The organism is Hydrogenophaga sp. (assembly GCF_025699295.1).
GTDB lineage: Bacteria > Pseudomonadota > Gammaproteobacteria > Burkholderiales > Burkholderiaceae_C > Hydrogenophaga.
Genome location: NZ_JAILWB010000003.1, coordinates 168,715 through 224,164, shown reverse-complemented (window position 1 = coordinate 224,164; position 55,450 = coordinate 168,715). Strand labels below are relative to the sequence as shown.

Genomic DNA, 55,450 nt, shown 5'->3' with positions numbered 1-55,450 from the left:
AGTCCAGTCCGCAGGTCGGCACGGAGTTGCGCCAGGGCATGAGCGGCGACGTGCTGGCGCAGCTCGACCAGGGCGATCTCGACGTGGGCTTCTTCCTCGATCTGCCGGAGGATCCCGCTGGCGCGGCCTACGCGCGGCGGCCTCTCACGCGCTTCACCTACCGCGTACTCGCGCCCGCCGGCTGGGGGCCGCAGGTGCGCGGCAAGGACTGGAAGGCTCTGGCCGCCCTGCCCTGGCTGGCCACCCCGCCGGCCAGTGCACACCATCGGCTGCAGCGCCGCGTGTTCGGCCCGGGTTCGCTCTCGGGGGTCGACCCGCACCGCGTCGCGCTGGTGGACCAGGAAGCATCCATGCTCGACCTGGTTCGCAGCGGTGTGGGCCTGTCGCTGGTGCGCGATGCGATCGCGATGCGCGAGGCCCAGGCGCGGGGCCTGGTGATCGCCGATCAGGTGGCGCTGGAATGCGAGTTGAGCTTCATCTGCCTGGCCGCGCGCGCGGGGGAACCTCCGATTGCTGCGGCGTGGGCGGCGCTTGAAGCGGTCTGGGGGTGAGGCCGGTGCGACCAGGCGTGCAGCCGTGTCCAGGTGGCCTGCTGCGCGTCGCTCCAGGGCCCGGCCGCCCGCGCCAGGGCGGTGGGTGGTTCGACGCGCATGACCTCGCCGTCGTAGCGCGCCAAGAGTGACCAGGCCCACGCGGCCATCGGTGTGGCCGTGGCAGACGATGCCGGTTCATCCATTCCCGCTCTTCAGGCTGATCACGAGGTCGGGTGAGGGTAGCCCGATGGCCGGGTTGCGCAGCCTTGTCGAGCGGTGTGGACAGGCGGCGGCGCGCCCCTACGATGGATACCTGTCGTTCATACCTTGCACACCATGGACATGTCCCGCTACATAAACACCTTGCAGGCCCTCCCCGCCAGCGAGCAGCAGACCTGGGTCACCGTCGCCGCGCTCGTGCTCGCGGTGGTCCTGCTGCTGCTGTGGCTCGAATGGCGCCACTTCCGGCGCCAGCACAAGGCGGGCAGCTGGCTCGCGCTGCGCATGGTGTCGCTGCTGGCCGCGCCGCTGGCCGTGCTGACGGTGCTGGGGCCGGCGCGCGCGGTTTCGGGCATGGAAAGTCTGGCTGTGTTCTACGGCCTGCTGCTCACTGCGGGGCCGCTGATCTGGTTCGGCAGCCACTTCGGCGTCGGCCGGCGCCTTTCACCGGCCTTGAGCAGCGGCGAGTGCCTGGCGCTGGCGCTGAGCGGGCTGCTGGTGTTCGGCCTGCCCGGCTTCGCGCTGTTCCAGGCGGCTGGCCCACTAGAGGCCGCCGCGCGCCACCACGAAGACAACCCGGGCACCCCCGGCACACCGGTGCCGCTGGCGCACGCGGTGCAGCCGCTGCAGCGCTTCAACATGCCCGTGGCCGGCGCGGTGTTCGCGCAGTCACTGATCGCCCCGCCAGGCCTGCGGCTCGAACGTGTGGACGAGCGCTCGGGCGAGCTGTGGCAGGACACGGCCGGGTACGACCACCCCGCCTTCTGCCGACAGGGCCACGACCTGCACCTGATGTGGACCGCGCGCGAACAGGCGCCCCGGCTGCGGTTGCACTGGGTTGGCGCCGACGGTCAGCGTCAGGTGGCCGAGCACCAACCGGCGCCCACCGAAGACAGCGCGCCCGAATTTGCGCTGGGCTTTCGCCCCGACGGCTTCGATGTCGCGGCGCCGGTGGCGCGCATCAGGGTGTTTTTCGCGCTGACCCGCGGGGCCGACGGGAAGCCGAACTACATCGCCCTCGGCAATGCGATGCAGGCAGGGGAGCGACTGCAGGACGAGTGCCTGATGCCGGGTTATCGGCGTGCGGCCTGGGAACGAGAGGGGCCTGCGCTCGCCGTGGCGCTGGTGTTTCGGCACCCTGGCGGCACGCCCAGGATGGCGGAGTTTTTCCGGTCGGGCCCCTGAGCGCGGGTTGCCCCCGGCGCCGCTGCGTGCGACTGCGCACAGACAGTGGGGGGTCGACCGACGGACGACCAGGCGCGACCGGCCTCGGGGCGGCGATACTGCGCTGGCCCATTCCTTTTCGCCTCGCACCCATGCAACCCACCCCAGCGCCGCCACCCGCCCCGACGTCCGTTGATGCCCACCCGATGGCGCCGCCCATGACCGCGGTGTCCGGCTCCTTCATGCTGCGCGTGCTGCTCGCGCTGGTGACAGTGGCTTTTGCCTGGATCCTGCTGCCGTTCTACGGCACGGTGCTCTGGGGTTCCATCATCGCGCTGCTGTTTTTCCCCCTGTACCGCTGGCTTCTGCCGCGCATGAAACAGCGCCGCAACTCGGCGGCGCTGGTCACCATCGGGGCGGCCCTGGTGGTGGTGGTGCTGCCGGCGGTGCTGGTGTTGGTGTCGCTCGCGAACGAGGCGGCGCAGCTCTACGAGCGCATCGAATCGGGTGAACTCAGGCCAGCGCAGAAGCTGCGCGAGATGTTCTACCTGCTGCCCGACTGGGTGGCTGACGTGCTCGACCGTGTGGGACTGGGCAACTTCGACCTGCTGCAGCGCAAGCTCGCCGAGGTGTTCCGGCAAGGCAGCCAGTTCATCGCCACCCAGACCCTGAATCTGGGCCAGGACGTGCTGGGCCTGGTGATCGGTCTGTTCATCACGCTGTACCTGGCGTTCTTCCTGGTGCGCGATGGCAGCGCCATCGTGCGCGCCGTGCGCGACGCCATCCCCCTGCCCCCCGACGACAAGCAGGAGCTGCTGGAGAAGTTCGGCACCGTGCTGCGCGCCACGGTCAAGGGCAACCTGGTGGTGGCGGTCGTGCAGGGCGCGCTCGGCGGGCTGGCGTTCTGGGTGCTGGGTGTCAATGCCGCCCTGCTGTGGGCGGTGCTCATGATGGTGTTGTCGCTGCTGCCCGCCGTGGGCGCGGGCCTGGTCTGGGGACCGGTGGCGATCTGGCTGTTTGCCACTGGCGCAATCTGGCAGGCGGTGGCCCTGACGGCGTACGGCGTGCTCGTGATTGGCCTGGTCGATAACCTGCTGCGCCCCCTGCTGGTGGGCAAGGACACCGGCATGCCCGACTACCTGATCATGATCACCACCGTGGGTGGCATTGCAGTGCTGGGCATCAACGGCTTCGTGATCGGCCCGATGATCGCGGCCATGTTCGTGGCGGTCTGGGGCATCCACACGGCCACGCGCGCACGGGCAGGGGCAAGCTCGGTGGCCGACACCCCTGTGAAAGGCGCGACGCGGACAGACGCGCACCACGAGACACCGTGAGCCACCCTATGCCGTCCGGCACGTCGCCAACCCTCTAAGGACCATCCATGCGCGACCATCCCATCGACAAGCTTCAGGCCGGAGAGCCGGCATGAAGCCCCTCATCTGGGGCATTTTTGCGCTGCTCGCCCTGTGCTGGACAGGCCTGGCCGCGGCGTCCGTGCAAGTCACCGAATGGCTGTTGACCATGATCGCCGCGGGCGAGGTCACGGACGTGGCCACCGCGGCCGGCCAATGGCCGGTGCCCGCGTGGCTGGCCCTGTGGATCGACCCCGCCTGGGTAAAAACAATGCAGGGCGCGTGGCTCGGCATGGTGCAGTGGCTCGGCCAGGCCCTGCCTTCCGCCGGCGCCCTGACGAGCTGGGTCACCCCGCTGATGTGGATCGTCTGGGCGGTGGGCATGCTGTGCCTGCTGGTGCCGGCGATCGCGCTGCACTGGCTGGCCGGGCGGCTGAAGACACCGGCCACCGTGGCGCGCGGCTGACGCACCGGGCGCACGCGAGCGGTGGACACTCTGCGTTCTGTCACAAGGGAAACCAGGGGGCGACCCTAGAATCCTTTCACAGCTTCACGAATCCACCCGCTTGACGCCCCCAGTTGCCACCGCCGCCTCCCTCCCCCCCGATGTCCGCCCGCTCTATGTGGACCTGGACGGAACGCTCACGCCCGGCGACACCCTGTACGAGTCGGCCCTGCTGTTCGTGCGGCGCAACCCGCTGAACCTGCTGCGCCTGCTTGGCTGGTTGCTGCACGGCAAAGCCGCCCTCAAGCAACGCCTGGCCAGCGCGGTGCGGCCCGATGCGGCGCGCCTGCCGTACCACGAACTTTTCCTGTCGTTCCTGCGCGACGAACACGCGCGCGGCCGCCCCCTGGTGCTGGCCAGCGCGGCCGATGCACGCATCGTGCGCGAGGTGGCAGAGCACCTGAACGTGTTCGACGACTGCCTGGGTACCAACGCGCAGGCCGACGGCATCAACCTCAGTCGTGCCAACAAGCGCGCGGCGATCAACGCGCACGCCCGCGCGCGGGGCCACGAAGCCTGGGCCTACGCCGGCAACAGCCGCGACGACCTCGAGGTCTGGAGCGGGGCCACCGAGGCGATCGCCGTCAATGCACCCGACAGTCTGGTGAGCGCGCTGCAGCGCACCCACCCGCAGGCGCGGGTGTTCGCGCGCGAACCGCTGCGGCTGGCCACGGTGCTGCGCGCGATCCGGCTCAGGCAGTGGTCGAAGAACGGCCTGCTGTTCGTGCCGCTATTGGCCGCGCACTCGCTCGACCCGAGGCTCTGGGGCATGGTGTTGCTGGCCTTCGTGGCGTTCGGCCTGTGCGCCTCGGCCACCTACCTCGTCAACGACCTGCTGGACCTGCCGAACGACCGCGTGCACCGCATCAAGCGCCACCGCCCGCTGGCGGCTGGCACCCTCGGCATTCCCGCGGCCATCGCGCTCAGCGCGGCCATGCTCGCGCTGGCCTTCGTACTGGCCTTCATGGCGTCCGCCGGTTTCGCCGCCGTGCTGCTGGCCTATACCGCGACCACGCTGGCGTATTCGCTGGCCCTCAAGCGCATGGCGTTGATCGACGTGCTGGTGCTTTCGGGTCTGTACACCCTGCGCCTCGGCGCGGGGGCGGTCGCCTCGGGCGTGGACCTGTCGAACTGGCTGCTGGCAATCTCGATCTTCCTGTTCCTGAGCCTGGCCCTGGTCAAGCGCTGCGCCGAACTCGAGGAACTGGACAACGAGGACCCGTCGCAGGCACCGGGGCGTGGCTACCATCCGCGCGACCTGGCTTCGCTGCGCACCATGGGCATGGCCAGCGGCTTCCTTGCGGTGATGGTGCTCACGCTCTACATCGACAGCCAGAACAGCCTGAAGCTCTACGCCGAACCCGACCTGCTCTGGTGCGCGGCGCCTGTGCTGCTGCTGTGGGTGATGCGCATCTGGCTCAAGACCGGGCGGCGCGAGTTGCAGGGCGAAGACCCGCTTCAGTTCGCGTTGAGGGACCCTTTCAGCTGGGGCACCCTGCTCGCCATGGCCGCCATTGGCCTGGTGGCCACCACAGGCATCTGAGCTGTTGAGCAACCTCCAACGAATGGAACGACCCCCATGCAATCGAAAACCATCGCCCTGGGCCTGGCCCTTTTCTGTGTGCTGCTGACCTCGGCGGCACAGCTCATCTTGAAGCGCGGCATGGGCGCGACCACCACCGTCGAAGTGGGCGGCACCTATCTGCGGGCGTTCTCCAGCCCGCAAGTCTGGCTGGGCCTGATGCTCTACGGCACGAGCGCCCTGCTGTGGCTGTGGGTGCTCTCGCGGCTGGACGTGAGCCTGGCCTACCCGCTCGTGAGCCTGGGCTTCGTGGTGACGCTGGCGATGGGCGTGCTCTGGCTGGGTGAGCCTTTCTCCTGGGTTCGTGTGGGCGGGTGCACGCTGATCGTGATCGGCGTCTCGCTGCTCGCCCTGGATGCCTGAGAGATGGCCTGGCGTGCGTGCGTCTGAATATTCAGCGCATGCCTCGCGCCAGATCTTCTGGGTCGCGTTTGCCGCGACCTTGCTGCTGAAAATCGTCATCGCGGCGGGCTTCCCCTTCACCGGCGACGAGGCCTTCTTCTACCAGTGGGGCGTGCTCCCGGCCTGGGGCTATTCGGACCACCCGCCCATGGTGGGCTGGCTGATCGCGCTGCTGCGCCAGATCAGCGACCATCCGCTGGTGCTGCGCAGCGCCACGCTGCTCGTCACCAGCCTCATCGCGCTCGGTGTGGTCGATCTGCTGCGCCGCTTTCTGCCAGAAGACCGCGAGGCCAGCGCATGGTTCGCGGGTGCCGTGTACCTGGCCATGCCGTGGTCGTGGATGTTCGTGCTGGTGACCACCGACACGCCGCTGGTCTTCTTCATGGCGCTGTCCGCCTGGTGTTACCTGCGCGCCGACACCAGCGAGCGGGGCACGGGCTGGTATGCGCTGGCCGGCCTGTTCCTGGGTCTGGCCTTCCTCTCCAAGTACTTCGCCGCCCTGCTCGGCTTCGCCTACGCCGCGCACTGCTTCGGCTGGCGCTGCGAGCGCAGGTGGGCGCCCTTCCTGATCTTCGTGCCGACCCTGCCCGCGATCACGCTCAACGTCGCCTTCAACGCCACGCATGGCTGGAGCAACGTGATGTTCAACGTCTTCAACCGCAACGAGGGGACGTCCTGGTCGTTCGAGACCTTCGGCTTGTACCTCGTGATGGTCCTGTACCTGCTCACGCCCTGGCTGCTGTGGCGCGGCGCGCGTGCGCGCGCAGTTCCCGGCACCTCCCCTGCCACGGCGCGCACGCTGGCGGTTCTGTGGCTGTTTCCGCTGGTCGTGTTCGCATTGCTGAGCACGCGCCGCATCATCGGTCTGCACTGGGTGCTGGGTTTCGTACCGCTGTTCGTTCTGTGGGTCGGCCTGCGACTGGACGCGCGGGCGCTGCGCAGTGCGCTGAACTGGACCATGGCGCTGTCGGTACCGCATCTGATGGTGGTCGCTGCCATCGTCTGGGCGCCGCCGTCATGGTGGCAGCCGGTCAGGACGAACGACCGCGCGGTCTTCCTGCATGAGACGCCAGCCATCGTCGCGGCGCTGCAGAAGGACCTGCCGACAGGCGCCACGCTGATGGGCCGAACCTACCACCCCGCAGCCATGCTGGCCTTCCACCACAAGCAGTACGTGCCGGTCTTCGGCGTGGGCAGGCACCATGCGCGGCAGGACGACCAGATCATCGACTTCCGTGTGTACGACGGCCGGCCGATCCGCATCTTCCTCTTCGACGAGCCCGACCCGGAAGAATTCGCGCCCTACTTCGGGCGCATCAGCGTGAAGCGCTTCGAAGTGGACGGCGTGGCCTTCTTCGCGGTCGATGGCGAGGGCTTCAGGTACCAGCCGTTCCGCGACACGGTGCTGACCGAGGTGGCGCGCGAGTTCCACGACATCCCGCGCTGGCTGCCGCTGCTGGGCAACCCGTTCTGTGAGCGGTATGGTTTTGCGGCGTGTTCGCCCGGGCGTTCCTGATCAGGCAGCGGCAAAAGGCACCCGCTGCGCCACCGCGCACATCAGCTCATAGCTGATCGTGCCCGCCGCGGAGGCCACCTCATCGATCGGCAGCACCGCGCCCGATGACGAACGCCCCCACAGCACAACCTCTGAGCCCATGCCCTCGGCATCGAGGCCCGTGAGGTCGACCGTGATCATGTCCATGCTCACCCGCCCCACCACACGTGTGCGCATACCCCCCACCAGTACGGGGGTTCCGGTGGATGCGTGGCGCGGGTAGCCGTCGGCGTACCCGCAAGCCACAACGCCGATGCGCATGGGTTTGTCCGCGGCGAAGGCCGAACCGTAGCCCACGGTGTCGCCGGCCTGCAGCGACTGCACGCCAATGATGCGGCTGGCCAGTGTCATGGCCGGTTGCAGGTCCCAGTCGGCAGCGCTTCTGGCAGGGAAGTCGGGCGCGCTGCCATAGAGCGCGATGCCTTCACGCACCCAGTCGGCCGCCAGGTTTTGCGCGCCGCGCAGTGCCGTGCGCGCGTGGCGCAGCAGGGCCGCGCTGTTGCACAGCGTGCGCTCGCCTGGCAGGTCCGCGGTGGCGGCCTCGAAGGTCGCCACCTGGTGCGCGATGCCGCGCACGCCATCGGCGTCGCTGAAGTGCGTCATGAGCGAGATCTCGTCCACCTGCGGCAGCACGTTGAGCCGCGCCCAGGCGCTGCGGAACGCGGCCGGTGTGAAACCCAGGCGGTTCATGCCGCTGTTGAGCTTGAGGAAAACGCGGTGCGGCACCTGCGTCTTGTGCGCGGCCAGCCAGTCGATCTGTTCATTGCAGTGAACCGTGTGCCACAGGTGCAGGCGCGAACACAGCTCCAGGTCGCGCGGCTCGAACACGCCTTCGAGCAGGTGGATCGGGCCGCGCCAGTCGAGGGCGCGCAGGCGCTCGGCTTCGGCCAGGTCGAGCAGGGCAAAGCCATCGGCGCTGCGCATGGCATCGAAGCAGCGTTCGATGCCATGGCCGTACGCATTGGCCTTGACCACCGCCCAGACGCGGGCGTCGGGCGCGCAGTCGCGCGCGCGCTGCAGGTTGTGGCGCAGGGCATCGGGGTGGACGGTGGCAAGAATCGAGCGGGGCATGTCGGGTCGGGCGTGCAACGTCTGAGCAAAGGGATCGTGCGGTAAGTCGCGGGCGAGGCCCGGCCGCCCTGTGGAGGCGGAAAACCCGGAGGGTTCAGCCCCTGGAATTTCAAGGGCGCGTGCTATAACCCCGCATCGTCTGGAGACCCGCCAACTGTCGCACAAAAAGGCCGGCGTACCCCCTTGGGCAGCCCCACGCTGACCCGCACCGGCCCACAAAATCATCGCCATGAAGCGCGGCTTCTACACCATCATGACGGCGCAGTTCTTCAGTTCGCTGGCGGACAATGCGCTGTTCGTCGCCGCGATCGAACTGCTGCGCACACGTGGCGCGCCGGAATGGCAAAGCGCCGCGCTGGTCCCCCTGTTCGCCCTGTTCTATGTCGTGCTCGCGCCCTTCGTGGGCGCGTTCGCCGACGCCCGGCCCAAAGGCCAGGTCATGTTCATCAGCAACGCCATCAAGGTGCTGGGCTGCCTGCTCATGCTCACCGGCGTGCACCCGCTGCTGGCCTATACCCTGGTGGGGTTGGGTGCCGCGGCCTACTCGCCGGCCAAGTACGGCATCCTCACCGAGTTGCTGCCGCCTTCCCAGCTGGTCAAGGCCAATGGCTGGATCGAAGGCCTGACCATCGCTTCGATCATCCTGGGCGTGCTGCTCGGCGGCCAGCTGGTGAGCCCCTGGATCTCGACCCACCTGCTGGCCATCGACATCCCCGGTTTCCACACTGGCATCCACCACCCGGCGCAGGCGGCCGTGGCCGCGCTGGTGGTGGTCTACGCGCTGGCGGCCTGGTTCAACACCCGCATCCCGCTCACCGGCGTGACGCCGCGACCGATGCCGAAGAACCCGCTGGCCCTGCTGCCCGACTTCTGGCGCTGCAACAGCCGCCTCTGGCGCGACCACCTGGGCCAGATCTCGCTGTCCACCACCACGCTGTTCTGGGGTGTTTCGGGCAACCTGCGCTACATCGTGCTGGCCTGGGCCGGCGCGGCACTGGGCTACGGCACCACGCAGGCCTCCTCGCTGGTGGGGGTGGTGGCGGTGGGCACCGCCGTCGGCGCGGTGGTGGCGTCCATGCGCATGCGGCTGGACCAGGCCACACGCGTGATGCCTCTGGGCATCGGCATGGGCGTGCTGGTGATCCTGATGAACTTCATCGACAACGTCTGGGTGGCCGCGCCCTTCCTGGTGCTGCTCGGCGGCCTGGGCGGCTTCCTGGTGGTACCGATGAACGCGCTGCTGCAGCACCGGGGCCACAACCTGATGGGCGCAGGCCGCTCCATCGCGGTGCAGAACTTCAACGAACAGGCCTGCATCCTGGGCCTGGGCGCGCTCTACAGCTTCTCCACCGGCATGGGCATGTCGGCCTTCGCCGCCATCACCGCCTTCGGCCTGCTGGTGGCGGGTTTCATGGGCCTGATTGCGCTGTGGCACCGCCACAACCAGCGCACCTACCCGAATGAGCTGGAACGGCTGCTGGAGATCGCGCGGCGCGACGACCTGCACGGCTGACACGGCGCAACGAGGATGCAACGCGCGAAGTGATGCAGATCCAGAAACACAGCGGAACCACCCTTCGACAAACTCAGGACGGGCCGCTGGTGTTGCCCCCTTGAAGGGGGTCGCGCGCAGCGCGGCGGGGGTGTTTCCTAAAAGCCGACGTTGGTCGGTGCGAACCCGTCCAGGCTGACCAGGCGGTGCTGCGCCAGCACCTTGTAGAGGTCGCCCTCGCCGACGGAGCGCGAGAGGTAGGCGTCGCTGCCAGCCAGGCCGGCCTTCATGCGGTCCATGCTGCCGGCGGTGGGCGCGAACATGATCACCACCGGCGCGCCCTTGGGGCCCTTGGTCTGCTTGGCCACGCGGCAGATGTGGTTGGCGTCGGGCTCGCCCTTTAGGCGGTCGATGACCACCAGCCGGTACGGGTGGGCCTTGAGCATCACCAGGGACTGCGCCGCTTCGCGCGACCAGTCCACAGCCAGGCCGTACTTCTTGAAGCGCTTGAGCAGGATGCGCCCTTCCACCAGGCTTTCCGCCACCAGCAGCATGTCGCCGCGCGCCACCTCGGGCACGGCGGTCTTGTCCGCACTGAGCCGGGAGCGGGGTGCGCGCGTGGAACGCGGTGCCGGGGGTGAGGGCAGGTCGTCCAGCCCGCCGAAATCGGTCATGCGCATCACGCCGGCCGGCTGCGCCGGGGCAGCGGCCGGGGCCCGGCGTGCTGGTGTGGCAGCGGGTGCCGACAGGGGCGTGGCAAGGGATTCCCCCCGTTCCATGGGGCGCGTGGCCGGGAATTCGGTGTCGGCCGAGCGGCGGCGACGGCTGCCGCGCACGGCGGGGGCCAGGGCAGGCGCGTCCTCAGGCGGTTGGGTGGCGGAGAAGCTGCGGTCGGCCCCGGCGCCGGATGCCACTGCAGGCGGGTGCTCGGGCGGCATCTGCTGTCCGCTCGCGAGCTTCATGCTCGCCTCCAGTCCCTGCAGCTGCGACGACTGGTAAGGCTCGGCGGGGCTGAAACCCGACGCGGCACCATTGCCCCCGCGGCGCCGGGGCGGTGGGCGCCGGGCGCCCACGATTTCGTCGAGCGCCGCCAGCATGGCCACCAGCTTGACCGGCTTGCGGTGCAGGGGCCAGCCGGTGCCGCCATCCGAGCTGCCGACCAGCAACACCCGCCCCGGCAGCTCGGCATCGCGCACCAGCAGCACGGCCTGCACGTTGTCGGCGTTGACGACCAGGATCTGCGCATCCATCACCTCGTCCTGCACCAGGTAGCCGGGCGGACGCCGCGACGCGAGCCGGAAGAACGACTCGAACGTGGACGACTCTGCCTGCGAGAACCCCACCAGCGCCATCGTGTATGCAGCCACCATCTCCGACCCCGGAATTGTTATTGAATGTTGCAGGCCAGTATGCCCGCATTGGCCGCCGGTTTGGAAGACGTCCGACCAGGGAAGGCAGGCCACTGGCGCGGCTTTTGTCGCACACGAGGCGGGCATCGCACAATCGGGCACCGTGCAGCAACCACCTGTGGAGCCTCCCATGTCCAGCATTTACGACTTCGAAGCCCTGTCCATTGACAACCAGCCCGTGCCGCTGAGCCAGTACAAAGGCAAGCCCCTGCTGATCGTCAATACGGCCAGCGCCTGCGGCTTCACGCCGCAGTTCGGTGGTCTGGAAAAGCTGCACCAGGCCTACAGCGCGCGCGGCCTGGTGGTGCTGGGGTTTCCGTGCAACCAGTTCGGCAGCCAGGACCCGGGCAGCAACGACGAGATCGCCAGCTTCTGCCAGCTCAACTACGGCGTGAGCTTTCCCATGATGGGCAAGATCGACGTCAATGGCGACGCCGCGCACCCGCTCTACCAGTGGCTCACGGCCGAGGCCCCCGGCCTGCTGGGCAGCAAGGCCATCAAGTGGAACTTCACCAAGTTCCTCGTCGGCAGGGACGGCCGCGTGATCAGGCGCTACGCGCCGCAGGACGCTCCTGAGAAGCTGGCGTCGGACATCGAGGCCGCGCTCGCGGCCTGAGGCCGAACAGGGGTCGCAGCCAGGTCACCCTCCGCACCAGCCCGTCGGTGACGAGCCAGCAGCCGAGCACCGTGCCCAGCAGCAGCAACACCGGCTCCACCACCGCGCCAAGCGCCAGCGGCGCCAGCAGCACCGCCAGCGCGATGATGACCGTCTGGTGCAGCACGTACCAGGGGTAGACCGACTCGTTGGCCCATGCCAGCCAGGGCCAGGGGCGGTTGAGCAGATGGTGGGCCCAGCCGAGCACGGCCACCAGGCTCGTCCACAGATAGGCGTCGGCCGCGAGCCGCGCCGACATGCGCCAGAGCGGTTCGCTGCCCGCCGCCATGGTGCGCAGACCCACGTGCAGGGCAAACATGCCCACGGCCAGCGCCAGCGCGATCCAGCGCAGCCGGCGCAACGCTGCCCAGACACCTGCGTCCACTCCCAGCCAGTGGCCGTAGAGAAACAGCGTGAAGTACACGGCGTGCAACCAGGCGTCGTGGATCAGGTCGTGCGTGGGCGGGAAGCGTGGCCACAGCGTGAGCGAATACAGCGCCAGGGGCAGCGCCGGCAGCACCAGCAGGGCGGCACCGCGCAGTCGCGTGAACGCCAGCCGCAGCCGCTGGCCCGGCGCGGATTCCAGCGCTGGCGAGAGCATCGCCAGCACCACGGTGTACGCCCAAAGATAGGGCAGGTACCAGAGGTGGTTCCAGGTGACGCCGAAATCCGAGCCGTCGAAGGCACCGCGCGGCCACGGCCCGCCGCTGTAGTAGCGCGCGAGGAATGCGCCCAGCCCCGGCCCGATGGCGCCCTGGTCCAGCGCCTGCACATACGCCTGGTAAGGCACCACCACGGCCATGCCGAACGCCAGTGGCAGCAGCAGGCGCAGGCTGCGCGCGGCGATCAGCCGCGCCGGCGAGAGGCCACGCCGCAGGAAACCGAAGGCGATGCCGGACACCAGGAACACCAGGTCCATGCGCCAGAGATTCACGGTCCGCATCGGCCATTGCAGCCACTCGGCGGCGTGCGGGCTTTTGATGTGCCAGTGCCAGTCGGCCACGTAGTACATGCCCACGTGGTAGACGATGACCAGGGCAAACGCGAGGGCGCGCAAGGCGTCGATGTCGTGTCGGCGGTTCATGAATGGGCTCCAACAGGCTGAAACGCGCCGATTCTTGGACCGGGCGATGGCCTCACGGGCCGGTTTGGGACGGTTCGCGGGCCCGCTGTGATGAATGGTGGGCGGCGGGGACGGCTCCGGGTGGCATCGGCAGCAGCCGCCCTGCATCCTCGGGTCCTGCGCGACTGTCCCTGGGCTACGATTTGCCGTCTTCGGCCAGATGCCGGCGTTTCACTTCCGAGGCACCACATGACCATTCCTTCATCCGGCCCCGAACTCTCCAATCTCTTTCGAAAACTGGGCGCCAGGAATGCCGAAGCGTGGGCGCGCTCGCAGGTCACCGAAGGCATCCCTCAACTGCACCGCTTCCTGTTTCTTCGGGCGTGCTGGCGCATGGTGGTTGGCGACGACGAGGTGGGATGGATTGACCATCACATTGCCGCGGCGAAGGACGACCCCGGGGGCGTGTTTGCGGGCATGGGCGCAGCCCTTGATCGAGCGGTCGCAGCAGGCGTGAGCAAGGAAGACCTGTCGCAGATCGCGAGAGGCATGCAGGTCGAGCTTCTTTTGGGGCTCTGTTACATGCTGGAAGACAACGGACTGGAGGAGCCCGAGTTGCAGGGCATGGGCTGGGGCTTGTTTCAAACCAGCGATGACGGTGCGGCCCTGGCTCCCATCCAGGGCCTTCACGAGTCGGTGCTTGAAACGGATCCTACCGGTCGCGAGATGCGGCCGGGGTCCGCGTAGGGGCTGCGCAGAGGTGCGTGGCCAGGCGCGCCATCACCATCGCTTCCATCTCGCCGACCCACTCGTCGCCCCCCGCTTCGGGCTGCACCAGCAGCCGGTAGCGGCGGGCGCCCCACACAGCACTCAACAGCGCATGAACCGTGGCGCTCGAGGGCTGCGGTTGCAGGTCCGTGCAGGCCGCGAAGGCCCGTTCCCACCGGTCGCAGAGTTCGCTGTAGACGCGGCGGTGGTGCCTGGGCTCGGCCACGCGGTGCTCGAGCATCAGCATCTCATGGTCGACCGCTGGCAGGCCATCGAGCCGAGTGTCGCAGGTGATGCGCACGAGGCGTTGCACGCGTGCGGGCCAGACCAGGTCCGACGGTGCGATGACCTGCTCGTCGAGCCGGATCAGCAGCGCATCAACGCAATGCCGCACATACCCCGAGAGCAGCGCCTCCTTGTTGGGAAAGTAGTCGTACAGCGTGCCGACCGCAATGCCGGTTTCCAGCGCCACGGCGCGCGTGGTCACGCCCTCCCAGCCGTGATCGGTCCAAATCCGAACAAAGGCGTCGTAGATCGCCTGCACGGTGAACTTGCTGCGCGCCTGGGTGGGGCGTTTCAGCGGCTTGGAGCGGGGCGCATCGGGCATCGGCGGGTTTTCCGAACCCACCTGGAGGCGGGTCGCCATACAGTTGTCGAATGAACAGCACATTCACTTTAACCCGACTTGAAACGCGGAAAGACGCCCTCGGCACCACCCGTGTCGTGACCACGCAGGACAACGGCGCGCTGCAGTCCGGCGAGGTGTTGATGAAGATCGACCGCTTCGCGCTCACCACCAACAACATCACCTATGCCGCCTTCGGCGACGCGCAGATGAAGTACTGGTCGTTCTTTCCGACCGGCGATGCCGACTGGGGCCACATGCCGGTGTGGGGCTTTGCGGACGTGGTGGCCTCGACGGTTGCGGGGGTCGAGGTCGGTGAACGCTTCTACGGCTACTTTCCGATCGCAAGCCATTTCCGCATGCTGCCTGTGCGCGTGACGCCCCGCGGTTTCTACGATGGTGCGCCGCACCGCGCCGAGCTGGTGTCCGCGTACAACCAGTACATGCGCTGCAGCAACGACGCGGGCTACTCTGCGGCGCTGGAGGACTATCAGATGCTGGTCCGCCCGCTCTTCATCACCTCGTTCATGCTCGCCGACTTTCTGGAGGACAACCGCTTCTTCGGTGCGAAACAGGTCCTGGTGTCGAGCGCGTCGAGCAAGACCGCCTCTGGCACCGCCTTCTGCCTCGATGCGCGTGACGGTCTCGCGCTGATCGGCGCGACCTCGGCGGGCAACCGCGCCTACGTCGAGGGCCTGGGCTGCTACGACCGCGTGGTGGACTATGCGGAGGTGACCGCACTGCCGGCCGATGTGCCGACGCTGTATGTCGACTTCGCGGGCAACGACGCATTGCGCGCCAACGTGCACCACCACTTCGGAGACGCGCTGGTGTACGACTGCTACGCCGGGTCGGCGCAGAACACCGCCTTCCTGAACCAGACCGGGCTGCCCGGCCCCGAGCCGACGCTCTACTTCGCACCCGTGCAGATCCGCAAGCGCAATGCCGACTGGGGCCCGCAGGAGGTGAACCGCCGCTTCAACAAGGCGCAAGGACAGTTCATCGCCCAGCTGGCCCAGCCCGGCAACCGCTGGATGGCGCTCGCACACGGCGATGGTTTTGTGCATGCGCAGGCGGTGATTGCGGACCTGCATGCGGGCAGGGTCGATCCGCGATCGGCGCACGTGGTGCGGCTCGCGGACCGACCGGGCGCGTGAGCGGCTGCGTACCCGGCCACTGAACCCCGACGCCTCACCGCCATCAATCCCCGCTGCCTCTCCAGCGCCGCCACAGGGCTCGGCCCCCGTGTTCCAACCGATCGAGCCATGAGGCCAGCCTGCGGGAGCGCGCGGTCAGCAGAGCCAGTCCGAAGGCCACATAGCCTGCGGTGCGCCACACGCTGCCGTTCGGACTTTCGCGGCGCCGGCTTTGGAACGCTGCGCCCCACGTAGACTGGCGGTCATGACGCCTTCTTCCGACTGGTTTGCTCGATACCTCGCGGTTCGCCGCCGGTTCGAGGTCGGGTTCTGGTGCGTGGTGCTCACCCTGCAGGCCACGTTCAACAGCGTGGTGACCTGGATGGACCTGGACCGGGTGGCTGCGCAGCAGCCGCAGCTGTGGCAGCCGGTGTTGTGGGAGGTGACGAGTGCGCTCGTCATCGGTGCACTGATCCCGGCCATCGTGGCGTTCGAGCGGCGCTTTCCGGTTCGCTGGGACACCTTGCGCGCGGCGCTGCCCATGCACCTCGTCGCCAGCCTGGTGTTCTGCGTGCTGCACGTGGGGGGCATGTGGTGGCTGCGCCGGGCGGGCTATGCCCTGCTGAATGAACGCTACGACTTCGGCCCCTGGCCGCTGCAGCTCGCCTACGAATACCTGAAAGATGTGCGCAGCTACGCCATGATCGTGGTGGCGCTGATGAGTTACCGCTTCCTGATGCTGCGGCTCACCGGCGAGGCCCGGGTGCTCGACGCCCCCGAACCCGCCCCTGGGGCCGAAGCCGCCCCACAGCCCGAACCCCGGCCCACCCGCTTCCTGGTGCGCAAGCTGCGCCGCGAGTTCCTCGTGATGGCTTCCGACATCGCCTGGGTGCAGGCCCAGGGCAACTACGTGGGGCTGCGGGTGAACGGGCACGACTACCTGCTGCGCGCCACGCTCACCGACTTCCTCCAGCAGCTTGACCCCGAGCGCTTCGTGCGTGTGCACCGCAGCCACGCGGTGAACCTCGATCATGTGGCCGAGATCGAGCCCCTGGACAGCGGCGACGCCCGCCTGCACCTGCGCGACGGTGCCGCCGTGCCCTGCAGCCGGCGCTACCGCGAGGCGATGGGTCAGCGCGCAGGGGGTGCGGCTACACCCAGCGCAGCAGCAGCCCCGCCAGCAGCGGCAGCACCACGGCGCTGAACAGCGCCGTCAAGCCCATGGCCAGCCCGGCGAAGGCGCCCATTTCCTCGCTCACCTGGAACGCGCGCGCGGTACCGATGCCGTGCGCTGCGTTGCCCAGCGCGAAGCCACGCACGATCGGGTCGCGGATGCGCAGGGCGTCGAACAGGAAGCGCGCGCACACCGCGCCGGTGACGCCCGTGCCCACCACCAGCACGGCGGTGAGCGAGGGCAGGCCGCCGATCTTCTCCGAGATGCCCATGGCCACCGGGCTGGTGACCGACTTGGGCGCGAGCGAGGCCAGCGTGGCGCGCGACGCGCCCAGCGCCCAGCCCACGCCCACGGCGGTGACGGTGGCCGTGAGCGTGCCCACGACCAGGGCGCCCAGCATGGGCAGCCACAGCCGCTTGAGCCGTGCTAGCTGCTCGAACAGCGGCACCGACAGCGCCACCGTGGCCGGCCCGAGCAGGAAGTGCACGAACTGCGCGCCTTCGAAATACGTGGCGTAGGGCGTGCCCGTGGCCCACAGCAGCGCGGCCAGGACCGCCACCGCCACGGCCACCGGGTTGGCCAGCGGGTTGAAGCCGCAGCGCTGGTAGAACAGAAAGGCCCCGTGGTAGACCAGCAGCGTGAGCGTCAGGCCCAGCAGCGGCGTGGCCGCGAGGTAGACCCAGATGTCGGCCAGCGCACCCACGGGACTCATTGCCTGCTCCGCTTCATGAGCCAGCTCATGGTCAGGGCCGCACTGGCCAGGCCCACCAGCGTGCTCAGCACCAGCGCCACGCCGATGGCCAGCGCCTCGTCGCCCAGGCGCTGCAGGTGCAGCATCACCCCCACGCCGGCCGGCACGAACAGCAGCGAGAGGTGCTGCAACAGGGTCTGCGCGGTGGGCTTGATGCCGTCGAGCACCGAGGGGCGCAGCACCAGCGTGAGCAGCAGCAAGGCCAGGCCCACCACCGGACCGGGCACCGGCATGGCCAGCGCCAGCACGAGCGCCTCACCGAGCAGTTGAAAGACGAGCAATGTGGCGAGCGCGGGGATCATGCGCGCAGCTTACCGCGCAGCGCGGCGATCAGCCGCTGGCGGTAAGCGCCTCGTCGAGCAGCTCGACCCAGTGGCGCACAGGCGTGGTGGTGCCGCTCTGCAGGTGGGTGATGCAACCGATGTTGGCGCTGGCGATCACCGCCGGCTGCAGCTCGCCCAGGTAGCCGAGCTTGCGGTCGCGCAGCGTGTGCGCGATCGCGGGGTTGAGGACCGAATACGTGCCGGCCGAGCCGCAGCACAGGTGCGCTTCGTTCTTCGCCACCTGCACCGTGAATCCGAGCGCGCCCAGGTGTTGCTCCACACCCCCCTTGAGTTGCTGACCGTGCTGCAACGTGCAGGGGGGATGGAAGGCGATCACACGCGCGGCGTCGGGCACCTGCTTCAACAAGGGCCGCAACACCGGCACCAGGTCCGGCAGCAGCTCGCTCAGGTCGCGCGTGAGGGCACTCACGCGCGCGGCCTTCGCGGCGTAGGCCGGGTCGTCCTGCAGGATGTGGCCGTATTCCTTCACCGTGACGCCGCAGCCCGAGGCATTCATCACGATGGCCTCGACACCGTCTTCGATCAGCGGCCACCAGGCGTCTATGTTGCGGCGCATCTGCGCGCGCCCGCCGTCCTGGTCGTTGAGGTGGAACTTCACCGCGCCGCAGCAACCGGCCTCGGGCGCCAGCACGACCTGGATGCCGGCGGCGTCGAGCACGCGCGCGGTGGCGGCGTGGATGCCGGGCATCATGGCGGGCTGCACGCAACCGGCCAGCAGCAGCACGCGGCGCGCATGCATGCGCGTGGGCAGCGCACCGGCGGCGCGTGGCGCGGGCACCTTGTCCTTCAGCACGCCGGGCAGCAGCGGGCGCACCCACTGGCCGAGCTTCATCGCCGGCGCGAAAAGGGGCGAGGTCAGACCCTCCTTGAGCAGCCAGCGCACGGCTTTTTCTGCGGCCGGGCGCGGCACTTTCTCGTCCACGATCTGGCGGCCGATGTCGACCAGGTGGCCGTAGTCCACGCCGCTCGGGCAGGTGCTCTCGCAGTTGCGGCAGGTGAGGCAGCGGTCCAGGTGCAGCTGCGTCTTGCGCGTGGGCGCTGCGCCCTCAAGCACCTGCTTGATCAGGTAGATGCGCCCGCGCGGGCCGTCGAGTTCGTCGCCGAGCAGCTGGTAGGTGGGGCAGGTGGCGGTGCAGAAGCCGCAGTGCACACACTTGCGCAGGATGGCCTCGGCCGCGCGGCCGTCGGCGCGCTGCTGGTATTCGGGAGAGAGCTGGGTTTGCATGAAGGTTCAACGATTCAAGCCAGGCGCCGGGCCGCCCCAAGCCTGGCTTGCGCCCCCTCGGGGGGCAGCGACCCGCGCAGCGGTGGAGCGTGGGGGCTCATGTTCTGCCAGGGTTGAAGATGCCGGCCGGGTCGAACTCGGCGCGCAGGCGCTGCGTGATGATCTCGACGGCCGCGTCCGCGCGGTCGAACCGCGGCACGCCCGGCGCCCCGCTGGCGCCCACGCGAAACAGGGTGGCGTGGCCTTTTACCGCGGCCGTGGCCGCGCGGATTTCGCTGGCGGCGGCAGCAGGTGCCCACAGCCAGCGCTGCGCGCCCTGCCATTCGATCAGCTGCGCGCCGGGCAGGGTCAGCACCGGCGCGGTCTGCGGCACCGACAGGCGCCACAGGCACAGATCAGGCGATGGCGCATGGAAGAACGGCAGGCGCTGGTCGCGGCAGTCGGCCCAGTCCGGGCCGGCCACGGCGTTGTCCATGCGCGTGCCCCCCGCTTCCCTCGCCATCCGCTCGCATGCGGCGTCCACCGCTGCCGCAGCGCCCCGCAGGCGCACGAACAGCAGCTCGGGAGCCGAAGCCTGCGTCTCGTCCTTCACCCAGCAGCTGGCATTCAATGGCAATGGCTGGCCGCCCCAGCGGTGCAGCTGTTCCAGCGCCTCGTGCTGGCCGAGCGCAAACACCAGCGTGGCCTCGGCCGGAGCCACCGGCAGCACCTTGAGGCTGACTTCGGTGATCAGGCCCAGCGTGCCCATTGAACCGGCCATCACGCGGCTGACGTCGTAGCCAGCCACGTTCTTCATGACCTGGCCACCAAAGGTGAGCAGCTCGGCCCGGCCGTTGATGAAGCGCGCACCGAGCACGTAGTCGCGCACCGAGCCGACGCTGGCCCGAGCCGGTCCGCTCAGGCCCGCCGCGACCATGCCGCCCACGGTGCCGCCCGGTGCGAAGTGCGGTGGCTCGAACGGGAAGCACTGGCCGCGCTCGACCAGCACGGCCTCCAGGTCGGCCAGCGGCGTGCCCGCGCGCACCGTGACCACCAGCTCGGTGGGCTCGTAGCTGACGATGCCCGACCAGCCGGTGGTGGACAGCGGCTCGCCTGCGGCCGCTTCGCCGTAAAAGGCCTTGGTGCGGCCCCCCGTGATGTGCAAGGGTGTGCGCGCGGCGGCGGCGGCGCGCACCCGTTCGATCAGTTCACCCGGGTACTCGGGAGGCGTGGAGGACATGGCAGCGATGGTAGCCGCCGGGCGCCGCGGGGGCTTTGAATTTTCTGCACACCGGGCTGCAATCGGCCTGGCTAGCGCGCATATCCAAGGCACATGCCCGCGTTGGGCCGTCCCTTGCATTCGCGCTTGAGGCGCTTCTCGCGCGCGGCCGGGCTTTCCTCGGAAGGGGCTTTGTGGAAGGTGACCTTGGCGGGCGGCTTGCGCTGGCCGGTCTCTGTGGCATGCGCGGTCGCGATCAACGCGGCCAGAACAGCAAGCGCGCACAGGCGCAGGGGGGCTCTGGACATGGCTTCCTCCTGATGTTGTGGTGTCCCGCCGCGCATCATAAGCAGGTGCGGGCGCACACGAAAAAACCCGCGTGCCTTGCGGCAACGCGGGTTCAACCAGCCAGGGTGATCGAGGGCTTAGCGGTTGTAGGCCGTCTCGCCGTGGGCGGTGATGTCCAGGCCTTCGCGTTCGGCTTCTTCCGTGACGCGCAGGCCCACCATCATGTCGACGATCTTGTAGGCGATGAAGGCCACGACCGCCGACCACACCATGGTGATCAGCACGCCTTCGGCCTGGATCACCAGCTGGCTGCCGATGGAGTAGTCGTCGCCCTTGATGCCACCGAGCGAACCGGCGGAGAACACGCCGGTGAGCAGCGCGCCCACGATGCCGCCGACGCCGTGCACGCCGAACACGTCGAGCGAGTCGTCCGCGCCCAGCATCTTCTTGAGGCCGTTGACACCCCACAGGCACAGGAAGCCGGCGATCAGGCCGATGACGATGCCGCCCATGGGGCCGACCGATCCGCAGGCCGGGGTGATGGCCACCAGGCCGGCGACGGCACCGGAGGCGGCACCCAGCATCGAGGCCTTGCCCTTGCTCAGCGCTTCACCGATGCACCAGGCCAGCACGGCGGCGGCGGTGGCCAGCAGCGTATTGATGAAGGCCAGGCCGGCACCGCCGTTGGCTTCCAGGTTGGAGCCGGCGTTGAAGCCGAACCAGCCCACCCACAGGAGCGAGGCACCGACCATGGTCAGCGTCAGGCTGTGCGGCGTGAGCGCTTCCTTGCCGTAGCCGATGCGCTTGCCCACCATGTAGGCGCCGACCAGACCGGCCATGGCGGCGTTGATGTGCACCACGGTGCCGCCGGCGAAGTCCAGCGCACCCTTGTCGAACAGGTAACCGCCCGCGCCCCAGACCATGTGGGCGATCGGCAGGTAGCTGAAGGTGAACCAGATCACGCTGAACAGCAGCACGGCGCTGAACTTCATGCGCTCGGCGAACGAGCCCACGATCAGGGCGCAGGTGATGCCCGCGAAGGTGGCCTGGAAGGCAACAAAGATCAGCTCGGGGATCATCACACCGGGCGTGAAGGTGGCGGCCAGCGTGTCGGGCGTGATGCCCAGCAGGAAGACCTTGTCCAGGTTGGCGATGATCAGGCCTTCGCCGCCGAACGCGAGGCTGTAGCCGTAGACGGCCCACAGCACGGCGATCAGCGAGAACACCACCATCACCTGCATCAGCACCGACAGCATGTTCTTGCTGCGCACCAGGCCGCCGTAGAACAGGGCCAGGCCCGGCACGACCATCATGACCACCAGCACGGTGGCGACCATCATCCAGGCCACGTCGCCCTTGTCCATGGTTTCCTTGACGGCTTCCTCGACGGGAGCGGCTTCAGCGGCCGCGGGGGTCTCCGCAGCCATGGGAGCCGCCGCAGGGGCGGCGGTATCGGCGGCCGTTGCGGCCGCTGCAGGCGCCTCGGCGGGGGCGGCGGTCTGCGCCATGGCATTCAGGCCACCAAAGGCCAGGCCCATGCCCAGGAACAGGGTTGCAATGAGTTTTTTCATGTCCGTGATCTTTCTTGTTCAGGGGCGGCGATCAGAGCGCTTCCTTGCCGGTCTCGCCGGTACGGATGCGCACCACCTGTTCCAGGGAAGTGACGAAAATCTTGCCGTCGCCGATCTTTCCGGTGCGGGCAGCGCCTTCGATCGCCTCGATCACGCGCTCGACCAGGTCGTCGGAGACGGCGGCCTCGATCTTGACCTTGGGCAGGAAGTCGACCACGTATTCCGCGCCGCGGTACAGCTCGGTATGGCCCTTCTGGCGGCCGAAGCCCTTGACTTCGGTAACGGTGATGCCTTGCACGCCCATGCCGGAAAGTGCTTCGCGCACTTCGTCCAGCTTGAACGGCTTGATGATGGCTGAAACCATTTTCATGCTGTGATTCCTCTTCTAGAGAACGGGAGGGTGATCAGGCCGGGGGCCGACACCGCGGTTTGCGCAGGGGACCATGGAATGCCAAGGCCCGGATTCAATCGCTTACACCCCCAAGCACGGACCATGCCAGAGTCGCGCAGCCCTACCCCCCGGGGTTGCAGGCAATGACCGCCGCTACATTGCGGCCACGGCAGCAGGTTTCACCGCCACGCGCTGAAGGCCCACCGCCGGCACCTGCATCCCGCGCTGGCGCGCCAAAGTTGTGCGCACCAATCAGGTGCGGTCTCGTCTTCCGGCGCGCAGGGGTGTTCCGGCACCAATATGCACCAGAACAGGGAGTGAATTGCAATGAGTCTGTCTTTGGTGCGCAGCCGCGCCCTGCTCGGTCTGGACGCCCGGCCGGTCTGCGTGGAGGTCCATCTGGCCAACGGCCTGCCCAGTTTCACATTGGTGGGCCTGGTCGACACCGAAGTGAAGGAAGCGCGCGAGCGCGTGCGCTCGGCCATCGCCAACGCAGGGCTGGACTTTCCCTCGAACAAGCGCATCACCGTCAACCTCGCACCGGCCGACCTGCCCAAGGATTCCGGCCGCTTCGATTTGCCCATCGCGCTGGGCATCCTCGCCGCCAGCGGCCAGATCGACGCGGCGCGGCTCGCCGGCTGGGAGTTCGCGGGCGAACTTTCGCTGGGCGGCGAACTGCGACCAGTGCGCGGCGCGCTGGCCATGAGCCTGGCCCTGCACCGCGGTGACGCCGCCGCGCAGGCCGGCGCACCGCCCACCCGCCTCGTGCTGCCGCCGGGCAGCGCCGAGGAGGCGGCGCTGGTGCCGCAGGCGCAGGTGTACCGCGCGCGCCATCTGCTCGACGTCGTGGCGCGCTTCCTGCCCGAGCGCGTGGCCAGCGAAGTGCCGCCCGACGGCGAAGGCTGGGCCCGGCTGACCTCCACCGCGCTGGGCACCGCGCCGGCCTACGCCGACCTGGCCGACGTCAAGGGGCAGGCGGCCGCCAGGCGCGCGCTGGAGATCGCGGCCGCCGGGGGCCACAGCCTGCTCATGGTCGGCCCGCCGGGCGCGGGCAAGTCCATGCTGGCGCAGCGCTTCGCCGGCCTGCTGCCGCCCATGGACAGCCTGCAGGCGCTCGAATCGGCCGCCGTGGCCTCGCTGGCCGGGCGCTTCTCGCTCGAACGCTGGGGCCAGCGCCCCACCTGCGCACCGCACCACAGCGCCAGCGCCGTGGCCCTGGTGGGAGGCGGATCGCCGCCGCGCCCGGGCGAGATCTCGCTGGCGCACCACGGGGTGCTGTTCCTTGACGAGCTGCCCGAATTCCCCCGCGCCGCCCTCGAAGCCCTGCGCGAGCCGCTGGAGAGCGGCCACATCCGCATCTCGCGCGCGGCCATGCAGAGTGAATTCCCGGCCCGCTTCCAGCTGATCGGCGCCATGAACCCCTGCCCCTGCGGCTTTCTCGGTCACCCCACCCGGGCCTGCCGCGACACGCCCGACCAGATCGCGCGCTACCAGGGCAAGCTCAGCGGCCCGCTGCTCGACCGCATCGACCTGCACGTGGAAGTGCCCGCCCTGCCGCCCGACGACCTGCTGCGTGGCGGCGCCGGCGAGCCCAGCGCCGCCGTGCGCAAGCGCGTGATCGAGGCACGGCAACGCGCCGAACAACGCCAGGGCATGGCCAACCAGGCCCTCGCCGGCCAGGCGCTGGACCACCACGTGAACGCCGAGCCCGAGACCCTGAAATTCCTCAACGCCACCGCCACCCGCCTGGGCTGGAGCGCGCGCAGCACCCACCGCGCGCTGCGCGTGGCGCGCACGATCGCGGACCTGGCAGGGCAGGACACCGTGGGCGTGGGGCATGTGGCCGAGGCGGTGCAGTACCGGCGGGTGCTGCGCCAGGCGGGTTAAGCACGACATCCTGCCCCCAGAAATTAATGCGCTGGGGGTATGTTCTCCGGGATTGCACGCTTCTAGCATGGCCGGCTTCTCAAAGGGACGGCATGCACAACTTCACAAACACAAAGGGACTGAATGGGGTTTTGAACGGGCCCGGCGGCGGCGCCGAGGGCGTCAGGCGGTTTTGCAGAGGATGCCTGGGCGTTCTTGTGGCGGCTGTCCTCCTGGTCTCGACCGCCCACGCCGCCCCGATCACCTATTGCCATGAATTCGCCGACCAGGAAGAACCGCTTCCCGATTTGGGACAGAGCATGGCCAGCGAGGCGGTTCAGCAGGTCATCCAGAACTATGTGCAATACCCCAACGCCGAGTCGTATCCCGACCTCTACAGCATCAATGGCCCGTCCCCGCAACGCCATGAGAACCATCCCCTGCCAGGGTGGACCACGACCGTCACGCGCGAAACGAGTTTCCTCAAAACGTCCGACCCGGTGTTCCGGGACGGCCATGTATGGATCGTGGACTTCCACAACTGGAAGCAAACCCGGACCACCTGCCAGCCCTCAGGCAGTTGCTCGAGCGGCACCACGGAAACGATCATTCGCGATCTCGGCCTCAACGGATTCGAGGTGCGCCATCTTCAATACTGCGCCCACCGGAATCCGCTCCCCCTGCACATCACGTTGCAGGGGGATCGAAGATCCGTCTCACTGAAAAACCCTCGGCCGGTCCAGCTCACGGCCCGGACAAGCTTCAATGGCGCAATCCTGCCGCACAAGCCGGTCACGTTGCGCCTGGAGACCGATCCGGCCACCGCCACGCCGGGCTGGCTCGCGTGCGGCCAGGCCGCTTGCTCGTCAACGATCAGGAGAACCGACAGCGCCGGAGAATTCCGTTTCACTTACTACCCCGGATCAAGCACCCAGCCCCGCACCGACACCGTCGTCGCGGAATGCGAGGACTGCAGCGAACCCGCCCGTTGGGACATCGATGTCCGGCAGGAGGTGGTGATCGGGTTCTTCAACTGGGCGGTGTGTTCACCAATCGCTGGGAGACCTTCTGGGACATCCTGGCAGGACGCCACCAGCAAGACACCTCCTTCACCGGTCAACTGCTCAGTCGGCTGGGCCATGGCAGCAATGCGCTCCTGCAGTGGCTGGACGGCAGCGTGAATGCCCTGCTGAATCAGTTGGCACGAGACACCCTCAAGCTGATCACCCTGCTCAGGGACTCGCCCACCCACGAGAACCGGGCCGACCACATGGAACGCCTGTGGCGCTACGCTGACGAGGGCCACGGCATGGTGCTCGTGGCCCACTCGCAGGGCAACCTGTTCGTCAACAGCGCCTTCGATGCGCTCATGGCTTTCAAGCCCGACGCGCGGGCCCGGGTGGTGCACGTGGCTCCAGCCTCGCCCACCCTGCGCGGCGACTACGTGCTCGCGAACATCGACCTGGTCATCAATGCGCTGCGCGTCACCGGCCTGAACAGCGTGCCGGATGTCAACGTCAGTCTGCCCATGAGCCGAACCGACCTCACCGGTCACGGCTTCGCGCCCACCTATCTCGACACCGCGCGTGCGGCCTACGCCCGCACCCGGGGACTGATCGTCCAGTCGCTAGACACACTTGCCCAACGAAAAGACTGGAGGCACCATGGCACGACCCCTCTTCCATTGTTTGCCCGCGCTGATGCTCGCCGCAGGCCTGTCCGCCTGCGGCGGCTCTGCGCCCGACAACGCAGAAACGTCCGCGATCCCTCTGGCCGAGCAGATCAAGGCCCTGGAAGACAGCGGCCAGTTGCACAGGCTTGACCGCTCCAGTGACCTTCGGGGGCCGGACGCTGATGACAACGGGATCCGTGATGACATCGACGCCTGGATCGCCGCCCAGCCCATCACGGATCCACAGAAGATGGCGGCACAACAGATGGCGCGGGTGCAGCAGGCCAAATTGCTCGCGGATCTGACCGACGCTGAGGCCCTGCGGGTGTTGGGCGAACGGTCCATGGCTGGAGTGAAATGCCTGCGGCTATCGTTCATGCCCGACTACCAAAAGGGCTACGACATGGGCAGCCAACTTGAGGCCATGATGGCAAACACCAGAGCACGCGCCAGACAATACCTCGCCTACAACCGCGCCGTCTCAGGCAGCTCGGGGCGATTGCCCGAGGGCGATACCTGCGAACCCTGACGTGCCGGGCCGGGGTGGTACGGGTCTCGAAGACAGGATCACCGGCTCCTGAGGTCGTGTTGCTCCTGCCGATGCTGTTCCCGCAGCCTGTCTGAAACCCCACGCCTCCGCGTTTCCCATGCCAACTGGTATGGTCTGCGGTCTTCCGATCCGAGAACCTTCCCCGCAGGAGACCCGCCATGACCTACCCCCACACCCAACTCTTCATCCACGGCCAGTGGCGCGACGCCTCGGCCGGTGAGACGCTGCCCGTGTTCAACCCGGCCACCGGCAAGGAAATCGGCCGCGTGGCGCATGCCCGCCAGGCCGACCTGGACCTGGCGCTGGACGCCGCGCAGAAGGGCTTCGAGGTCTGGCGCGACAAGGCCCCCGTGGAGCGCGCGAAGATCATGCGCGCCGCCGCCGGCCTGATGCGCGAACGGGCTGGCGCCATCGCCGCGCTGCTGACGCAGGAGCAGGGCAAGCCGCTGGCCGAGGCCAAGGGCGAGGCCATGGCCGCCGCTGACATCATTGAGTGGTTTGCCGATGAAGGCCAACGCGTGTACGGGCGCATCGTGCCTTCGCGCGGCAACCTGGCCATGCGCCAGATGGTGCTGAAGGACCCGGTCGGGCCGGTCGCGGCCTTCACGCCCTGGAACTTCCCCATCAACCAGGTGGTGCGCAAACTCGCGGCGGCACTGGCCACGGGCTGTTCGATGATCGTCAAGGCGCCGGAAGAAACCCCCGCCGCGCCGGCCGAGCTGGTGCGCGCGTTTGCCGACGCCGGCCTGCCACCGGGCGTGCTCGGCCTGGTCTACGGCACGCCGTCGGAAATTTCCAGCTACCTGATCGCGCACCCCGTCATTCGCAAGATCACCTTCACCGGCTCCACGCCGGTGGGCAAGCAGCTCGCGGCCATGGCCGGTCAGCACATGAAGCGCGTGACCATGGAGCTGGGTGGTCATGCCCCGGTGATCGTGGCGGAAGACGCCGACGTCGCGCTGGCGGTGAAGACCGCGGGCGGCGCCAAGTTTCGCAATGCGGGCCAGGTCTGCATCTCGCCCACGCGCTTCCTGGTGCATGAGAGCATCGCGAAGGAGTTCTCCGCCGCGCTGGTGAAGCACGCCGCCGGCCTGGCGGTGGGCGACGGGTCCGCCGAAGGCACGCAGATGGGCCCGCTGGCCAACCCGCGCCGCGTCACGGCCATGGCCGAGTTCACGCAGGACGCGGTGGAACGCGGCGCCACGCTGGCCACGGGCGGCGAGCGCATCGGCGACGAGGGCAACTTCTGGCGCCCCACCATCCTGACCGACGTGCCGCTGAACGCGCGCGTGTTCAACGACGAACCCTTCGGCCCCATGGCCGCCGTGCGCAGCTTCAACACACTGGACGAAGCCATCGCCGAGGCCAACCGCCTGCCCTACGGCCTGGCCGGTTATGCCTTCACGCGCTCGTTGAAGAACGCGGATCTGCTGGCGCGCCGTGTGGAAGTGGGCATGCTGTGGGTGAACATGCCCGCGATGCCCTCGGCCGAAATGCCGTTCGGCGGCCTGAAGGATTCCGGCTACGGCTCCGAGGGTGGCCCCGAGGCGATGGAGGCGTACCTGAACGCGCGCTCCGTGGCCATCATGAACGTATAAGAGGGAAGCACCCTCTGCGCCGCTGCGCGGCTTCCCCCTCTCTGGCGCCTTCGGCTGGGAGGGGGACGGCACCTGGGGCCGGCGGAGCCGGACCCTCGGTGCCTCTGGATGGCGTTGCTTCAGGCGGAGCGGGTTGTGCCCCGGCGCCGGCTGATACAGCTCAACCCTTGTTCGGCCCCAGGCGGTTGGTGAAGGCCACCACCAGCGCGGTCATGAAGAAGAACGCCTGCAGCTCCAGGCGCCAGCCGCCGCTGTTCGTGAAGTCCATGAACTGGCCCATGTGCGCCAGACCCACGGCGAACGCCATGTTGACCGCGATCAGCAGCGCGGCGGGCACGATCCACACGCCCGCGAGCAGGAACAGCGGCGCGATGAGCTCACCCAGGTACACGCCATACGCCAGCACGCCGGGCAAGCCCTTGCCCACCAGCATGCCCTCGATGCCGCTCACACCGCCCGTGACCTTGGCCCAGCCGTGAAAGATCATCAGGATGGCCAGGGTCCAGCGCAGCAGGATCACGCCCAGGCGGGGTTGGTTGAAGAGGTTGTTGAGTGCGTTCATGTGTACGACGGATGTTGAAAGGTGGAGAAAAGGCGTTCCCGAAGGCTGAGCCGCAGGCCCGCCATCGGTTCCGCGCGGCGTTGAAAAAGATCTACAGGTTGGGCGCCAGCCAGCGCTGCAGTTCGTTGCGCGCCACGGCGCTGCGCGCGGCGAGGTCGTCCACCTGATCTTCGCCGATCTTGCCGACGTTGAAGTAGGTGCTCTGCGGGTGGGCGAGGTAGAAACCGCTCACGCTGGCCGCTGGCGTCATGGCCAGGCTTTCGGTCAGGCCCATGCCGATGTCCTCGCACTGCAGCAGCTCGAACATCGGGCGCTTGACGGAATGGTCCGGGCACGCGGGGTAGCCGGGCGCGGGGCGGATGCCCTGGTACTTTTCCTTGATCAGTTCCTCGTTGCTCAGCGTCTCTTCGGCCACGTAGCCCCAGAGGTCGGTGCGCACGCGGTGGTGCATGCACTCGGCCAGCGCCTCGGCCATGCGGTCGGCCAGGGCCTTGAGCATGATGGCGGAGTAGTCGTCGAGGTCGTCGAGGAACTGCTTCTCCTTCTTCTCCACGCCCAGGCCGGCGGTGACGGCGAACAGGCCCACGTAGTCGTCGGCCAAGCCCCTGGGCGCGACGAAGTCCGACAGACAGCGGCTGGGCCGCATCACCCCGTCGATCTCGTGCTTCTCGGCCTGCTGGCGCAGGCCGTGCCAGGTCAGCGCGACCTGGCTGCGGCTCTCGTCGGTGTAGAGCTCGATGTCGTCGTCGCGCACGCTGTTGGCCGGGTACAGCCCCACCACCGCGCTCGCGCTGAGCCAGCGGCCCTCGATCAGGCGCTGCAGCATGCGCTTGCCGTCGCTGAACACGCGGCGCGCCTCTTCGCCCACCACCTCGTCCTTCAGGATTTCCGGGAAGGGGCCGGCCAGGTCCCAGGTCTGGAAGAACGGGCCCCAGTCGATGTACTTCGCGATCTCGTGCAGGTCGAAGTTCTTGAACACACGCTTGCCGATGAACTTCGGTTTCTGCGGCGTGTATGCGCTCCAGTCGATCGGCGTCTTGTTGGCGCGGGCTTTTTCCAGCGGCCACAGCGGCACCTGCTTCTTGTTGGCGTGCTGGGTGCGCACGCGCTCGTAGTCGGCGCGCAGCTCGGCGATGTAGGCCGAGGCCTGGTCGCTCAGCAACCCCTGCGCCACGCTCACGCTGCGCGAGGCATCGGGCACATAGACCACCGGACCTTCGTAGTGCGGTGCGATCTTCACCGCCGTGTGCACGCGGCTGGTGGTGGCGCCGCCGATCAGCAGCGGAATGCCGCGCTCGCGGAAATGCGCATCCTTCTGCATCTCGCCGGCGACGTACTGCATCTCTTCCAGGCTGGGCGTGATCAGGCCCGACAGGCCCACGATGTCGGCGCCCTCGGCCTTGGCCATGGCCAGGATCTCGTGGCAGGGCACCATCACGCCCATGTTCACCACCTCGTAGTTGTTGCACTGGAGCACGACGGTGACGATGTTCTTGCCGATGTCGTGCACGTCGCCCTTGACGGTGGCGATCACGATCTTGCCCTTGGGCTTCACGTCGCCGCCCGCGGCCTGCATCGCCAGCTTTTCTGCCTCGATGTAGGGCAGCAGGTGGGCCACGGCCTGCTTCATCACGCGCGCGCTCTTGACCACCTGCGGAAGGAACATCTTGCCCTGGCCGAACAGGTCGCCGACCACGTTCATGCCGTCCATCAGCGGGCCTTCGATCACGTTGAGCGGGCGACCGCCGCCGGCCTCGATCTCGCGCCACATCTCTTCCGTGTCTTCGGTGATGTGGTCGTTGATGCCGCGCACCAGCGCGTGGCTCAGGCGTTCGCGGATGGGCAGCGCGCGCCAGGCGTTCTTCTGCGTATCGTCCCTGGCCGAGCCTTTGGCGCTTTCGGCCACGTCCACCAGGCGCTCGCCGGCATCGGGCCGGCGGTTGAGCACCACGTCCTCCACGCGCTCGCGCAGCCCGGGTTCGAGCTCGTCGTACACGCCGACCATGCCGGCGTTGACGATGCCCATGTCCATGCCGGCCTGGATCGCGTGGTACAGGAACACGGTGTGGATGGCTTCGCGCACCGGGTCGTTGCCGCGGAAGCTGAACGACACGTTGGACACACCGCCGCTCACCTTCGCGCCGGGCAGGTTCTGCTTGATCCAGCGCGTGGCGTTGATGAAGTCGACCGCGTAGTTGTTGTGTTCCTCGATGCCGGTGGCGATCGCGAAGATGTTGGGGTCGAAGATGATGTCCTCGGGCGGGAAGCCGACTTCGTCGACCAGCACGCGGTAGGCGCGCTCGCAGATCTCGACCTTGCGCTCGTAGGTGTCGGCCTGGCCCTTTTCGTCGAAGGCCATCACCACGGCGGCCGCGCCGTAGCGCTTGACCAACCCGGCCTGGCGCTTGAATTCGTCCAGGCCTTCCTTCATCGAAATGGAGTTGACGACTCCCTTGCCCTGCACGCAGCGCAGGCCGGCCTCGATCACCTCCCACTTGGAGGAATCCACCATCACCGGCACGCGCGCGATGTCGGGCTCGCCGGCGATCAGGTTGAGGAAGCGCACCATGGCGGCCTTGCTGTCCAGCATGGCCTCGTCCATGTTGACGTCGATGATCTGGGCACCGTTCTCCACCTGCTGGCGCGCCACGGCCAGCGCGTCTTCGAAGCGCCCTTCCAGGATCATGCGCGCGAAGGCCTTGGAGCCGGTGACGTTGGTGCGTTCGCCCACGTTCACGAACAGGCTGCCCTCACCAATGCGCAGCGGCTCCAGGCCGGAGAGCAGCATGGGCGGGACGTGGTGGGACGGGGACGGAGCGGATTCGGAGGACATGAGACTCACCAAGGCAGGTTGCGGACAACAGACTGTGGTGAGCGCCGTTTGGGCCTGTTCGCGCCCACTCAAGCCTGACGCACGGTGCGGGCTGTGATGAGCCCCCGGCGCTGCAACGCTCCTTGAGAAGCGGGGATTTTAGCGCGCTGGGCGGTGGCCTCAATCCTTGCGCGCCGCATGCACCTGCGCAAACGCCAGAATCACTTCGCGCACCAGCTTGCGCTGCGGGGCCGGCAGGTTCAGAAAGGCGTCGAACACCTCGCGCTCCTGGTAACCCAGGTCGGTGTCCCAGCGCTTGCGATGCTCCTGAACGCGGTGGCGCACTGCCTGGCCAAAGCGCAGCACCTCGGGCTCGACTTTCAATATCTCGGCCAGCACCAGCAGTTTGTCCTGCGCGGGGATGGCCTCGCCGCGCAACCAGCGCGAGACCGCCTGGAAGGACACCGAGCGACCCCAGTAATTCGCGTTGAACAGGTTCAGCAGCACACCGGGCCGAGGCGCCAACCCTTCTGCGACCATGGCCTCGCGCAGGCGCTGGGCAAATTCGAGCTTGTGTTCCATGCCCGGAACGCTAGTTTTCGGGTGCATCGGCGTTAAACGTTTTGTTGTATATTTCATTCACTTATTGATTGAATTTCCCAACCTGTTGCCGCCAGATCACCCATGGAGCCTCTGCACGCAACCGATGTCCCGACGCTGGAGGGTGTCACACCCACCACGTCGGCGCTGCTCGCCTGGTGGTTTGGCCCGCACCGGGCCCATGCCCGGGCACAGGTGAATCTCGACGGAGTGCAGCGGCAGGCCATCCTGGCCACGATCGCGGCGCACGAGACGGGGGGCGCGCCACACCGCCGCCACTGCCTGGAACTGGCCACTGGCAGCGGCAGGACCCCGGTCCTGCTGGCCCTGCTGATCTGGCAGTTGGTCAACCGGATGCACGCGCAGGCGAGCGGGTGCGACGATCTGCGGTTTGCCCGCCATTTCCTGGTCGTGGCCCCCGGGCTGATCGCCTACGAACGGCTGCTCGATGCCTTCTGCGGCCACCCGATACCGGGAGGCCTGGGCGCGCGCGATTTCGGCGCCGCCGACCTGGTGCGGTTTTCCGACTTCTACCTCCCGCCGGCCTGGCGCGACCGGGTGATCGCCTTCGTGTGCGGCAGCGTCTGTGGTCACAACGACATCGGCCTCAAGGCCACGGGGGACGGTCTGCTCGCTCTGGCCCACCGGCGCCTGCTGGTGGAAGGCCGGGCCCGCAGTCCGTTACTGCAGCATCTCGGGCAGCTGTCCGAGTTGATGGTGTTCGACGACGAGGCCCACCCCATTCCGGGTCTGGTGCGTGCGGGCTGCACCACCGACGTGGCCTGGCAGGCCTGCCTGCACCGCATTGCGTCGGGCAAAGGGTCGCGCTACGCCCAGGTGAACTTCCTGGACGCCCCGCCGCAGCCCTGACGGCTCAGGCCCCGCCCGCCAGCGCGCGCAGCGGCACCACCCGCCGCAGGGCCGGTGGCGTGGCCCGCGCGCGCAACTGGCCGCAACCGCCATCCACGTCCTGCCCCGCCGACTGCCGCAGCTTGGTGAGGATGCCGCGCCGGTGCAGGCGGCGCGCGATGGCCGCCGCCTGTTCAGCGGCGGGTCGCCGGTACGGCAGCGCGTCCACGGTGTTGTAGGGAATCAGGTTGAGGATGGCGTACCTGCCGTGCAGCAGGCGCACGATGCCCTCGATCTCGTCGTCGCCGTCGTTGATGCCTTCGAGCAGCGTCCACTGGTACTGGATCGGGTAGCCGGTGGCGCGCGCATAGCGCTCGCCGGCCTCCACCAGTTCGTCGGGCGTCATGCGCGGCGCGCGCGGCAGCAGTTGTTCGCGCAACGCGGCCTTGGTGGTGTGCAGCGAGAGCGCGAGCGCGGGTTTGACCCGGCCCTGCGGCAGGGCTTCGAACACGCGCGGATCGCCCACGGTGGAGAACACCAGGTCCTTGTGGCCGATGTTGCCGATGGTGCCGAGCAGGTCGATCGCTTCGAGCACGTTGTCCAGGTTGTGCGCGGGCTCGCCCATGCCCATGAACACCACCCGCTTCACCGGCCGCGTCGAGCGCGCCAGCGCCACCTGGGCCACGATCTCGGCGCTGCCCACCTGGCGCACCAGGCCACCCTGCCCCGTCATGCAGAACACGCAGCCCACCGCGCAACCGACCTGGGTGGACACGCACAGGCCACCGCGTGGCAGCAGCACGCTCTCCACCATCTGGCCATCCGCCAGCGCCACCAGCAGGCGCTCCGAACCGTCTTGCCCCGGGTGTTCGGACACCAGGCGCGCCAGACCGGCGAGTTCGTCGGCCAGCGCGGGCAGCGCCGCCACCAGCGTGGCGGGCAGGAAACTGGCAGGCTCGCGGCGCCCGCCGAGCTGTGGCAGGGCCTGCGCCCACAGGCGCAGCACGCGCTGCGCGTGGCGGGGGTTGGCGCCGAGCGCGCGCAGGCGCTGGTGGAGGTGTTCGATGCGCATGGAGGGAGAAGCTTAGCGCCGCACCGCGTTCAGCGGTCGAACAGCGCCGAAAGGGCCGGCCCCGCCTCATCGATGAAGTGGCGCAGCTTGGGCGGTACGAAGCGCTGCGCCGGGTACACGAGGTGAATGGGATCGGTGCGCGCGTACCAGCCCGGCAGCAGGGCAACGAGCTGCCCGTGGTTCACCTCGCGGCGGCAGACGTAGTCGGGCAGCAGGGCCACACCCAGGGCATCGAGCGCGAGCTGGCGGATGAGGCGCATGTCGTTGGCGGCAAAAGCGCTGCGCAAGGGCACGCTCACCCGCGCCTTGCCGCGCGTGAGCGTCCAGCTGTCGCGCCCGAGCGGACTGAAGCACAGGGCGTCGTGCTGCACGAGGTCTTTCGGCTGGCGCAGTGCGGGGGCACGTTTGAGGTAGTCGGGGTGGGCGAACGGCGCCCAGCGTGCCTGGCCGATCTGGCGCGCGATCAGGCTGGAGTCCGCCAGCTCGCCCGCGCGCAACGCCAGATCCAGGCCATGCTCCACCAGGTCCAGGCGCGCGTCCGAGAACACCAGTTCGATCGACACCCCGGGATGGCGCGCGCGGTAGGCACTGAGGATGGCGAGCAACTGGTCGTCGCCCATGTCGATCGGCAGCGTCACGCGCAGCAAGCCCTGTGCCTCGTGCCGCCCGGCGTCGATCTGCGCCTCGGCCTGCAGGATGTCTTCCAGCCCGCGCGCGGCCTGGCGCAGGTAGGTCTGCCCCGCCTCGGTCAGGCGCAGGCGGCGCGTCGTGCGCTGCAGCAGCGTGACACCCAGGCGCTGCTCCAGCCGCGCCACGCGCACGCTCAGGGTGGAGACCGGTGTGCCCGTCAGGCGCGCAGCCGCACTGAAGCCACCGGCCTGGGCCACGCGCACGAACACCAGGGTGTCGTTCAGATCCGGGGACTTATTGTTCATCTGTTTGAAAAATGATTTGCGATCTTACCGACTTATCACACGCACGGCGGACCGGTACAGTGGACCCCAACAAGGAGTACGCCCCATGAAAACCGTGTCTTTCATCCAGCGCAATGCCGGCGGCCACTGGGTCGGTGACGGCTTCCCGGTGCGCAACATGTTTTCGTACAACGACCGGCCCGAGCGCTTCTCGCCGTTCCTGATGCTCGACTACGGCGGCCCCACGCGCTTCGAGCCCACCACGAAGCAGCGCGGCGTCGGCCAGCACCCGCACCGCGGCTTCGAGACCGTGACCATCGTCTACGACGGCGAGGTCTCGCACCGCGACTCCAGCGGCGGCGGCGGCACCATCGGCCCCGGCGAGGTGCAATGGATGACCGCCGCGGCCGGTATCGTGCACGAGGAGTACCACGGCGAGCGCTATGCGAAAGAAGGTGGCCCGTTCGAGATGGTGCAGTTGTGGGTGAACCTGCCGGCGCGCGACAAGATGGCCGCGCCGGGCTACCAGGGCATCACGCGCGATCAGATCCCTGAAGTGGCGCTGCCGGACGGCGCCGGTACGGCCCGCATCATCGCGGGCGAGCTGCAGGGCACCCAGGGTCCGGCCCACACCTTCACACCCATGCAGGTCTGGGACCTGCGCCTGAAGGCCGGCCACACCGTGACGCTGCCGGCCGCGGACGGCCACACCACGGCGCCACTGGTGCTGCGCGGCCGCCTGCGCCTGGAAGACGGCCAGGAGGTGGGCGCAGCGCAGATGCCGGTGTTCACCCGCGACGGGCAGGACGTGCGCTTCGAGGTGCTGGAGGACGCCACCGTGCTGTGGCTGACCGGTGAGCCGATCGACGAACCGGTGGTGGGCTATGGTCCGTTCGTGATGAACACCGAGGCCGAGATCCACCAGGCCTTCGCCGACTTCCAGAGCGGCAAGATGGGCAGGATTGCAGCAGCGACCGCCTGACAAGGAGAACACGATGCTTGAAATGGTGATCACCGCCCGCGAGGCCGACCTGGGCCATGGCCTGAAGGTGCGGCGCGTGCTGCCCTACGCGAAGCGCCGCATGGTCGGCCCGTGGATCTTCGTGGACCACGCCGGCCCGGTGACGCTGGCGCCCGAGGACACGCGCGCCGCCGACGTGCGTCCGCACCCGCACATCGGCCTGTCCACCGTAAGTTACCTGCTCAGTGGCCAGGTGTCGCACCAGGACAGCCTGGGCGTGCACCAGCTCATCAACCCCGGCGACGTGAACTGGATGACCGCAGGGCGTGGCATCTCGCACTCCGAGCGCTTCAGCCACCCGGACTCCTTCGCCGGCGGTGGCCTGGAGCTGATGCAGCTGTGGGTGGCCCTGCCCGAGGCCGATGAAGAAACCGAACCCGCCTTCACCCACTACCCTGCGGCCGACCTGCCGGTGCGCGACGAAGGCGGTGTGTGGATGCGCCTGATCGCGGGCGAGGCCTACGGCATGAAAAGCCCGGTGCGCACCCACTCGCCGCTGTTCTACCTGCACACCGAATGGCAGGCGGGTGCGCGCCTGGCGCTGCCCGGCGGCTACAGCGAACAGGCGGCCTACGTGGCGCGCGGCGAAGTCGAATACGCGGGCGATACCTATGTGCCCGGGCAGTTGCTGGTGTTCGGCGACGATGCGGACGCGGTCATCTCCGCGCGCCAGAAGAGCACCCTGATGGTCTTCGGCGGCGAGCCGCTGGGCGAGCGCCACATCTTCTGGAACTTCGTCTCCTCGCGCAAGGAGCGCATCGAGCAGGCCAAGGCCGACTGGCAGGCAGGACGCATCCCGCTGCCGCCGGAGGACAACCAGGAGTGGATTCCGCTGCCGGGTTGAACGGCATTCAGACCCGCGCCAGCAGGCGCCCGACGCTGGCCAGCGCCGCGTCGCGCGTCGCACCATCGGTGGCGCTCTCGGCCAGGTAGGCCGTCACGATCAGCGGCGCGCGCTGCGGCGGGAATGCGATGCCGATGTCGTTGGCATCGTCACCGGCCGTACCGGTCTTCTCGCCCATGCGCCAGCCGCCCGGGACGCCGGCCCGCAAGCGCTTGCCGCCGGTGGTGTTGGCCAGCAGCCATTGCAGCAGTTGCTCGCGTGAGGCCGGTGCCAGCGCATTGCCCAGCAGCAACTTGCGCACGGTGTGGGCCATCGCACGCGGCGTGGTGGTGTCCAGCGGCTCGCCGCTGCTGGCACGGCGGTTCAGCCCGGGCTCGGTGCGGTCGTGCCGTGTCAGCATGTCACCGAGGCGGCGCGCAAAGGCGGTAAGAGCCGCCGGTCCACCGTAGCTCGCGAGAATGAGGTTGGCAGCCGTGTTGTCGCTGGTGGTGATGGTGGCCTCGCACAACTGCGCCAGGCTCAGGCCCTCGCCACCCACGTGCTTCTCGGTCACGGGTGACCACGGCACCAGATCTTGCTGACGGTAGCGGATGCGCCGCTCCAGCGACTCCTCGCCCCGGTCCGCGCGGGCCAGCACCAGCGCGCTGGCCAGCAGCTTGAACGAGCTCAGCATGAGGAAGCGCTCGTCCGCGCGCCAGCCGTGTTCGCGCCCGGTGGCCGTGTCGATGATGTGCACGCCCAGGCGGCCCTTCGCCCCGGCTTCAATGTCGCGCAGCGCGTCCTGCAGCGCGGCCGTACCTGCCCAAGCATTTCTGATGGGCAATCCCGCCAGGCTGCAGGCCAGTCCCGCGCCCGGGGTGAAAAAAAAAGTCCGTCGATCGATCATGGGTTCTCCTTGAAGCAGGCGCGTATCGTAGGCAGGCCCGCCGGTTCTTTCAAACGGGAATAATCGCGCCTTCACCACGGAAAAACTTGGGGCTCCATGGACCTTCCACTCAACGCCCTGCGCGCCTTCGAGGTGTCGGCACGGCACCTGAGCTTCACGCGCGCCGCGCAGGAGCTCCACCTCACACAGACCGCCGTGAGCCAGCACGTCAGGAACCTGGAGCAGCGCCTGGGCAAACCGCTGTTCCGGCGGGTGCCGCGCGGGCTGGCCCTGACCGACGAGGGCATGGCCCTCTTGCCGACGCTGGTGGACGCGTTCGCGCGCGTCTCGGCCACGCTGGAGGGCTTCAAGGGCACGCACAAGCGCGAGGTGTTGTCGGTCGGGGCGGTGGGCACCTTCGCGGTGGGCTGGCTGCTGCCGCGCCTGCGCGACTTCCAGGCGCGCCACCCCTTCGTCGAACTGCGGCTGTTCACGCACAACAACCGCATCGACCTGGCGGCCGAAGGGCTGGACTGCGCGATCCGCTTTGGCGACGGCCAGTGGCCCGGCATGCAGACGCGCCACCTGCTGGCCGCGCCGCTGGCGCCGGTGTGCGCGCCGTCGCTGGCCAACCGCATCCGCGCGGTGGCCGATCTCGGCCGCGAGACACTGCTGCGCTCCTACCGGTCGGACGAGTGGTTGCAGTGGTTCGACGCGGCGGGCGGGCGGGCGCCGTTGCTCACCGGGCCGATGTTCGACTCCTCGCTGGTGCTGGCCGACGCTGCGGCCCAGGGCGCGGGCGTGGCGCTGCTGCCGCTGGCGCTGTTCGGTCGCGACCTGCAGAGCGGGCGGCTCGCGCGCCTGTTCGATACCGAGGTGGACGTGGGCAGCTACTGGCTCACGCGCGTGAAGACGCGGCGCAGGAGCACGGCCATGAAGGCGTTCCAGGACTGGCTGGAGCAGCAGACCCCTGAGGCCCCGGCGACCTGAGCCCGGCGTACAAGGAGCGGGCGCGCCATGCACACGTACACGGACCCGGATAGCACGACAATGACACGGTTTGTCCATCCTGCCCCTCTCGGTACTTCGCCATGGCCTTGTTCCACACCCTGTTCGGCGCTCGCGACGACACCGCAGCGGCCCGCAAGGCGCGCGATGCGCGCGTGAGTGCCTCCGACACCGCGCTGCGCGCGGCGGCGTTGCTGCGCTCGGCCACGGCGCTGATCCAGCTCAGCGAGGCCGAGGCGCGCACCGTCGTGGGCTTCATGCAGCTGCGACGCTGCGCCGAGGGTGAGGCCATCATCCGCCAGGGCGACAGCGGCGGCAGTGGCGACGACGGCTTCATGGCGCTGGTGATCGAGGGCGAGGTCACGGTCGAGGCGGTGGTGGTGAGCCGCACCTCGCCGCTCACGGTCAACGTGCTCGGACCGGGCCACCTCATGGGCGAGATGTCGCTGATGGACGGTGCCGCCCGCTCGGCGACCTGCACCGCCAGCACCGAGGTGCGCTGCGCCGTGCTCACACGCAGCGCGCTCGAGGCCCTGATCGCCGAGGAGCCAGCCACCGCCGCCAAGCTGCTCAGCGCGGTCGCGCTGCGCCTGAGCCGGCGCCTGCGCGAGGCGGATGGCAAGCTGCAGCTCTACGCCCAGCTGGTGTTCTCGATGCAGCAGGAGATCGACCGGCTGGTGCCGGACTGATCAGGCGGCTTCCTTGTAGAAGTAGTCGCGCTGCAGGCCACGCGGCGCCAGCGGGTTCACGCTCTGGTGGATGGCGGCGATGTGCTCGGGCGTGGTGCCGCAGCAGCCGCCCACGATGTTCACCAGGCCTTCGGCGGCGAACTCGCGCAGCAGGCGGCTGGTGTCGGCGGGCGTTTCGTCGAAGCCGGTGTCGCTCATCGGATTGGGCAGGCCGGCATTCGGGTAGCAGCTGATGAAGGTGTCGCCCGCCACCTTGGCCAGCTCCTGGATGTAGGGGCGCATCAGCGCGGCGCCCAGTGCGCAGTTCAGGCCCACGGCCAGTGGCTGCAGGTGCCGCACGCTGGCCCAGAAGGCGCTGACGGTCTGGCCGCTGAGAATGCGGCCCGAGGCGTCGGTCACGGTGCCGCTGATGATGAGCGGCAGGCGTTCACCGCTCTTTTCGAAGAACTCGTCGATCGCGAACAGCGCGGCCTTGGCGTTGAGCGTGTCGAAGATGGTCTCCACCAGCAGCACGTCGGCACCGCCCTCGACCAGCGCTTCGACCTGTTCCAGGTAGGCGGCGCGCAGCTGCTCGAAGGTGACGTTGCGCGCGCCGGCATCGTTCACGTCGGGGCTGATGCTCGCGGTTTTGGGTGTGGGGCCCAGGGCGCCGGCGACAAAGCGCGGCTTGTCGGGCGTGCTGAACTGGTCACAGGCGGCGCGCGCGATGCGCGCCGAGGCCAGGTTCATCTCGCGCGCGAGATGGCCCATTTCGTAGTCGTCCTGCGCGATCGTGGTCGCGCCGAAGGTATTGGTCTCGATCAGGTCGGCGCCAGCGGCCAGGTAGCCCTCGTGGATGTCGCGGATCACGTCGGGCCGCGTGAGGCTGAGCAGTTCGTTGTTGCCCTTGACGTCCTTGTGGAAGTCCTTGAAGCGTTCGCCCCGGTACTCGGCCTCGCCGAGCTTGAAGCGCTGGATCATGGTGCCCATGGCGCCATCCAGGATGGCGATGCGTTGCTTCAGGATCTCGGGCAGCGCCTGGGCGCGGGTGTAGGCTGGGGCGTTCATGCCCCGGATTGTAAGAAGCCGCCCCGGCCCCGGGCCCCCGTCTGGCCGGGTGGCCTTCCAAATTCCCCGACAATACCCGGCATGAAACACCTCACGCCCCAGCAGGCCTGGGCCTGGCTGCAGGCCGAACGCGAGCAGCGCGCGGCCCGTGGCGAGGAACCCCCGCTGTTCGTCGACGTGCGCATGGAGATCGAGTCGCTCTACGTGGGCCGCCCGCCTGGCGTGGAGAACATCCCCTGGTACGAGTACCCCGACCTCACGCCCGACCCGGCGCGCTTTGCCTCCGCCGTAGAGCAGGAAGCGGGCGACAAGAGCCGGCCGGTGCTGCTGATCTGCCGCAGCGGCAAGCGCACGCTGGACGCGGGCAAGGCGCTGGAAGCCGCCGGTTTCAGCGAGGTGGCGCACGTGGTGCATGGCTTCGAGGGCGAGCTCAACGAAGACTTCAAACGCTCCAGCCTCAACGGCTGGCGGTTCGACGGCCTCCCCTGGGAACAAATGTAGTGAGCGAAACGGCCATCGACATCGCCCCCGGCAGCGAGGTCCTGGAGACCAGCCTCGGCGTGTTGCACGAGGTGTTTGGCTACGACGACTTCCGTGGCCCCCAGGCCGAGATCGTGGCGCACGTGGGCGCCGGTGGCGACGCGCTGGTGCTCATGCCCACCGGCGGCGGCAAGTCGCTGTGTTACCAGGTGCCGGCCATCGTGCGCGAGCGCGCCGGCCAGGGCCTGACGGTGGTGGTCTCGCCGCTGATCGCGCTGATGCACGACCAGGTCGGCGCACTCATCGAGGCCGGCGTGGCCGCGGCCTTCCTCAACTCCAGCCTCTCCAGCGAAGATGCGCAGAAGGTCGAGAAGCAGATGCTGCGCGGCGAACTCACGCTGCTGTACGCCGCGCCCGAGCGCCTGACGACGCCGCGATTCCTGGCGCTGCTGGACTCGCTGCACGAGCGCGGCAAGCTCGGCCTGTTCGCGATCGACGAGGCCCATTGCGTGAGCCAGTGGGGCCACGACTTCCGCCCCGAGTACCGCGCGCTGGTCGTGCTGCACGAACGCTTTGCCGGCGTGCCGCGCGTGGCCCTCACGGCCACGGCGGACGATCTCACGCGCGCCGACATCGTCGAGCGCCTGCAGTTGCAGGGCGCGCGCACCTTCATCAGCAGCTTTGACCGGCCCAACATCCGCTACCAGCTGGTGGAGAAGAAGGATGCCACCACCCAGCTGCTGCGCTTCATCCGCGACGAACATGGCAGCGCCGCCGGGCACGACGCGGGCATCGTCTACTGCCAGTCGCGCCGGCGCGTCGAGGAAGTGGCGGCGATGCTGTGCGATGCCGGCCTGACCGCGTTGCCCTACCACGCGGGACTCGACGCCGCCGTGCGACAGCGCCACCAGGACCGCTTCCTGCGCGAGGAAGGCCTGATCATGGTCGCCACGATCGCCTTCGGCATGGGCATCGACAAACCCGACGTGCGTTTTGTCGCCCACCTGGACATGCCCAAGAACATCGAGGGCTACTACCAGGAGACCGGTCGCGCGGGCCGCGACGGCGAGCCCGCCAACGCCTGGATGGCCTACGGCCTGCAGGACGTGGTGAACCAGCGCCGCATGATCGACGAAAGCCCTGCGGCCGACGAGTTCAAGCAGGTGCTGCGCGGCAAGCTCGACGCCCTGCTCACGCTGGCCGAGGCCAGCGACTGCCGGCGCGTGCGCCTGTTGTCGTACTTCGGTGAGGCCAGCCAGCCCTGCGGCAACTGCGACAACTGCCTCACACCGCCGGAGTTGCACGACGCCACCGAGTCGGCGCGCAAGCTGCTCTCGTGCATCTACCGCGTGCAGCAGGCCAGCGGCACCGCTTTTGGTGCCGGCCACATCATGGACATCCTGCGCGGCAAGCTCACCGAGAAGGTGACGCAGTACGGCCACGAGAAGCTCTCGACCTTCGGCATCGGCGCCGACCTGTCGGAGACACAATGGCGCGCGCTGCTGCGCCAGCTCATCGCGCGCGAGGCGGTGGCGGTGCACGACGCACCCTACAACACCCTGCACCTGGCCGACGCGGCGCGCGATATCCTCAAGGGCCAGAGCCCGGTCTGGCTCAAGACCTTGAGCGACAAGGCCGCCGGTTCGTCACGCGGCAGCCGCCAGCGCGCCGCGCGCGCCACCGCGCGGGACGACGGTCAGCCACTGAGCCTGTCCGAACGCGAATGCCTGGAGGCCCTCAAGACCTGGCGAGCCGGCGTCGCGCGCGAGCACAACCTGCCAGCCTTCGTGATCTTTCACGACGCCACGCTGCGCGCCATCGCCAGCCGCAAGCCCGAAACGCTGGCCGATCTGGACGGCATAGCCGGCATCGGCCAGAAAAAGCGCGAGGCCTACGGCGCGGACGTGGTCAGGGTGGTGAGTGCTTTCGTCTGAGGCGCGTCGCCGCAGCGAATCCAGGTTGACAACCAAGGTGTGACAGGGTCAACCGCCCGTCGGCGCAACCGCCTGTCGGGCCCTTCTGCCGCTCAAGCTGCGGCGCCTCAAGCCGATGTTGGTGATGTAGCCGGGGAGTTTTCACCCCGTCCCGGACATCATCGAACGGAGCGCGTCATGTTTCTCAGGTTGCTGCCATGGTTTGGCAAGACCACCCCCAAAGCCCAGTACCACGACACCCAGGTACTGGAGATGGATTTTCTTGTTGACGAGTTCCACGAAGCCATGGCCGACATCAAGGATCCGGTGCGCACGCGCATGCACGCCGCACTGATGTCCTGCCAGAGCCCCAAGGACCTGTGGTTCATGCGCAGCAAACTGTTCGGCCTGATCTCCAAGCACCACTGCGAGAGCGTGGCCAGCACCCGCGTGGCCCGACTCGACCAGAAGCTGCGCTTCTTCGTGGACAACCACCCCGACTATTCATCCGACGAGTTGCCCACCGGACCGATGGCGCTGCTGCATTGAACCCTCGCGCTGCCCTGGATGAGAAAAGGCCACCTTCGGGTGGCCTTTTCTTTGGGCGTCGAATCGGCTCAGTGCATGAAGCCGATACCGCGCGCCTCGCGCACCTCGGGCTTGATGCGGTGCTCGGCTTCGAGCTGGGCCATGAACTCCTCGGGCGCCAGCGTTTCAGCCAGGATCTCCACCTGCCGCTTCACGGCGGCAAAGTCGCCCGGACACAGCTGGTCGAGTCTGGCCAGACGTGCGGCAAGTTCCGGCACCAGTCGCGTGGCATCGCCCTCGAGCGCCTCGACCACGAACATGGTTTCGCGCTGGGTGGCTGTGAGCGGCTTGAAGTGGATCTTGAACGTGAACCGGCGCAACGCCGCCTGGTCGATGCTGTCCATCAGGTTGGTGGTGCAGATGAAGATGCCGGCAAAGCGCTCCATGCCCTGCAGCATCTCGTTGACCTCGGTGACCTCGTAGGTGCGCTGCGCGCCCCGGCGGTCCTGCAGGAAACTGTCGGCCTCGTCGAGCAGCAGCACGGCCTTCTCGGCTTCGGCTTCGCGAAACATCGCCGCCATCTGTTGCTCGGTCTCGCCCACGAACTTGCTCACCAGATCGCTGGCGCGGCGGATCATCAGCGGCCGTTCGAGCTGCTGGGCCAGGTGTTCGGCCAGCGCGGTCTTGCCGGTGCCCGGGGCACCGTGGAAGCACAGGCAGCCATGGCCACGCGCCTTGAGTGCGGCAATGACGCGCGGCAGCTCGTGGCGGGTTTCGACGTTGAGCATGTCCAGGCTGTACTGGGTCACGCTGGGTCGTTGCAGCAGATCGGGCTTGCGGCCCAGGGCGAGGTCGGCGTTCTTGAGCTGTCGTTCAATCAGTTCATCAAGCACCAGTGAAGGTGCGCTGCGTGCCTTCGCGCCGCGCCGCGCCGCCGGCCTGGCAGGGCTCGCGGCAAGCTGCGCAAAACGCAGGGCCGTGCGGATCTGCGCCGGCGTGAGGCCCTTGCGTTCGGTCAGCCGCGCCACCAGCGCATCGGACACCGGCGCATCCTCCAGCGTCTTGCGCACCAGCTGCTCGCGCGCACCAGGCGGCGGGCTCTTGAGTTCGAGGTGGTAGGCGAAGCGGCGGCGGAACGCCGGGTCGATCTGCTCGATGCGGTTGGTCACCCACAGCGTGGGCACGGCATTGGTTTCCAGGATCTGGTTCACCCAGGCCTTGCCGCTGACGCTGCCGGTGTGGGACGCGGCGACGTGCTCGGCGCGCGCCATGATCTGCGCGGCCTCGCTGGAGATCGGCGGGAACACGTCTTCCACCTCGTCGAACAGCAGCGCCGAGTGCGCCGTGCCCTTGAGGAACACTTGCGCGATCTGCAGCGAACGGTAGCGGTCCCGCCCCGAGAGCGCATTGCCGTCTCGGTCGGCGTATTCCACCTCGAACAGCTCCAGACCAGCGGCCGCGGCCACCACGCGCGCCAGTTCGGTCTTGCCTGTGCCGGGTGGGCCGTACATCAACACGTTCACGCCGGGCTCCTTGCGCGCCACGGCCTCCCGGAGCAGGCCGCAGAGAAGGCGCACATCCTCACCCACGTAATCGAAGTCCTTCGTGCTCAGCGCCGAGCGCGTCGCAGGGCGGGTGAACACCGCCATCAGCTCGCTTTGCGTGCGGTACTCGCGCATCAGCACCGGTGGCAGCTTTTCGCTCACTTTCATCAGGTCGGCCAGGTCGGTGATGTTGTGCTCTGAAATCAGGTTCTCCACCATGCCGATGCGCTCCAGCCGCGAGCCGGCGCGCAGTGCCTCACCCACCTCGCTGGCCTTCACACCGGCCACGTCGGCGATCGCCGCATAGGCCTCGGGCGCGTTGTTGACCTTGAACTCGACCAGGATGGAACGCAGGTCGCGCTGGTAGCGCGCAAGCGTGCCGTAGAGCAACAGCGCGCGCTCGGCGCGGTTGAGCTGCAACAGGCCGGCCAGCGCATCAATGTTCTTCTCCACCAGGGTGGACTGCTTCTTCAGCGAGTGGCTGAGCCATTCACCGGTCACGGCCAGCACCGAGAGCAGGTCCTTGGGGGACTCCTTGGCGTATTCGTCAAGATAGAAGAACAGTGTGCCTTCCTCATAGGGACCGCGCCACACCCCGTAACGCTCCATGAATGCGTTGGTGGTCAGGCCGTCATGGCCGCTCCAGAGCTCGTTGTCCTTGCAGCGGCGCTGCAGGAACTCGCGCAGGCGCAGCAATACGGTCTGGGGCCACACGAGGTGGCGGCCGGCCAGCGAGAGCAGGGTATTGAGGTCGCGCCGCACGTTGAAACGTGGGCCCTGGCGCGCGGCCAGGATGAGCACGAAGTGCGAGCACATCAGATCAAGCACCGGCGCCTGGCGCAGACCGGGCGGCACGAACACGCGCCCCTCGCCCGCGAGCGGGCCACGGCCCTCGCGTGCATCGAGAACGGTGCGAGCCGCTGGCGCAGCAGACTGCAGCAAGCGCTTGGTCATCCAGACACCTCCAGAACGGTCTTCCAGTGTCGCCATGCCGGGGGAGCCGACATTTCAGCGGACCATAACCCAGCTTGATGAATCATGGAAGAGAGTGAGGCGGCGTGTCTGAGCAATTTGTCGGGCTTTGCCGGCAGGGCAGGAAGCGGGGCTTGGTTCACAATCTCCTCATGCTGCAACTCCACGACATCGAAGCCGCCGCCGCCCGTCTGAACGGTCATGTGCTGGACACGCCTTTCGTCGAATCACGCACCATTTCCCAGCTGACCGGCTGTCAGGTGTATCTGAAGTTCGAGAACCTGCAGTACACCGCCTCCTTCAAGGAACGTGGCGCCTGCAACAAGCTCTCTCAGCTCAGCGCCGAAGAGCAGGCACGCGGTGTGATCGCCATGAGCGCGGGCAACCACGCCCAGGGTGTGGCCTACCACGCGCAGCGCCTGGGCATCCGTGCGGTGATCGTCATGCCGCGCTTCACGCCGGGTGTGAAGGTGGAGCGCACGCGCGGATTCGGTGCGGAGGTGGTGCTTCACGGCGACACGCTGGACGCCTCCCGGGCGCACGCGCGTGAACTGGCCGAGCGGGACGGGCTGGTGTTCGTGCACCCCTACGACGACGAGGCCATCGTGGCCGGCCAGGGCACGCTGGCGCTGGAAATGCTGCGAGAGCAGCCCGACCTGGACACCCTGGTCATTGCCATCGGTGGCGGCGGCCTGATCGCGGGCATCGCCACGGCAGCCAAGGCGATTCGCCCGGGCATCCGCATCGTCGGGGTGCAGACCGAGCGCTTTCCCGCTATGGTCAACGCCATCCAGGGCACGCAGCTTCCCCAGGGCAGCAGCACGATCGCCGAAGGCATTGCCGTGGGCACCCCCGGTGTGATCACCGAGGCCATCGTGCGCCAGAAGGTGGACGAGCTGTTGCTGGTCGACGAGGGCGATATCGAACAGGCGATCGTGATGCTGCTGGAGATCGAGAAGACGCTGGTCGAAGGCGCGGGCGCCGCCGGTCTGGCCGCGCTCATCAAGCACCCGCAACGCTTCGCGGGCCAGCGCGTCGGCCTGGTGCTGTGCGGTGGCAACATCGACCCGATGCTGCTGGCCTCCATCATCGAGCGTGGCATGGTGCGCGCAGGGCGCCTGGCGCGCATCCAGGTGAACGCGCGCGACGTGCCGGGCAACCTCGCGCGCATCACAGCCACGGTGGCCGAGGCAGGTGCCAACATCGACGAAGTGCACCACCAGCGCGCCTTCACCTTGCTGGCGGCGCAGAACGTCGCCATCGAACTGGTGCTGCAGACGCGCGGTCGCGAACACATCGCGCAGGTGATCGAGCGCCTGCGTCAATCCGGCTTCGAGACGACGCTGCTCTGAGCCGTCTGGTCCCTCCGGTGGCCTCTCTCGGTTGACGTGGCCACGCAGCGTCCGGCATCATGGCCCGATCTACCAACGCCAACCGGAGGACGAGATGGACACCAACACGCTGTGGAACTCGCTGCAGAACACGCTGGGCACGCACATCCCGCAACTGCTGGGCGCGCTCGCCATCTTCATACTGGGCTGGTTCATCGCGGTGCTGGTGCGGGCGGCCACCCGCAAGAGCCTTGGGTTCATCGGTGTCAACCACCGCTTTGGCAAGCTCACCAGCACGCGGGTGGACATCGAGGGCGCAGTCGCGCTGGCCCTGTTCTGGGTGGTGATCCTGCTCACGCTGGTCGCGGTCTTCAACTCGCTCAATCTCGCGATCGTCTCCGGCCCCTTCTCCGCCTTCACGACCCAGCTGTTCGAGTATGCGCCGCGCCTCCTGGGCGGCCTGGTGCTGGCCCTCGTGGCCTGGCTGGTGGCCAGCATGATCCGGGCGCTGTCGCAGAAGCTGCTCGACAAGACCACGCTGGACGAAAAGCTCTCCGAGCATGCCGACATGGCGCCGATCAGCGACAGCCTCTCGGGCGCTCTGTTCTGGCTCGTGATCCTGCTGTTCGTGCCCGCCATCCTGGGCGCCCTTCAAATGGAGGGGCTGCTCGACCCGCTGCGCGACATGGTGAGCAAGACGCTGGACATGCTGCCCAACGCGGTTGCGGCGATCGTGATCGGTGGCGTGGGCTGGATCGTGGCCACCGTGCTGCGCAACCTCACCACCCACCTGAGCCGCACGGCCGGTGTCGACAAACTGGGTCACCAGGCGGGTCTGGCCGACACGGTGAACCTCTCGCGCGTGATCGGCATGCTGGTCTTCGTGGCGGTGTTTCTGCCGTCGCTGATCGCTGCACTTGACGCTCTGAAGATCGAAGCCATCTCCCGGCCGGCCACCGACATGCTGAACTCCCTGATGCAGGCGGTGCCCAATCTGATCGCAGCTGCCCTGATCCTGGTGGTCACCTGGCTCGTGGCCTCGTTTGCGAGCAAACTGCTGGCCAGCCTGCTGGCCACACTGGGCTTCGACACCCTCCCCGCGCGCGTGCAGATGGCGCACGCCTTCGAGAAGACCAGCGCATCCGCCGCCGTCGGCCGCATCGTGCTGTTCTTCGCCATGCTGTTCGCCACCGTCGAGGCGGCCGCTCAACTGGGCTTCGGGCAGGTCAGCGACATCGTGGCCAGTTTCATCCGTTTCGGTGGCGACATCCTGCTGGGCTCGGCGATCCTCGTCATCGGTTTCTGGCTGGCCAACGTGGCCTACGACGCTATCGACCGCGCCAGTGGCGCCAGCACCCGGGGTTTGGCGCGCATCGGCCGCTACGCCATCCTCGCGCTGGTGATCGCCATGGGCCTGCGCGCCATGGGCATCGCCGACGACATCGTCAACCTGGCCTTCGGGCTCACGCTGGGCGCTGTCGCCGTCGCGGTGGCCCTGTCGTTTGGCCTGGGCGGTCGGGAAGCCGCGGGCAAGCTGATGGAACACTGGCTCTCTCGCCTGCGCCGTGGAGAATGAACGGATGACGCAGAATCCCACCGCTTCCGGTCCCCTTACCGTCACCTCGCTCCAGGGCTTGCTCTCCGAGTGGTTTGCACCCTGGATCCAGGCCATGGGCCTGCAGGTCGAGTCCTTCGGCGACGGTGAGGTCACGCTGCGCCTGCCGCAAAGCGACCAGCTCTCGCGGGTGGGCGGCATGCTGTGCGGCCAGGCCATGATGTCGGCCGCCGACACCGCCATGGTGCTGGCCATCGTCACCCGGTTGGGCAACCAGCGCCCCATGACCACCGTTCAGCTCAACACCAGCTTCCTCAAGCCGCTCTCCGGGCAGGATGCCCGCATCACGGCGCGCGTGATCCGCGCGGGCAAGAGCCTGGTGTTCGGCGAAATCGACATCTGCGGTGCCGATGACGGCCGCAGCGTGTGCCGCGCCAGCACGACCTATGCCCTGCTGTGATGCGCTGCATCCCTTAAAATAGCCCACGTACTGAACCTTCTGACGGAGCAACCATGTCCCACCACGGCCACGACACCCCCAGCGAGCACCCCCAGGATCTGGTGGAGTCCATCGTTCCCTACATGCCCGTCGTGCTGCCGGTCGCAGGCGGCGTGCTGATGTTCCTGCTCGCCTTCATCGCCGTGTTCATGGCCTGAAGCCTCCCGTTTCCCCGAACAGCCGAACGCCCGCCCGGGCCTTCGGCTTTCTTTTTGGGCCAAAGCCATCGTCATCTGGTGAACCCAGCGTCGAATGCATCACGTTATGCGGGTTTTGCATGTAACGGGTTCGTAACCGGGCGGGCACTTTCATAAAATTGCCCCCATAGGCCGACCCGCCGATCACGCCCGGACCACAGACCCGGAACCGATTCCTGCTGCCCCGCCACCCGCACCGCAGCCCGCGCCGACCATCTTTTTTTCCAAAGGGACCCCTGGACAGCCGCCGCGTCATGCCCCCGACGCTTGCGGCTGTCGGTGTCTCTGAGGTGCGCCGCTTTACAAACTTCTGGAGCCACTTCCATGAACTCACCCGTGATGCAGGGCCTGACCCTCGACACCCCCCCGTATGTGAAGAACGCCCGGCTCATCGCCTGGGTGGCCGACATGGCGGCCTTGTGCAAGCCTGACCGGGTCGTCTGGTGCGACGGCAGCGAGGAAGAGTACGCGCGTCTGTGCCAGCAGTTGGTCGACGCCGGCACGCTGAAGAAGCTCCACCCGGTCAAGCGCCCCAACAGCTTCCTGGCCTGCTCCGATCCATCGGACGTGGCGCGTGTGGAAGACCGCACTTTCATCTGCTCGGAAAAGCAGGAAGACGCCGGCCCGACCAACAACTGGAAGGCGCCGGCCGAGATGCGCGCCACCCTGCAGCCGCTGTTTGACGGCTGCATGCGCGGGCGCACCATGTACGTGGTGCCGTTCAGCATGGGCCCGCTGGGCAGCCCCATCGCCCACATCGGCATCGAACTCTCCGACAGCGCCTACGTGGCCGTCAACATGAAGCTCATGACCCGCATGGGCAAGGCCGTGTACGACGTGCTCGGCACCGACGGTGACTTCGTGCCCTGCGTGCACACCGTGGGCGCACCCCTGGCCGCGGGCGAGACCGACAAGACCGGCTGGCCGTGCAACCCGAGCACCAAGTACATCGTGCACTACCCCGAGACGCGCGAGATCTGGAGCTACGGCTCGGGCTATGGCGGCAACGCGTTGCTGGGCAAGAAGTGCTTTGCGCTGCGCATTGCCTCCACCATGGGCCGGCAGCAGGGCTGGCTGGCCGAGCACATGCTGATCCTGGGCGTGACCAACCCCCAGGGCAGGAAATACCACGTGGCCGCAGCCTTCCCGAGTGCATGCGGCAAGACCAACTTCGCCATGCTGATCCCACCCAAGGGATTCGAGGGCTGGAAGGTCACCACCATCGGCGACGACATTGCCTGGATCAAGCCCGGCAAGGATGGCCGCCTGTACGCGATCAACCCGGAAGCGGGCTACTTTGGCGTGGCGCCCGGCACCAACACCGCCACCAACCCCAACTGCATGGCCAGTCTGAATCGCGACGTGATCTTCACCAACGTGGCGCTCACCGACGACGGCGACGTGTGGTGGGAAGGCATGGGTGAAGCACCCGCGCACGCCATCGACTGGCAAGGCAAGGACTGGACGCCACAGATCGCAAAGGAGACCGGCGCCAAGGCCGCACACCCCAATGCCCGCTTCACGGTGGCGGCGATCAACAACCCCGCGCTTGACCCGGCCTGGGACGACCCCGCCGGCGTGGCCATCGATGCCTTCATCTTCGGTGGCCGCCGCTCGACCACCGTGCCGCTGGTGACCGAGGCGCGCAACTGGACCGAAGGCGTCTACATGGCCGCCACCATGGGCTCGGAAACCACCGCCGCCGCCTTCGGTGCGCAGGGCGTGGTGCGCCGCGACCCGTTTGCGATGCTGCCGTTCACCGGCTACAACATGAGCGACTACTTCCAGCACTGGCTCGACGTGGGCAGCAAGCTCGCTGGCCAGGGCGCGAAGCTGCCCGGCATCTTCTGCGTGAACTGGTTCCGCAAGGACGAGGCCGGCAAGTTTGTCTGGCCCGGTTTCGGCGAGAACATGCGCGTGCTCAAGTGGATGATCGACCGCCTCGAAGGCCAGGGCCAGGGCACCGAGCATGCCTTCGGCGTGAGCCCGCGCTTCGAAGACATTCACTGGGACGGACTGGACTTCTCGGCCGACCAGTACCGCACCGTGACCCATATCGACAAGGCGGCATGGGCCAAGGAACTCGAGTTGCATGCCGAGCTGTTCAACCAGCTCGCCTACCACCTGCCCCGGGAGCTGGAGGAGACCAAGGCGCAGATCGAGAAGCGACTCGCCGCCTGAGGACCACGGCGGCCCGCACGATCTGCAGGCCGCCTCCGCGCCCCGGGACCACCCGCCGGGACGAAAAAAAAGCCACCGGACCCGGTGGCTTTTTTGTGTGCGCCTTGTCGGCGCTTGCGGCGCGTCAGATGTAGTACATCAGGCGGTTGCGGGCGCGGGCCGTGCCCAGACGTTCCCAGTAGCCCGCCTGCGAGGCCACGGCCTTGGGCGCTTCCGGCAAACCCAGCGGAGCCAGCGCTTCGGTGAACGACTGTGCAGCCGGTGCTTCGTCGGCTTCCTCGGCAGCGCGCGCGCGTGCCTGCACCAGTTCGGTCATGAGGCGGTGGTCCATGCGGGCCATTTCCCACAGGCGCGTTTCGGCGCGCGCCTCGGCCAAGGCCTCGGACCAGCCGTCCAGCGCGACCACGGCGCGGCGGGCCAGGCTGCGCGCGGTGTCGGCGAACAGGGCGATGCCGGCGAACACCACGACCCACAGGAACACCCAGGCCAGAAACAGATGGCCGTCGGCCCAGGTGCTGATCAGGCGATCGGCGACCACCACCAGGGCGGCGACCACGGCCGCCAGCAGCATGGCGGTCAGGCCGCGCGCATTTTCGGCGCGGCGGTGCACGCCGTCGACCCCCTTGTGCGCAGGGGCGGATGCCGGGCGCAGGCCCAGCGGGGCAGAGGGAAGGGATGCGTATGTGCTCATGGCGGACTCCTGAAGGGATGAATGTCTTTTGGACACCGCAATACTAGGGTAAGTACTGATATCCCGCCAATTTATCTTTATGATGAATTACATTCTCAATGGTGATGAATGATCTCAACTTCCGCACCCTGGATCTGAACCTCCTGCGCGTCTTCGACGAGGTGATGACCGAACGCAATCTCACACGTGCGGCGCACAACCTGTCCATGACGCAACCGGCCGTGAGCAACGCGCTGCGCCGCCTGCGCGAGGTGCTCGGCGACGAACTGGTGCGCCGCTCTGGCTACGGCGTGGAGCCCACGCCGGCGGCACTGGCACTGTGGCCCACGGTACGCGACGCCCTGCACATGCTGCGCGAGTCGCTGGCACCCGGCACCTTCGACCCTGCGAGCGCGCACAACGCCTTCGTGCTGGCGATGGCCGACGCCACGGCCGCCAAGCTCATCCCCGGATTGATCGACATTTTCGAGAGCGAGGCACCGGGCGCGAACCTGCGTGTACTGCCATTGACCACGCGCGACCCACGCGAACTGCTCGAGTCCGGCACCGTCGACCTCGCCATCGGGCACTTCCCTGGCGTGCTGGCCGAACTGGGCGCCCTGCACCTGCAGGAGCAGAGTCCGCACTTCCACCACCAGCGCTTGTACGACGGCGAATACGTGGTCGTCATGCGCCGCAGCCATCCACTGGCAGGCCAGCCTCTGGATCTGGACACCTACTGCGAGGCACGCCACCTGCTGGTGAGTTTCTCCGGCCGCCCGTTCGGTTTCGTGGACGAGGCGCTCGCTGCGCTCTCGCGCCAGCGCCGCGTTGTGCTGACCGTCAACCAGTTCTTCACTGCCGGCCGCGTGGTCGCCACCACCGACCTGCTCACGGTGCTGCCGCGCCATTTCGTGGGCGCCACCGGCATGGAGCACGAACTCGCTCTTTGCGAGCTGCCCCTGCAGGTACCCGCCGTGCATGTGGACTCGCTGTGGCACCGCCAGGCCACCCACAACACCGCGCACCGCTGGCTGCGCGAGGCCGTGGAACGCGCCTCGGCGATCGGCTTTCGTCCGGGCGCACCCGCCATCCCGCCCCCTCTGGTCCGCCCCCGCCAGGCCCGGGCCTGACGTCCCTGGCCGACAATGCACGCATGAAACTTCAACTGCTCAGCGACCTGCATCTCGAAGCCAATCCGGACTTTGTACCGACCCCAGCCCCCGGCGCAGATCTGCTGGTGCTGGCGGGTGACGTAGGCTCGTACCAGTTGCGGCGCGAAGGCAGCGTGATGGACGAAGCCGACTGGGGCTTGCAGCGTTTCGCCAACTGGCCGGTGCCGGTGCTGTTCGTGCCTGGAAACCACGAATACGACGCACTCGATGTGGACGTGGCCCACGAGCGGCTGCGCGCGACATGCGAGCGTCTGGGTCTGCTCTGGCTGGAGCGCGAGACGCGCGTGCTGCAGGGCGTGCGCTTTGTGGGCACGACATTGTGGAGCGATTACGACGTGCTCGGCCACCGCGAGAAGGCCTACCGTGCCGCCAACCACTACCTGGTGAAGATGGCCAGCGAGCGCGACGGGCAGCTGTTCGACGCCCAGGCCATGCGCGCGCTCGCGCTGGAATGCCAGCGCTGGCTGCATGCCGCCCTGAGCGAACCGTTCGATGGCACCACCGTGGTCGTGACGCACTTCGCGCCCACCTTGCACAGCATGGATCCCCGCTATGGCCCCAGCCCTGGCACCGCGGGGTTCTGCAACGCGCTGGACGACTGGCTGCCCTTGGCAGACCTCTGGCTGCACGGACACCTGCACTGCCCCACGGATGTGCAGGTGGGCCGCTGCCGCATCGTGGCCAACCCGTTGGGCTACGCGGACAAGAATGAACAGGGCGCCTTCCTGCCGCAGCAACTGATCAGCGTGCCGATACGTGGCGCGACCATGGCATCCCTTGATCCAGCGCAAGCGGCACACCGCGCGAGGACATACACTGACCACCGGACCCACCCAGAAGGAGAGCGCTCATGAAGATTTTGCTGGCTGTCGATGGCAGCAAGTACACCAAGAAGATGCTGGCTTACGTGGCCACGCACGGCGAGATGTTCGCGCCCAACAACAACTTCACTCTCATCACGGTGCAGGACCCACTGCCGCCCCGTGCCCGCGCCGCGTTGGGGGCCGATACCGCCAACGAGTACTACGCCGAGGAATCCGACAAGGTGACGGCACCGGTGGTCAAGTTCCTCCAGCGCCACGGCATTGACCCCAAGGTCGTCCACAAGGTGGGATCGGCGGGCGAGTTGATCGCCAAAGCTGCCGACAGTGGCCGGTTCGATCTGGTGATGATGGGCTCGCACGGACACGGTGCGCTGGCGAATCTGGTCATGGGCTCGGTCGCCACCCAGGTGCTTGCGCACTGTGGCGTGCCGGTCATCCTGGTGCGCTGAATCCACTCAGACCACCAAGGAAAGAGGGCCGCTGGATGCGGCCCTCTTTCGTTTCCGGGACGACGCGTTCAGCGTGCGCGCAGACCGTCGAAGCAGGTCCCGAGCACCATGTCGACAATCTGTGCATCGTCGTACTGACCACTGCCCTTGAGAAACCCGAGCACGGGATCGCAGGCACGCGCGTACAACGTGTACAGCACGGCAATGGGAGGCAGCGCCGGATTGAGGCTGCCATCGGCCTGAGCCGCCGTGATCCAGGTGCCCAGGCGTTCGCTCACGTCCATCAGGCCGTCCACGTAGGCCTTGTTGGTGGTCAGCGCCGCACGCAGGCTGGAGTTTTCGCTGGGCAGCGACGGCATCTCGCCCGCCAGTTGCACTTCCATGGTCCAGCGCGCCACGGCCTTGAGCTGATCCAGCGGTCGCGTGCCCGCGGGCGCCTCGCCCGCGAGCTTGTCCAGGAAGGCGCGCGCACGGTCCATCACACGCACCATGGCCGCTGCTGCCAAGTCTTCCTTACTGGGAAAGTGCTTGTAAAGACTGGCCTTGGCAATGCCGACCTCGGCCGCCACCTCATCCACCGTCATGGCCTCGAAGCCCTTTTCGGCCAGCAGCCGGTTGACTGCCGTGACGATCGCGTCCTCGCGTGCGAGGTGCATCTGCGCGCGAAAACTCCGCTTCGGAGGGGGT

Annotated in this window: 54 protein-coding genes and 1 riboswitch (2 of these 55 running past the window's edge); of the genes, 33 read left to right on the top strand and 21 right to left on the bottom strand. The window is 68.0% G+C overall.

Annotation, left to right across the window (positions count from 1 at the left end):
• From K5880_RS04180 to K5880_RS04150, 7 genes are all read left to right on the top strand, one after another.
• On the top strand, positions 1-551 hold the 3' portion of the coding sequence (locus tag K5880_RS04180; RefSeq protein WP_297649093.1) for a LysR family transcriptional regulator. It extends 391 nt beyond the left edge of the window; 551 of the gene's 942 nt are visible here — the last part of the coding sequence; the start codon falls outside the window, past its left edge; the stop codon is at positions 549-551.
• A gap of 324 nt (positions 552-875) precedes the next feature.
• On the top strand, positions 876-1,937 hold the full coding sequence (locus K5880_RS04175) for a hypothetical protein (RefSeq protein ID WP_297649090.1): 1,062 nt from the start codon (positions 876-878) through the stop codon (positions 1,935-1,937).
• A gap of 131 nt (positions 1,938-2,068) precedes the next feature.
• Complete coding sequence (locus tag K5880_RS04170) at positions 2,069-3,253, top strand: AI-2E family transporter (protein WP_366882479.1); 1,185 nt, start codon at positions 2,069-2,071, stop codon at positions 3,251-3,253.
• 91 nt (positions 3,254-3,344) lie between these two features.
• On the top strand, positions 3,345-3,737 hold the full coding sequence (locus tag K5880_RS04165; protein WP_297649087.1) for a hypothetical protein: 393 nt from the start codon (positions 3,345-3,347) through the stop codon (positions 3,735-3,737).
• Between the two features lie 100 nt (positions 3,738-3,837).
• The gene (locus K5880_RS04160) at positions 3,838-5,319 is read left to right on the top strand and encodes a UbiA family prenyltransferase (protein WP_297649084.1); all 1,482 of its coding nucleotides are present in this window, start codon (positions 3,838-3,840) and stop codon (positions 5,317-5,319) included.
• Between the two features lie 36 nt (positions 5,320-5,355).
• The gene (locus tag K5880_RS04155; protein ID WP_297649082.1) at positions 5,356-5,721 is read left to right on the top strand and encodes an SMR family transporter; all 366 of its coding nucleotides are present in this window, start codon (positions 5,356-5,358) and stop codon (positions 5,719-5,721) included.
• Positions 5,722-5,734: 13 nt separating this feature from the next.
• The gene (locus tag K5880_RS04150; RefSeq protein WP_297649080.1) at positions 5,735-7,276 is read left to right on the top strand and encodes a glycosyltransferase family 39 protein; all 1,542 of its coding nucleotides are present in this window, start codon (positions 5,735-5,737) and stop codon (positions 7,274-7,276) included.
• On the opposite strand, the gene alr is transcribed toward K5880_RS04150, so the two are convergent.
• Positions 7,277-8,386, bottom strand: a complete 1,110-nt coding sequence (alr, locus tag K5880_RS04145; RefSeq protein ID WP_297649077.1) for an alanine racemase — start codon at positions 8,384-8,386, stop codon at positions 7,277-7,279.
• Positions 8,387-8,615: 229 nt separating this feature from the next.
• On the opposite strand from alr, the gene lplT reads away from it, so the two are divergent.
• Positions 8,616-9,899 carry a lysophospholipid transporter LplT gene (gene lplT / locus K5880_RS04140; protein WP_297649074.1) on the top strand — a complete coding sequence of 428 codons (1,284 nt, stop codon included), beginning with the start codon at positions 8,616-8,618 and terminating at the stop codon, positions 9,897-9,899.
• 137 nt (positions 9,900-10,036) lie between these two features.
• Here lplT and K5880_RS04135 read toward each other — a convergent pair whose 3' ends face one another.
• Positions 10,037-11,248, bottom strand: coding sequence for a hypothetical protein (locus K5880_RS04135; protein ID WP_297649071.1), 1,212 nt, complete (start codon positions 11,246-11,248; stop codon positions 10,037-10,039).
• A gap of 169 nt (positions 11,249-11,417) precedes the next feature.
• Here K5880_RS04135 and K5880_RS04130 point away from each other — a divergent pair, with 169 nt between their 5' ends.
• Positions 11,418-11,903: a glutathione peroxidase gene (locus tag K5880_RS04130; protein ID WP_297649068.1), complete on the top strand. Its 486-nt coding sequence runs from the start codon at positions 11,418-11,420 to the stop codon at positions 11,901-11,903.
• On the opposite strand, the gene K5880_RS04125 is transcribed toward K5880_RS04130, so the two are convergent.
• Positions 11,833-13,026 (bottom strand): acyltransferase, encoded by a 1,194-nt coding sequence (locus K5880_RS04125; protein WP_297649065.1) that lies wholly within the window; start codon positions 13,024-13,026, stop codon positions 11,833-11,835. The genes K5880_RS04130 and K5880_RS04125 overlap by 71 nt on opposite strands.
• A gap of 228 nt (positions 13,027-13,254) precedes the next feature.
• On the opposite strand from K5880_RS04125, the gene K5880_RS04120 reads away from it, so the two are divergent.
• Positions 13,255-13,752 carry a hypothetical protein gene (locus K5880_RS04120; RefSeq protein ID WP_297649063.1) on the top strand — a complete coding sequence of 166 codons (498 nt, stop codon included), beginning with the start codon at positions 13,255-13,257 and terminating at the stop codon, positions 13,750-13,752.
• Here the strand turns inward: K5880_RS04120 and K5880_RS04115 are convergent.
• A complete protein-coding gene (locus K5880_RS04115) occupies positions 13,718-14,419 on the bottom strand; it encodes a TetR/AcrR family transcriptional regulator (RefSeq protein WP_297649061.1) in 702 nt (233 codons plus the stop codon). The genes K5880_RS04120 and K5880_RS04115 overlap by 35 nt on opposite strands.
• 77 nt (positions 14,420-14,496) lie before the next feature.
• Here K5880_RS04115 and K5880_RS04110 point away from each other — a divergent pair, with 77 nt between their 5' ends.
• The gene (locus tag K5880_RS04110; RefSeq protein ID WP_366882475.1) at positions 14,497-15,555 is read left to right on the top strand and encodes a DUF2855 family protein; all 1,059 of its coding nucleotides are present in this window, start codon (positions 14,497-14,499) and stop codon (positions 15,553-15,555) included.
• A gap of 244 nt (positions 15,556-15,799) precedes the next feature.
• Entirely contained in the window at positions 15,800-16,738 is a 939-nt protein-coding gene (locus tag K5880_RS04105; protein WP_297649055.1) for a LytTR family DNA-binding domain-containing protein, read from the top strand.
• On the opposite strand, the gene K5880_RS04100 is transcribed toward K5880_RS04105, so the two are convergent.
• The 7 genes from K5880_RS04100 to K5880_RS04070 all read right to left on the bottom strand — a co-directional run bounded on the left by K5880_RS04100 (position 16,686) and on the right by K5880_RS04070 (position 22,455).
• Positions 16,686-17,420 (bottom strand): LrgB family protein, encoded by a 735-nt coding sequence (locus K5880_RS04100; protein ID WP_297649052.1) that lies wholly within the window; start codon positions 17,418-17,420, stop codon positions 16,686-16,688. The genes K5880_RS04105 and K5880_RS04100 overlap by 53 nt on opposite strands.
• Positions 17,417-17,761 (bottom strand): CidA/LrgA family protein, encoded by a 345-nt coding sequence (locus tag K5880_RS04095; protein WP_297649049.1) that lies wholly within the window; start codon positions 17,759-17,761, stop codon positions 17,417-17,419. The genes K5880_RS04100 and K5880_RS04095 overlap by 4 nt, the downstream gene beginning before the upstream one ends.
• A gap of 28 nt (positions 17,762-17,789) precedes the next feature.
• Positions 17,790-19,028 carry a glycolate oxidase subunit GlcF gene (glcF, locus tag K5880_RS04090; RefSeq protein ID WP_297649045.1) on the bottom strand — a complete coding sequence of 413 codons (1,239 nt, stop codon included), beginning with the start codon at positions 19,026-19,028 and terminating at the stop codon, positions 17,790-17,792.
• Positions 19,029-19,125: 97 nt separating this feature from the next.
• Positions 19,126-20,247, bottom strand: coding sequence for a glycolate oxidase subunit GlcE (gene glcE / locus K5880_RS04085; RefSeq protein ID WP_297649043.1), 1,122 nt, complete (start codon positions 20,245-20,247; stop codon positions 19,126-19,128).
• A gap of 71 nt (positions 20,248-20,318) precedes the next feature.
• The gene (locus tag K5880_RS04080) at positions 20,319-20,534 is read right to left on the bottom strand and encodes a hypothetical protein (protein ID WP_297649040.1); all 216 of its coding nucleotides are present in this window, start codon (positions 20,532-20,534) and stop codon (positions 20,319-20,321) included.
• Positions 20,535-20,651: 117 nt separating this feature from the next.
• Positions 20,652-22,085: an ammonium transporter gene (locus tag K5880_RS04075; RefSeq protein ID WP_297649037.1), complete on the bottom strand. Its 1,434-nt coding sequence runs from the start codon at positions 22,083-22,085 to the stop codon at positions 20,652-20,654.
• Positions 22,086-22,116: 31 nt separating this feature from the next.
• Entirely contained in the window at positions 22,117-22,455 is a 339-nt protein-coding gene (locus K5880_RS04070; protein WP_297649034.1) for a P-II family nitrogen regulator, read from the bottom strand.
• A 348-nt stretch (positions 22,456-22,803) separates the two neighbouring features.
• On the opposite strand from K5880_RS04070, the gene K5880_RS04065 reads away from it, so the two are divergent.
• The 5 genes from K5880_RS04065 to K5880_RS04045 all read left to right on the top strand — a co-directional run bounded on the left by K5880_RS04065 (position 22,804) and on the right by K5880_RS04045 (position 28,162).
• The gene (locus K5880_RS04065; RefSeq protein WP_297649031.1) at positions 22,804-24,363 is read left to right on the top strand and encodes a YifB family Mg chelatase-like AAA ATPase; all 1,560 of its coding nucleotides are present in this window, start codon (positions 22,804-22,806) and stop codon (positions 24,361-24,363) included.
• A 92-nt stretch (positions 24,364-24,455) separates the two neighbouring features.
• Positions 24,456-25,523 (top strand): hypothetical protein, encoded by a 1,068-nt coding sequence (locus K5880_RS04060; protein WP_297649028.1) that lies wholly within the window; start codon positions 24,456-24,458, stop codon positions 25,521-25,523.
• Positions 25,520-26,164 (top strand): hypothetical protein, encoded by a 645-nt coding sequence (locus tag K5880_RS04055; protein ID WP_297649026.1) that lies wholly within the window; start codon positions 25,520-25,522, stop codon positions 26,162-26,164. The genes K5880_RS04060 and K5880_RS04055 overlap by 4 nt, the downstream gene beginning before the upstream one ends.
• Entirely contained in the window at positions 26,151-26,543 is a 393-nt protein-coding gene (locus K5880_RS04050) for a hypothetical protein (RefSeq protein ID WP_297649023.1), read from the top strand. The genes K5880_RS04055 and K5880_RS04050 overlap by 14 nt, the downstream gene beginning before the upstream one ends.
• A gap of 179 nt (positions 26,544-26,722) precedes the next feature.
• Entirely contained in the window at positions 26,723-28,162 is a 1,440-nt protein-coding gene (locus tag K5880_RS04045; RefSeq protein ID WP_297649020.1) for an NAD-dependent succinate-semialdehyde dehydrogenase, read from the top strand.
• 160 nt (positions 28,163-28,322) lie between these two features.
• Here K5880_RS04045 and K5880_RS04040 read toward each other — a convergent pair whose 3' ends face one another.
• The 3 genes from K5880_RS04040 to K5880_RS04030 all read right to left on the bottom strand — a co-directional run bounded on the left by K5880_RS04040 (position 28,323) and on the right by K5880_RS04030 (position 32,118).
• Complete coding sequence (locus K5880_RS04040; RefSeq protein ID WP_297649017.1) at positions 28,323-28,724, bottom strand: DoxX family protein; 402 nt, start codon at positions 28,722-28,724, stop codon at positions 28,323-28,325.
• 91 nt (positions 28,725-28,815) lie between these two features.
• Positions 28,816-31,557, bottom strand: a complete 2,742-nt coding sequence (metH, locus tag K5880_RS04035) for a methionine synthase (protein WP_297649015.1) — start codon at positions 31,555-31,557, stop codon at positions 28,816-28,818.
• 32 nt (positions 31,558-31,589) lie between these two features.
• Positions 31,590-31,687, bottom strand: a riboswitch (S-adenosyl-L-homocysteine riboswitch).
• Positions 31,688-31,716: 29 nt separating this feature from the next.
• A complete protein-coding gene (locus K5880_RS04030) occupies positions 31,717-32,118 on the bottom strand; it encodes a helix-turn-helix domain-containing protein (protein ID WP_297649013.1) in 402 nt (133 codons plus the stop codon).
• A gap of 102 nt (positions 32,119-32,220) precedes the next feature.
• Here K5880_RS04030 and K5880_RS04025 point away from each other — a divergent pair, with 102 nt between their 5' ends.
• On the top strand, positions 32,221-33,006 hold the full coding sequence (locus K5880_RS04025) for a DEAD/DEAH box helicase family protein (RefSeq protein WP_297649011.1): 786 nt from the start codon (positions 32,221-32,223) through the stop codon (positions 33,004-33,006).
• A gap of 4 nt (positions 33,007-33,010) precedes the next feature.
• On the opposite strand, the gene K5880_RS04020 is transcribed toward K5880_RS04025, so the two are convergent.
• Both K5880_RS04020 and K5880_RS04015 read right to left on the bottom strand, forming a co-directional pair.
• Positions 33,011-34,057 carry an RNA methyltransferase gene (locus tag K5880_RS04020; protein ID WP_297649009.1) on the bottom strand — a complete coding sequence of 349 codons (1,047 nt, stop codon included), beginning with the start codon at positions 34,055-34,057 and terminating at the stop codon, positions 33,011-33,013.
• 29 nt (positions 34,058-34,086) lie between these two features.
• Positions 34,087-34,992: a LysR family transcriptional regulator gene (locus K5880_RS04015; protein WP_297649007.1), complete on the bottom strand. Its 906-nt coding sequence runs from the start codon at positions 34,990-34,992 to the stop codon at positions 34,087-34,089.
• An 85-nt stretch (positions 34,993-35,077) separates the two neighbouring features.
• Here K5880_RS04015 and K5880_RS04010 point away from each other — a divergent pair, with 85 nt between their 5' ends.
• Positions 35,078-35,953, top strand: coding sequence for a pirin family protein (locus K5880_RS04010; protein ID WP_297649004.1), 876 nt, complete (start codon positions 35,078-35,080; stop codon positions 35,951-35,953).
• Between the two features lie 13 nt (positions 35,954-35,966).
• Positions 35,967-36,836: a pirin family protein gene (locus K5880_RS04005; RefSeq protein ID WP_297649001.1), complete on the top strand. Its 870-nt coding sequence runs from the start codon at positions 35,967-35,969 to the stop codon at positions 36,834-36,836.
• A gap of 7 nt (positions 36,837-36,843) precedes the next feature.
• On the opposite strand, the gene bla is transcribed toward K5880_RS04005, so the two are convergent.
• The gene (bla, locus tag K5880_RS04000) at positions 36,844-37,722 is read right to left on the bottom strand and encodes a class A beta-lactamase (RefSeq protein ID WP_297648998.1); all 879 of its coding nucleotides are present in this window, start codon (positions 37,720-37,722) and stop codon (positions 36,844-36,846) included.
• Positions 37,723-37,818: 96 nt separating this feature from the next.
• Here bla and K5880_RS03995 point away from each other — a divergent pair, with 96 nt between their 5' ends.
• Positions 37,819-38,691 (top strand): LysR family transcriptional regulator, encoded by an 873-nt coding sequence (locus K5880_RS03995; RefSeq protein WP_297648995.1) that lies wholly within the window; start codon positions 37,819-37,821, stop codon positions 38,689-38,691.
• A 101-nt stretch (positions 38,692-38,792) separates the two neighbouring features.
• Positions 38,793-39,398, top strand: a complete 606-nt coding sequence (locus K5880_RS03990) for a cyclic nucleotide-binding domain-containing protein (protein WP_297648992.1) — start codon at positions 38,793-38,795, stop codon at positions 39,396-39,398.
• On the opposite strand, the gene K5880_RS03985 is transcribed toward K5880_RS03990, so the two are convergent.
• Positions 39,399-40,445: a homocysteine S-methyltransferase family protein gene (locus K5880_RS03985; protein ID WP_297648987.1), complete on the bottom strand. Its 1,047-nt coding sequence runs from the start codon at positions 40,443-40,445 to the stop codon at positions 39,399-39,401. It abuts the gene before it with no gap.
• A gap of 81 nt (positions 40,446-40,526) precedes the next feature.
• Here K5880_RS03985 and K5880_RS03980 point away from each other — a divergent pair, with 81 nt between their 5' ends.
• The 3 genes from K5880_RS03980 to K5880_RS03970 all read left to right on the top strand — a co-directional run bounded on the left by K5880_RS03980 (position 40,527) and on the right by K5880_RS03970 (position 43,387).
• Entirely contained in the window at positions 40,527-40,946 is a 420-nt protein-coding gene (locus K5880_RS03980) for a rhodanese-like domain-containing protein (RefSeq protein ID WP_297648984.1), read from the top strand.
• On the top strand, positions 40,946-42,859 hold the full coding sequence (gene recQ, locus K5880_RS03975; RefSeq protein WP_297648981.1) for a DNA helicase RecQ: 1,914 nt from the start codon (positions 40,946-40,948) through the stop codon (positions 42,857-42,859). Before K5880_RS03980 ends, recQ begins: the two co-directional genes overlap by 1 nt.
• Before the next feature lie 177 nt (positions 42,860-43,036).
• Positions 43,037-43,387 carry a hypothetical protein gene (locus K5880_RS03970; RefSeq protein WP_297648978.1) on the top strand — a complete coding sequence of 117 codons (351 nt, stop codon included), beginning with the start codon at positions 43,037-43,039 and terminating at the stop codon, positions 43,385-43,387.
• A gap of 68 nt (positions 43,388-43,455) precedes the next feature.
• On the opposite strand, the gene K5880_RS03965 is transcribed toward K5880_RS03970, so the two are convergent.
• On the bottom strand, positions 43,456-45,864 hold the full coding sequence (locus K5880_RS03965) for an ATP-binding protein (RefSeq protein ID WP_297648974.1): 2,409 nt from the start codon (positions 45,862-45,864) through the stop codon (positions 43,456-43,458).
• A 170-nt stretch (positions 45,865-46,034) separates the two neighbouring features.
• On the opposite strand from K5880_RS03965, the gene K5880_RS03960 reads away from it, so the two are divergent.
• The 5 genes from K5880_RS03960 (at position 46,035) to K5880_RS03940 (ending at position 51,645) form a co-directional block, all read left to right on the top strand.
• Positions 46,035-47,234: a threonine ammonia-lyase gene (locus K5880_RS03960; protein WP_297648971.1), complete on the top strand. Its 1,200-nt coding sequence runs from the start codon at positions 46,035-46,037 to the stop codon at positions 47,232-47,234.
• 94 nt (positions 47,235-47,328) lie between these two features.
• Entirely contained in the window at positions 47,329-48,789 is a 1,461-nt protein-coding gene (locus K5880_RS03955; protein WP_297648968.1) for a mechanosensitive ion channel, read from the top strand.
• 4 nt (positions 48,790-48,793) lie between these two features.
• Positions 48,794-49,228: a PaaI family thioesterase gene (locus K5880_RS03950; protein WP_297648965.1), complete on the top strand. Its 435-nt coding sequence runs from the start codon at positions 48,794-48,796 to the stop codon at positions 49,226-49,228.
• A 53-nt stretch (positions 49,229-49,281) separates the two neighbouring features.
• Positions 49,282-49,425 carry a hypothetical protein gene (locus tag K5880_RS03945; protein ID WP_297648962.1) on the top strand — a complete coding sequence of 48 codons (144 nt, stop codon included), beginning with the start codon at positions 49,282-49,284 and terminating at the stop codon, positions 49,423-49,425.
• 363 nt (positions 49,426-49,788) lie between these two features.
• Positions 49,789-51,645: a phosphoenolpyruvate carboxykinase (GTP) gene (locus tag K5880_RS03940; protein ID WP_297648959.1), complete on the top strand. Its 1,857-nt coding sequence runs from the start codon at positions 49,789-49,791 to the stop codon at positions 51,643-51,645.
• A gap of 124 nt (positions 51,646-51,769) precedes the next feature.
• Here K5880_RS03940 and K5880_RS03935 read toward each other — a convergent pair whose 3' ends face one another.
• Positions 51,770-52,336, bottom strand: a complete 567-nt coding sequence (locus K5880_RS03935; protein ID WP_297648957.1) for a hypothetical protein — start codon at positions 52,334-52,336, stop codon at positions 51,770-51,772.
• A gap of 104 nt (positions 52,337-52,440) precedes the next feature.
• Between K5880_RS03935 and K5880_RS03930 the strand changes: the two genes are divergently transcribed.
• From K5880_RS03930 to K5880_RS03920, 3 genes are read left to right on the top strand one after another with little or no spacing between them, the layout of a single operon-like run.
• Positions 52,441-53,448: a LysR family transcriptional regulator gene (locus K5880_RS03930; RefSeq protein ID WP_297648954.1), complete on the top strand. Its 1,008-nt coding sequence runs from the start codon at positions 52,441-52,443 to the stop codon at positions 53,446-53,448.
• 23 nt (positions 53,449-53,471) lie between these two features.
• Positions 53,472-54,344, top strand: coding sequence for a metallophosphoesterase (locus K5880_RS03925; protein ID WP_297648951.1), 873 nt, complete (start codon positions 53,472-53,474; stop codon positions 54,342-54,344).
• A complete protein-coding gene (locus K5880_RS03920; protein WP_297648948.1) occupies positions 54,341-54,763 on the top strand; it encodes a universal stress protein in 423 nt (140 codons plus the stop codon). The genes K5880_RS03925 and K5880_RS03920 overlap by 4 nt, the downstream gene beginning before the upstream one ends.
• 68 nt (positions 54,764-54,831) lie before the next feature.
• Here the strand turns inward: K5880_RS03920 and K5880_RS03915 are convergent, their stop codons facing one another.
• Positions 54,832-55,450: the 3' portion of a TetR/AcrR family transcriptional regulator gene (locus tag K5880_RS03915; RefSeq protein WP_297648945.1), read on the bottom strand. The gene runs 32 nt beyond the window's last position; only the last 619 of its 651 coding nucleotides appear in the window; its start codon lies off the right edge, out of view; its stop codon occupies positions 54,832-54,834.

Bases quoted from the DNA above. Each gene is read 5' to 3' on its own strand.
- K5880_RS04175 (WP_297649090.1), top strand. From the start codon at position 876: ATGTCCCGCTACATAAACACCTTGCAGGCCCTCCCCGCCAGCGAGCAG.
- K5880_RS04170 (WP_366882479.1), top strand. From the start codon at position 2,069: ATGCAACCCACCCCAGCGCCGCCACCCGCCCCGACGTCCGTTGATGCC.
- K5880_RS04165 (WP_297649087.1), top strand. From the start codon at position 3,345: ATGAAGCCCCTCATCTGGGGCATTTTTGCGCTGCTCGCCCTGTGCTGG.
- K5880_RS04155 (WP_297649082.1), top strand. From the start codon at position 5,356: ATGCAATCGAAAACCATCGCCCTGGGCCTGGCCCTTTTCTGTGTGCTG.
- alr (WP_297649077.1), bottom strand. From the start codon at position 8,386: ATGCCCCGCTCGATTCTTGCCACCGTCCACCCCGATGCCCTGCGCCAC.
- lplT (WP_297649074.1), top strand. From the start codon at position 8,616: ATGAAGCGCGGCTTCTACACCATCATGACGGCGCAGTTCTTCAGTTCG.
- K5880_RS04135 (WP_297649071.1), bottom strand. From the start codon at position 11,248: ATGGTGGCTGCATACACGATGGCGCTGGTGGGGTTCTCGCAGGCAGAG.
- K5880_RS04130 (WP_297649068.1), top strand. From the start codon at position 11,418: ATGTCCAGCATTTACGACTTCGAAGCCCTGTCCATTGACAACCAGCCC.
- K5880_RS04125 (WP_297649065.1), bottom strand. From the start codon at position 13,026: ATGAACCGCCGACACGACATCGACGCCTTGCGCGCCCTCGCGTTTGCC.
- K5880_RS04120 (WP_297649063.1), top strand. From the start codon at position 13,255: ATGACCATTCCTTCATCCGGCCCCGAACTCTCCAATCTCTTTCGAAAA.
- K5880_RS04115 (WP_297649061.1), bottom strand. From the start codon at position 14,419: ATGGCGACCCGCCTCCAGGTGGGTTCGGAAAACCCGCCGATGCCCGAT.
- K5880_RS04105 (WP_297649055.1), top strand. From the start codon at position 15,800: ATGACGCCTTCTTCCGACTGGTTTGCTCGATACCTCGCGGTTCGCCGC.
- K5880_RS04100 (WP_297649052.1), bottom strand. From the start codon at position 17,420: ATGAGTCCCGTGGGTGCGCTGGCCGACATCTGGGTCTACCTCGCGGCC.
- K5880_RS04095 (WP_297649049.1), bottom strand. From the start codon at position 17,761: ATGATCCCCGCGCTCGCCACATTGCTCGTCTTTCAACTGCTCGGTGAG.
- glcF (WP_297649045.1), bottom strand. From the start codon at position 19,028: ATGCAAACCCAGCTCTCTCCCGAATACCAGCAGCGCGCCGACGGCCGC.
- glcE (WP_297649043.1), bottom strand. From the start codon at position 20,247: ATGTCCTCCACGCCTCCCGAGTACCCGGGTGAACTGATCGAACGGGTG.
- K5880_RS04080 (WP_297649040.1), bottom strand. From the start codon at position 20,534: ATGTCCAGAGCCCCCCTGCGCCTGTGCGCGCTTGCTGTTCTGGCCGCG.
- K5880_RS04075 (WP_297649037.1), bottom strand. From the start codon at position 22,085: ATGAAAAAACTCATTGCAACCCTGTTCCTGGGCATGGGCCTGGCCTTT.
- K5880_RS04070 (WP_297649034.1), bottom strand. From the start codon at position 22,455: ATGAAAATGGTTTCAGCCATCATCAAGCCGTTCAAGCTGGACGAAGTG.
- K5880_RS04065 (WP_297649031.1), top strand. From the start codon at position 22,804: ATGAGTCTGTCTTTGGTGCGCAGCCGCGCCCTGCTCGGTCTGGACGCC.
- K5880_RS04060 (WP_297649028.1), top strand. From the start codon at position 24,456: ATGCACAACTTCACAAACACAAAGGGACTGAATGGGGTTTTGAACGGG.
- K5880_RS04045 (WP_297649020.1), top strand. From the start codon at position 26,723: ATGACCTACCCCCACACCCAACTCTTCATCCACGGCCAGTGGCGCGAC.
- K5880_RS04040 (WP_297649017.1), bottom strand. From the start codon at position 28,724: ATGAACGCACTCAACAACCTCTTCAACCAACCCCGCCTGGGCGTGATC.
- metH (WP_297649015.1), bottom strand. From the start codon at position 31,557: ATGTCCTCCGAATCCGCTCCGTCCCCGTCCCACCACGTCCCGCCCATG.
- K5880_RS04030 (WP_297649013.1), bottom strand. From the start codon at position 32,118: ATGGAACACAAGCTCGAATTTGCCCAGCGCCTGCGCGAGGCCATGGTC.
- K5880_RS04025 (WP_297649011.1), top strand. From the start codon at position 32,221: ATGGAGCCTCTGCACGCAACCGATGTCCCGACGCTGGAGGGTGTCACA.
- K5880_RS04020 (WP_297649009.1), bottom strand. From the start codon at position 34,057: ATGCGCATCGAACACCTCCACCAGCGCCTGCGCGCGCTCGGCGCCAAC.
- K5880_RS04015 (WP_297649007.1), bottom strand. From the start codon at position 34,992: ATGAACAATAAGTCCCCGGATCTGAACGACACCCTGGTGTTCGTGCGC.
- K5880_RS04010 (WP_297649004.1), top strand. From the start codon at position 35,078: ATGAAAACCGTGTCTTTCATCCAGCGCAATGCCGGCGGCCACTGGGTC.
- K5880_RS04005 (WP_297649001.1), top strand. From the start codon at position 35,967: ATGCTTGAAATGGTGATCACCGCCCGCGAGGCCGACCTGGGCCATGGC.
- bla (WP_297648998.1), bottom strand. From the start codon at position 37,722: ATGATCGATCGACGGACTTTTTTTTTCACCCCGGGCGCGGGACTGGCC.
- K5880_RS03995 (WP_297648995.1), top strand. From the start codon at position 37,819: ATGGACCTTCCACTCAACGCCCTGCGCGCCTTCGAGGTGTCGGCACGG.
- K5880_RS03990 (WP_297648992.1), top strand. From the start codon at position 38,793: ATGGCCTTGTTCCACACCCTGTTCGGCGCTCGCGACGACACCGCAGCG.
- K5880_RS03985 (WP_297648987.1), bottom strand. From the start codon at position 40,445: ATGAACGCCCCAGCCTACACCCGCGCCCAGGCGCTGCCCGAGATCCTG.
- K5880_RS03980 (WP_297648984.1), top strand. From the start codon at position 40,527: ATGAAACACCTCACGCCCCAGCAGGCCTGGGCCTGGCTGCAGGCCGAA.
- K5880_RS03970 (WP_297648978.1), top strand. From the start codon at position 43,037: ATGTTTCTCAGGTTGCTGCCATGGTTTGGCAAGACCACCCCCAAAGCC.
- K5880_RS03965 (WP_297648974.1), bottom strand. From the start codon at position 45,864: ATGACCAAGCGCTTGCTGCAGTCTGCTGCGCCAGCGGCTCGCACCGTT.
- K5880_RS03960 (WP_297648971.1), top strand. From the start codon at position 46,035: ATGCTGCAACTCCACGACATCGAAGCCGCCGCCGCCCGTCTGAACGGT.
- K5880_RS03955 (WP_297648968.1), top strand. From the start codon at position 47,329: ATGGACACCAACACGCTGTGGAACTCGCTGCAGAACACGCTGGGCACG.
- K5880_RS03950 (WP_297648965.1), top strand. From the start codon at position 48,794: ATGACGCAGAATCCCACCGCTTCCGGTCCCCTTACCGTCACCTCGCTC.
- K5880_RS03945 (WP_297648962.1), top strand. From the start codon at position 49,282: ATGTCCCACCACGGCCACGACACCCCCAGCGAGCACCCCCAGGATCTG.
- K5880_RS03940 (WP_297648959.1), top strand. From the start codon at position 49,789: ATGAACTCACCCGTGATGCAGGGCCTGACCCTCGACACCCCCCCGTAT.
- K5880_RS03935 (WP_297648957.1), bottom strand. From the start codon at position 52,336: ATGAGCACATACGCATCCCTTCCCTCTGCCCCGCTGGGCCTGCGCCCG.
- K5880_RS03930 (WP_297648954.1), top strand. From the start codon at position 52,441: ATGAATGATCTCAACTTCCGCACCCTGGATCTGAACCTCCTGCGCGTC.
- K5880_RS03925 (WP_297648951.1), top strand. From the start codon at position 53,472: ATGAAACTTCAACTGCTCAGCGACCTGCATCTCGAAGCCAATCCGGAC.
- K5880_RS03920 (WP_297648948.1), top strand. From the start codon at position 54,341: ATGAAGATTTTGCTGGCTGTCGATGGCAGCAAGTACACCAAGAAGATG.